General features: G+C 62.4%; 52 protein-coding genes and 3 tRNA genes (1 of these 55 running past the window's edge). 29 read left to right on the plus strand and 26 right to left on the minus strand.

Annotation, left to right across the window (positions count from 1 at the left end):
• Positions 1-515: 515 nt before the first annotated feature.
• Entirely contained in the window at positions 516-2120 is a 1605-nt protein-coding gene (locus ACT3UA_RS03055; RefSeq protein WP_444615490.1) for a DUF222 domain-containing protein, read from the plus strand.
• A gap of 122 nt (positions 2121-2242) precedes the next feature.
• Positions 2243-2824, plus strand: coding sequence for a dihydrofolate reductase family protein (locus ACT3UA_RS03060; protein WP_444615491.1), 582 nt, complete (start codon positions 2243-2245; stop codon positions 2822-2824).
• Between the two features lie 103 nt (positions 2825-2927).
• Here the strand turns inward: ACT3UA_RS03060 and hpaD are convergent, their stop codons facing one another.
• The 7 genes from hpaD to ilvD form a co-directional block, all read right to left on the minus strand.
• The gene (gene hpaD, locus ACT3UA_RS03065; RefSeq protein WP_255248377.1) at positions 2928-4037 is read right to left on the minus strand and encodes a 3,4-dihydroxyphenylacetate 2,3-dioxygenase; all 1110 of its coding nucleotides are present in this window, start codon (positions 4035-4037) and stop codon (positions 2928-2930) included.
• A gap of 35 nt (positions 4038-4072) precedes the next feature.
• Positions 4073-5578: a 5-carboxymethyl-2-hydroxymuconate semialdehyde dehydrogenase gene (gene hpaE / locus ACT3UA_RS03070; RefSeq protein ID WP_444615492.1), complete on the minus strand. Its 1506-nt coding sequence runs from the start codon at positions 5576-5578 to the stop codon at positions 4073-4075.
• Positions 5579-5655: 77 nt separating this feature from the next.
• Positions 5656-6315 carry a GntR family transcriptional regulator gene (locus tag ACT3UA_RS03075; RefSeq protein ID WP_444615493.1) on the minus strand — a complete coding sequence of 220 codons (660 nt, stop codon included), beginning with the start codon at positions 6313-6315 and terminating at the stop codon, positions 5656-5658.
• The gene (locus tag ACT3UA_RS03080; protein WP_444615495.1) at positions 6315-7817 is read right to left on the minus strand and encodes a fumarylacetoacetate hydrolase family protein; all 1503 of its coding nucleotides are present in this window, start codon (positions 7815-7817) and stop codon (positions 6315-6317) included. Before ACT3UA_RS03080 ends, ACT3UA_RS03075 begins: the two co-directional genes overlap by 1 nt.
• A gap of 185 nt (positions 7818-8002) precedes the next feature.
• The gene (locus tag ACT3UA_RS03085; RefSeq protein ID WP_141393498.1) at positions 8003-8302 is read right to left on the minus strand and encodes a hypothetical protein; all 300 of its coding nucleotides are present in this window, start codon (positions 8300-8302) and stop codon (positions 8003-8005) included.
• Positions 8303-8643: 341 nt separating this feature from the next.
• The gene (locus ACT3UA_RS03090; protein ID WP_105554373.1) at positions 8644-10263 is read right to left on the minus strand and encodes a hypothetical protein; all 1620 of its coding nucleotides are present in this window, start codon (positions 10261-10263) and stop codon (positions 8644-8646) included.
• Positions 10264-10471: 208 nt separating this feature from the next.
• Entirely contained in the window at positions 10472-12391 is a 1920-nt protein-coding gene (gene ilvD / locus ACT3UA_RS03095) for a dihydroxy-acid dehydratase (RefSeq protein WP_444615496.1), read from the minus strand.
• A gap of 84 nt (positions 12392-12475) precedes the next feature.
• Between ilvD and ACT3UA_RS03100 the strand changes: the two genes are divergently transcribed.
• Complete coding sequence (locus tag ACT3UA_RS03100; RefSeq protein ID WP_444615497.1) at positions 12476-13294, plus strand: helix-turn-helix transcriptional regulator; 819 nt, start codon at positions 12476-12478, stop codon at positions 13292-13294.
• Between the two features lie 217 nt (positions 13295-13511).
• Here the strand turns inward: ACT3UA_RS03100 and ACT3UA_RS03105 are convergent, their stop codons facing one another.
• Positions 13512-14261 carry an alpha/beta fold hydrolase gene (locus ACT3UA_RS03105; protein WP_444615498.1) on the minus strand — a complete coding sequence of 250 codons (750 nt, stop codon included), beginning with the start codon at positions 14259-14261 and terminating at the stop codon, positions 13512-13514.
• A 118-nt stretch (positions 14262-14379) separates the two neighbouring features.
• On the opposite strand from ACT3UA_RS03105, the gene ACT3UA_RS03110 reads away from it, so the two are divergent.
• From ACT3UA_RS03110 to ACT3UA_RS03140, 7 genes are all read left to right on the plus strand, one after another.
• A complete protein-coding gene (locus ACT3UA_RS03110; RefSeq protein ID WP_105554377.1) occupies positions 14380-15105 on the plus strand; it encodes an NUDIX hydrolase in 726 nt (241 codons plus the stop codon).
• A gap of 46 nt (positions 15106-15151) precedes the next feature.
• The gene (gene nadA, locus ACT3UA_RS03115) at positions 15152-16435 is read left to right on the plus strand and encodes a quinolinate synthase NadA (protein WP_444615499.1); all 1284 of its coding nucleotides are present in this window, start codon (positions 15152-15154) and stop codon (positions 16433-16435) included.
• Positions 16432-18045, plus strand: a complete 1614-nt coding sequence (locus ACT3UA_RS03120) for an L-aspartate oxidase (protein WP_444615500.1) — start codon at positions 16432-16434, stop codon at positions 18043-18045. Before nadA ends, ACT3UA_RS03120 begins: the two co-directional genes overlap by 4 nt.
• Complete coding sequence (gene nadC, locus ACT3UA_RS03125) at positions 18042-18908, plus strand: carboxylating nicotinate-nucleotide diphosphorylase (protein ID WP_444615501.1); 867 nt, start codon at positions 18042-18044, stop codon at positions 18906-18908. The genes ACT3UA_RS03120 and nadC overlap by 4 nt, the downstream gene beginning before the upstream one ends.
• On the plus strand, positions 18905-20050 hold the full coding sequence (locus ACT3UA_RS03130) for a cysteine desulfurase family protein (protein ID WP_444615502.1): 1146 nt from the start codon (positions 18905-18907) through the stop codon (positions 20048-20050). The genes nadC and ACT3UA_RS03130 overlap by 4 nt, the downstream gene beginning before the upstream one ends.
• A gap of 65 nt (positions 20051-20115) precedes the next feature.
• Complete coding sequence (locus ACT3UA_RS03135; protein ID WP_096288526.1) at positions 20116-20619, plus strand: hypothetical protein; 504 nt, start codon at positions 20116-20118, stop codon at positions 20617-20619.
• A gap of 220 nt (positions 20620-20839) precedes the next feature.
• Positions 20840-21478: a hypothetical protein gene (locus tag ACT3UA_RS03140; RefSeq protein ID WP_096288528.1), complete on the plus strand. Its 639-nt coding sequence runs from the start codon at positions 20840-20842 to the stop codon at positions 21476-21478.
• Between the two features lie 150 nt (positions 21479-21628).
• Here the strand turns inward: ACT3UA_RS03140 and ACT3UA_RS03145 are convergent, their stop codons facing one another.
• Complete coding sequence (locus tag ACT3UA_RS03145) at positions 21629-23014, minus strand: D-alanyl-D-alanine carboxypeptidase family protein (protein ID WP_444615503.1); 1386 nt, start codon at positions 23012-23014, stop codon at positions 21629-21631.
• Between the two features lie 271 nt (positions 23015-23285).
• Between ACT3UA_RS03145 and ACT3UA_RS03150 the strand changes: the two genes are divergently transcribed.
• Entirely contained in the window at positions 23286-23798 is a 513-nt protein-coding gene (locus tag ACT3UA_RS03150) for a GNAT family N-acetyltransferase (RefSeq protein WP_444615504.1), read from the plus strand.
• A 1-nt stretch (position 23799) separates the two neighbouring features.
• Here ACT3UA_RS03150 and ACT3UA_RS03155 read toward each other — a convergent pair whose 3' ends face one another.
• Positions 23800-24171 carry an ArsR/SmtB family transcription factor gene (locus ACT3UA_RS03155; protein ID WP_096288535.1) on the minus strand — a complete coding sequence of 124 codons (372 nt, stop codon included), beginning with the start codon at positions 24169-24171 and terminating at the stop codon, positions 23800-23802.
• A gap of 163 nt (positions 24172-24334) precedes the next feature.
• Here ACT3UA_RS03155 and arsB point away from each other — a divergent pair, with 163 nt between their 5' ends.
• Genes arsB through ACT3UA_RS03175 form a run of 4 tightly spaced genes read left to right on the plus strand, consistent with a single transcriptional unit; the run spans position 24335 to position 27775 of the window.
• Entirely contained in the window at positions 24335-25387 is a 1053-nt protein-coding gene (gene arsB, locus ACT3UA_RS03160; protein ID WP_255248525.1) for an ACR3 family arsenite efflux transporter, read from the plus strand.
• 4 nt (positions 25388-25391) lie between these two features.
• On the plus strand, positions 25392-25811 hold the full coding sequence (locus ACT3UA_RS03165; protein WP_096288540.1) for an arsenate reductase ArsC: 420 nt from the start codon (positions 25392-25394) through the stop codon (positions 25809-25811).
• Between the two features lie 21 nt (positions 25812-25832).
• On the plus strand, positions 25833-27254 hold the full coding sequence (locus tag ACT3UA_RS03170) for an FAD-dependent oxidoreductase (RefSeq protein ID WP_096288543.1): 1422 nt from the start codon (positions 25833-25835) through the stop codon (positions 27252-27254).
• A gap of 44 nt (positions 27255-27298) precedes the next feature.
• On the plus strand, positions 27299-27775 hold the full coding sequence (locus ACT3UA_RS03175; protein WP_096288546.1) for an SRPBCC domain-containing protein: 477 nt from the start codon (positions 27299-27301) through the stop codon (positions 27773-27775).
• A 6-nt stretch (positions 27776-27781) separates the two neighbouring features.
• On the opposite strand, the gene ACT3UA_RS03180 is transcribed toward ACT3UA_RS03175, so the two are convergent.
• The 3 genes from ACT3UA_RS03180 to ACT3UA_RS03190 form a co-directional block, all read right to left on the minus strand.
• A complete protein-coding gene (locus tag ACT3UA_RS03180; RefSeq protein ID WP_096288549.1) occupies positions 27782-28111 on the minus strand; it encodes a hypothetical protein in 330 nt (109 codons plus the stop codon).
• A gap of 229 nt (positions 28112-28340) precedes the next feature.
• A complete protein-coding gene (locus tag ACT3UA_RS03185; protein WP_096288552.1) occupies positions 28341-28799 on the minus strand; it encodes a MarR family winged helix-turn-helix transcriptional regulator in 459 nt (152 codons plus the stop codon).
• Positions 28783-29919 (minus strand): LLM class flavin-dependent oxidoreductase, encoded by a 1137-nt coding sequence (locus ACT3UA_RS03190; RefSeq protein ID WP_105554397.1) that lies wholly within the window; start codon positions 29917-29919, stop codon positions 28783-28785. The genes ACT3UA_RS03185 and ACT3UA_RS03190 overlap by 17 nt, the downstream gene beginning before the upstream one ends.
• A gap of 435 nt (positions 29920-30354) precedes the next feature.
• On the opposite strand from ACT3UA_RS03190, the gene ACT3UA_RS03195 reads away from it, so the two are divergent.
• Entirely contained in the window at positions 30355-30633 is a 279-nt protein-coding gene (locus tag ACT3UA_RS03195; protein WP_096288557.1) for a helix-turn-helix transcriptional regulator, read from the plus strand.
• Positions 30630-32030, plus strand: a complete 1401-nt coding sequence (locus tag ACT3UA_RS03200; protein WP_096288559.1) for a type II toxin-antitoxin system HipA family toxin — start codon at positions 30630-30632, stop codon at positions 32028-32030. The genes ACT3UA_RS03195 and ACT3UA_RS03200 overlap by 4 nt, the downstream gene beginning before the upstream one ends.
• A gap of 400 nt (positions 32031-32430) precedes the next feature.
• Here the strand turns inward: ACT3UA_RS03200 and ACT3UA_RS03205 are convergent, their stop codons facing one another.
• Genes ACT3UA_RS03205 through ACT3UA_RS03215 form a run of 3 tightly spaced genes read right to left on the minus strand, consistent with a single transcriptional unit; the run spans position 32431 to position 34637 of the window.
• Complete coding sequence (locus ACT3UA_RS03205) at positions 32431-32592, minus strand: hypothetical protein (RefSeq protein ID WP_176484280.1); 162 nt, start codon at positions 32590-32592, stop codon at positions 32431-32433.
• 11 nt (positions 32593-32603) lie between these two features.
• A complete protein-coding gene (locus ACT3UA_RS03210; protein ID WP_096288562.1) occupies positions 32604-33272 on the minus strand; it encodes a response regulator in 669 nt (222 codons plus the stop codon).
• A 15-nt stretch (positions 33273-33287) separates the two neighbouring features.
• The gene (locus tag ACT3UA_RS03215; protein ID WP_444615505.1) at positions 33288-34637 is read right to left on the minus strand and encodes a sensor histidine kinase; all 1350 of its coding nucleotides are present in this window, start codon (positions 34635-34637) and stop codon (positions 33288-33290) included.
• Between the two features lie 138 nt (positions 34638-34775).
• On the opposite strand from ACT3UA_RS03215, the gene ACT3UA_RS03220 reads away from it, so the two are divergent.
• Positions 34776-35699 carry an ATP-binding cassette domain-containing protein gene (locus ACT3UA_RS03220; protein ID WP_444615506.1) on the plus strand — a complete coding sequence of 308 codons (924 nt, stop codon included), beginning with the start codon at positions 34776-34778 and terminating at the stop codon, positions 35697-35699.
• Complete coding sequence (locus ACT3UA_RS03225) at positions 35696-36490, plus strand: hypothetical protein (RefSeq protein WP_444615507.1); 795 nt, start codon at positions 35696-35698, stop codon at positions 36488-36490. The genes ACT3UA_RS03220 and ACT3UA_RS03225 overlap by 4 nt, the downstream gene beginning before the upstream one ends.
• Before the next feature lie 105 nt (positions 36491-36595).
• Here the strand turns inward: ACT3UA_RS03225 and ACT3UA_RS03230 are convergent, their stop codons facing one another.
• Genes ACT3UA_RS03230 through ACT3UA_RS03240 form a run of 3 tightly spaced genes read right to left on the minus strand, consistent with a single transcriptional unit; the run spans position 36596 to position 37935 of the window.
• Positions 36596-37033 carry a DoxX family protein gene (locus ACT3UA_RS03230; RefSeq protein ID WP_105570171.1) on the minus strand — a complete coding sequence of 146 codons (438 nt, stop codon included), beginning with the start codon at positions 37031-37033 and terminating at the stop codon, positions 36596-36598.
• Positions 37026-37448 (minus strand): organic hydroperoxide resistance protein, encoded by a 423-nt coding sequence (locus ACT3UA_RS03235; RefSeq protein ID WP_444615508.1) that lies wholly within the window; start codon positions 37446-37448, stop codon positions 37026-37028. The genes ACT3UA_RS03230 and ACT3UA_RS03235 overlap by 8 nt, the downstream gene beginning before the upstream one ends.
• 34 nt (positions 37449-37482) lie before the next feature.
• Positions 37483-37935, minus strand: coding sequence for a MarR family winged helix-turn-helix transcriptional regulator (locus tag ACT3UA_RS03240; RefSeq protein WP_444615510.1), 453 nt, complete (start codon positions 37933-37935; stop codon positions 37483-37485).
• Positions 37936-38154: 219 nt separating this feature from the next.
• Here ACT3UA_RS03240 and ACT3UA_RS03245 point away from each other — a divergent pair, with 219 nt between their 5' ends.
• The 3 genes from ACT3UA_RS03245 to ACT3UA_RS03255 all read left to right on the plus strand — a co-directional run bounded on the left by ACT3UA_RS03245 (position 38155) and on the right by ACT3UA_RS03255 (position 39968).
• Positions 38155-38601: a hypothetical protein gene (locus ACT3UA_RS03245; protein WP_444615511.1), complete on the plus strand. Its 447-nt coding sequence runs from the start codon at positions 38155-38157 to the stop codon at positions 38599-38601.
• A 94-nt stretch (positions 38602-38695) separates the two neighbouring features.
• Positions 38696-39301 carry a DUF305 domain-containing protein gene (locus ACT3UA_RS03250; RefSeq protein WP_444615512.1) on the plus strand — a complete coding sequence of 202 codons (606 nt, stop codon included), beginning with the start codon at positions 38696-38698 and terminating at the stop codon, positions 39299-39301.
• A gap of 34 nt (positions 39302-39335) precedes the next feature.
• Complete coding sequence (locus tag ACT3UA_RS03255) at positions 39336-39968, plus strand: CueP family metal-binding protein (RefSeq protein WP_444615513.1); 633 nt, start codon at positions 39336-39338, stop codon at positions 39966-39968.
• Positions 39969-40062: 94 nt separating this feature from the next.
• Here the strand turns inward: ACT3UA_RS03255 and ACT3UA_RS03260 are convergent, their stop codons facing one another.
• The 3 genes from ACT3UA_RS03260 to ACT3UA_RS03270 all read right to left on the minus strand — a co-directional run bounded on the left by ACT3UA_RS03260 (position 40063) and on the right by ACT3UA_RS03270 (position 45300).
• Complete coding sequence (locus tag ACT3UA_RS03260) at positions 40063-43425, minus strand: efflux RND transporter permease subunit (RefSeq protein ID WP_444615514.1); 3363 nt, start codon at positions 43423-43425, stop codon at positions 40063-40065.
• An 853-nt stretch (positions 43426-44278) separates the two neighbouring features.
• Positions 44279-44716: a DUF6036 family nucleotidyltransferase gene (locus ACT3UA_RS03265; protein WP_096288587.1), complete on the minus strand. Its 438-nt coding sequence runs from the start codon at positions 44714-44716 to the stop codon at positions 44279-44281.
• Entirely contained in the window at positions 44713-45300 is a 588-nt protein-coding gene (locus tag ACT3UA_RS03270) for a helix-turn-helix domain-containing protein (RefSeq protein ID WP_096288590.1), read from the minus strand. The genes ACT3UA_RS03265 and ACT3UA_RS03270 overlap by 4 nt, the downstream gene beginning before the upstream one ends.
• Positions 45301-45773: 473 nt before the next feature.
• Here ACT3UA_RS03270 and ACT3UA_RS03275 point away from each other — a divergent pair, with 473 nt between their 5' ends.
• Entirely contained in the window at positions 45774-46322 is a 549-nt protein-coding gene (locus tag ACT3UA_RS03275) for an OsmC family protein (protein ID WP_217990425.1), read from the plus strand.
• 66 nt (positions 46323-46388) lie between these two features.
• Here the strand turns inward: ACT3UA_RS03275 and ACT3UA_RS03280 are convergent, their stop codons facing one another.
• From ACT3UA_RS03280 to ACT3UA_RS03290, 3 genes are all read right to left on the minus strand, one after another.
• The gene (locus ACT3UA_RS03280) at positions 46389-47879 is read right to left on the minus strand and encodes a malate:quinone oxidoreductase (RefSeq protein ID WP_176484283.1); all 1491 of its coding nucleotides are present in this window, start codon (positions 47877-47879) and stop codon (positions 46389-46391) included.
• 59 nt (positions 47880-47938) lie between these two features.
• Positions 47939-49780: an ABC transporter substrate-binding protein gene (locus tag ACT3UA_RS03285; protein WP_217990426.1), complete on the minus strand. Its 1842-nt coding sequence runs from the start codon at positions 49778-49780 to the stop codon at positions 47939-47941.
• Positions 49781-49953: 173 nt separating this feature from the next.
• Complete coding sequence (locus ACT3UA_RS03290) at positions 49954-50892, minus strand: 2-hydroxyacid dehydrogenase (RefSeq protein WP_096288600.1); 939 nt, start codon at positions 50890-50892, stop codon at positions 49954-49956.
• Positions 50893-51065: 173 nt separating this feature from the next.
• Here ACT3UA_RS03290 and ACT3UA_RS03295 point away from each other — a divergent pair.
• The 6 genes from ACT3UA_RS03295 (at position 51066) to ACT3UA_RS03320 (ending at position 54620) form a co-directional block, all read left to right on the plus strand.
• Positions 51066-51138: transfer RNA gene (locus ACT3UA_RS03295), tRNA-Lys, on the plus strand.
• 700 nt (positions 51139-51838) lie between these two features.
• Positions 51839-52624 carry a DUF4839 domain-containing protein gene (locus tag ACT3UA_RS03300; RefSeq protein ID WP_096288603.1) on the plus strand — a complete coding sequence of 262 codons (786 nt, stop codon included), beginning with the start codon at positions 51839-51841 and terminating at the stop codon, positions 52622-52624.
• A 434-nt stretch (positions 52625-53058) separates the two neighbouring features.
• A tRNA-Lys gene (locus ACT3UA_RS03305) sits at positions 53059-53131 on the plus strand.
• A gap of 66 nt (positions 53132-53197) precedes the next feature.
• Entirely contained in the window at positions 53198-53692 is a 495-nt protein-coding gene (gene bcp / locus ACT3UA_RS03310; RefSeq protein WP_096288605.1) for a thioredoxin-dependent thiol peroxidase, read from the plus strand.
• A gap of 89 nt (positions 53693-53781) precedes the next feature.
• Positions 53782-53866, plus strand: a tRNA-Leu gene (locus ACT3UA_RS03315).
• Positions 53867-54050: 184 nt separating this feature from the next.
• The gene (locus tag ACT3UA_RS03320) at positions 54051-54620 is read left to right on the plus strand and encodes a MarR family winged helix-turn-helix transcriptional regulator (protein WP_444615515.1); all 570 of its coding nucleotides are present in this window, start codon (positions 54051-54053) and stop codon (positions 54618-54620) included.
• Between the two features lie 4 nt (positions 54621-54624).
• Here the strand turns inward: ACT3UA_RS03320 and ACT3UA_RS03325 are convergent, their stop codons facing one another.
• Positions 54625-55181: the 3' end of an SDR family oxidoreductase gene (locus tag ACT3UA_RS03325; RefSeq protein ID WP_444615516.1), read on the minus strand. 913 nt of this gene lie beyond the right edge of the window; the window shows 557 of its 1470 coding nt (coding positions 914-1470); its start codon lies off the right edge, out of view; its stop codon occupies positions 54625-54627.

Below are 55181 nucleotides of genomic sequence, written 5' to 3' on the forward strand. Positions count from 1 at the left end.
AGAGCGAATGACATGGCTGATCGGCCAACGGGGGCGCAATGCGATTAAGGAGCTGGGATGAGTGAGCCGGCATCGAAGCCATGCTCAAAGAGAACCAAGCCATCGAGGTTTGGTTCTAAAGTGCCTACACGGGTGCCGTGTGGCTACGGCTCGCAGCCCCACCAGCCAATGGCATGGGATTCCCAGGAATCATTCTCGTAGCCTGCGGTGCGTCGCGGAGAGTTTATGCGAAGCTTTTCCGCCGCATTGATCCTAGACAGATTGCGCGCCACAGAGATCGACCAGTCCGTGGACTGTGCAGGAGAATCGACGTGGCGCATGACACAAGACCCTAGACGTGGCGCATCACAGAGTCAAGGAAGCCCGGAAAAATCTTCGTACCAAGTAGCCGCGTCCAGCCGTCGATTAATTTGCGGCATCGGCATTGGGCACCGGCGGTGCCCGAGTGAACGCACTTATCCACAGATTTTTCTGGCGCATCCCGGCAGGGCGCGGACCGGGGCACACTGGTCTGCATGAACACCACCGATCTGGATCAGGCCCTCGACGGGTACGGTCAGCTGCTGGAGCGGCTGCACCGGACCGACGCCGAGGCGTGCCGCCAGATCGACGGGGCCGCGCTGCGCGCGGTTATCGAACAAGAAACCCAGGTGCTCATCGGATTGCGGCGCGCATTGCAGGACACCGCAGACCCGCGCCTGGCCCTGGAACTACTGGCCGCCGCGAAGAAAATCCAGGAAGAATGCACCCGGATGAGCCTGGTGGCCGCGGATCGGCTGGCCGCCACCAACGCGCACCAGTTGGAAGAAGAAGAGCTCAACGAACTGCGCATCCAGCCCGCCGACACCACCCGCGCTGCACGCCGCGCGTCCGGGCGGGCCTGCTTCAAAGACCCCGCAGAGCTGCTGGCCAGCTGGCTGAAGATTACCTACGCCAAGGCCAAGCGGATGATGCTCGACGCCAGCGACCTGATCGGCCGTCGTGATCCCGCAGGGCAGCAGGTGCCTCCGCGCTTCCCGCATCTGGGCCAGCTGCTCGATGACCCGCAGGTCAGCCCCGAGGCGGTCTGCGAGACCAGCAAGAAGATCTCGCGCCGCGAACCGGAGGACACCACTTTTGAAGGCACCCCGACCGAGCCGACGCTGCGCGATAACTCCGGAATCGCGGTTGAAGAACGTGCGGCACAGATCCTGCACGATGAGCTGACCGAGAAAGAAGCCGATAAGAAGATCGGCCTCCTGATCACCGTCGCCAGCGCTACTCCGGCCACCTCCACCGCCGCGGCGCTGTGCAGGGGAATGTATCGCCGGCAAACCAGCAACCCGCAGGTCGTTGAATTCGTTTTGCGCGTCGGCTTGCTCGAAGCCGAAATGATCGACTCGCTGATCGCCCAGGCGAATAACCCAAAAACCCAGGCCGGCCAGCGCGCACGGCAAAACCCGGCTAAGCCCGGCGTGGCACAGGGATCGGACTCCTTGCCCGAACAGCCCCAGCTGCCGGACTTCCTGCCTCCCGAGGCAGCCGGCTCCCGTTGGGAACCGGAGGCACCGCAAATGCGGGTGAGTCCACCGGAACGAGCGTTGAATGCGCTCTTGGAGCTGCTGAGCACGACCTGGGTGGACACCGGCAGCCGCCGCATCGAACCGGAGGTCATCGTCCACATGAAGTTCGATGATCTGCGAAACTTGGCCGGGGCTCAGGGAAGAACGGCCCACGGAACGGATCTTCCGCCGGGGGAGCTGAGAAAGCTCTTATGCGATGCGAAGATCATCCCGGCGGTCTTCGGCGGGCGCGGTGAACTTCTGGACTTCGGCCGAGCTAAACGGCTTGTTCCGCCAAGCCTGCGCAAGGCGGTGTTGGCGCGGGACCGTGGGTGCCTGGTGCCTGGCTGCACCGCGCCTCCGGAACGGGTGGAGATCCACCACATCAGGTCCTACGCCGAGGGCGGGGATACGAGCCTGGAAAATTCCGGGCCCGGCTGCGACGCGCACCATATGGCCTTTGACCTTGGAATCATCAAGGTCATCTTCAAGGACGGGCTGCCATGGGTGATCCTGCCCAAGCACATCGACCCGGAGCAAAAGCCGCGGCGCAATACCTACTGGGGCGAGGACGGCTAGCCGGCGTTCCCGCGCACCGGGCCGTCTGCTTCGACGCCGCGGCAGGCCAGGCAGCGCGGTCCACCACCCCCTCATTTTGGGCAGCTGCTACCATGGGGCTCCCCAAAGCAAAGGAGCGTCCCGTGGGCAAGGTGGTCATGTACGGGTCGGTGTCGGTGGACGGTTTTATCGCGGATGCGAACGACCAGCCCGGAGCGCTGTTCGACTGGTTGACCGGCGGCGAAGTCCCGCTGGATGAGAGCGGCGCGTTGAAGGTGTCGCAGGCATCCTACGACTACACCCGGCCATACTGGGATCGGATCGGGGTGACCATCGTCGGCCGCCACGTCTTCGACATGACGGATGGCTGGGACGGGAAGCCGCCGAGCGGGGTGGAGCACATGGTCGTCGTGACGCACCGGCCGAAGCCCGAGGGCTGGGATCCCGAGGCGCCCTTTCACTTCGTCGACGGCGTCGCAGCAGCCGTGGCCAAGGCGCAGGAGCTCGCCGGTGAGCGCATCGTCGAGGTTTCCGCTGGAGATGTTGGCGGCCAGGCGCTGGCCGCCGGCCTGGTCGACGAGGTGCGCATGGACGTCGTTCCCGTCGTGTTCGGCTCCGGAAAGCGCTACTTCGGGCCGGTCCATGCACAGCACCCGCTGGAGGATCCCGACGCGGTGATTCGGGGCGAGAGGGTGCTTCACCTGCGCTATCGGGTGCGCCGTTAGCCGATCGTGCTGCAACGGCAAAACCCCGGGGCGCTGGCGAAATCAATCGCTAGCGCCCCGGGGTTTTCACGTAGTAGCTCAGGGAAGCTACGTCGGTGGGTGCTTAGACTTGGTTTCCGAGCTTGAAGCCCTTGGAAGCCTGGCCGCGGTAGGTGCCGGTCTCGTCCTTCTCGCGGGTGTAGGAGAAGCCGTCGGCGCCGACGGTCACCGCCATTTCCGAGTCATCGGTGCGCTCGATGATTTCCTGCACGTTGCCGTCCAGGTCCAGGACCTTCGAAGCTTCGGTGTACCACGATGGAACTACTGGGTTGCCCCACCAGTCGCGGCGCTGGTTGTCGTGCACGTCCCAGGTGATGACCGGGTTGTCCGGGTCGCCGGTGTAGTAGTCCTGGGTGTAGATCTCGATGCGGTGGTCATCGGGATCCAGGATGTAGAGGTAGAACGCGTTGGACACACCGTGGCGGCCCGGGCCGCGCTCGATGCGGTCCGAGATGCGCAGCGCGCCCATCTTGTCGCAGATCTGGATGATGTTGTGCTTTTCGTGGGTGGAGAAGGCCACGTGGTGCAGGCGCGGGCCGTTGCCGCCGGTCAGCGCGGTGTCGTGCACGGTGCCCTTGCGGTGCATCCAGGCGGCGTAGGTGGTGCCTTCTTCGTCCTGGATGTCCTCGGTGACGCGGAAGCCCAGGTCTTCAAGGTACTTGCGGCCGCGTGGCACGTCCGGGGTGACCTGGTTGAAGTGGTCCAGGCGGACCAGCTCGCCGGCGGAGTACAGGTCATAGCGCATATGCAGACGCTCGACGTGCTCGGTCTCGAAGAAGAACTCGTAGGGGAAGCCCAGCGGATCCTCGACGCGGACCGCATCGCCGATGCCGCGCACGAAGCCTTCGCTGCGGCGCTCGGTGCGGCAGCCCAATTCCTTGTAGTACGCCTCGGCCGCGTCGACCTCGGCGGTGGAGCGCACGCGGAAGGCCATGGCCTTCAGCGCGGCCACCGGGCCGAGGGTCAGCACCAGATTGTGGTGGATGAACTCCTCGAAGGAACGCAGGTAGATCTGGGTGTCGTCCTCGTAGGACACGTGCAGGCCGAGCACGTCCACGTAGAACTTGCGCGAGGCGGCCAGGTCGGTGACAACCAGTTCGGCGTAGGCGCAGCGCAGGATGTCCGGCGCTGGAACCGAGGGGGTGGCGATTGGGTTGGAAATCTCTTTGCTCATTGTGTTGCTCCTTTGCGAATGGGCAGGATAAGTAATTAGGCGCCGAACTTCGGGGTGTGCACATCTCCCAGGGTGATGTGCACGGCCTGCTGGTCGGTGTAGAAGTCGATCGAGCGGTAGCCGCCCTCGTGGCCCAGGCCCGAGGCCTTCACGCCGCCGAATGGCGAACGCAGGTCGCGCACGTTGTGCGAGTTCAGCCACACCATGCCGGCCTCGATGTCCTGGGCGAAGTTGTGGGCGCGCTTCAGGTCGTTGGTCCACAGGTAGGCGGCCAGGCCGTACTTGGTGTTGTTCGCCAGCTCCAGGGCCTCTTCCTCGGTGTCGAATGGGGTGATTCCCACGACCGGGCCGAAGATCTCTTCCTGGAAGATGCGGGCCTCCGGGGCGACGTCGGCGAACACGGTCGGGGCGACGTAGGAGCCGTTTTCCTGGCCCTCGGGCAGGTTCTCCGGGCGGCCGCCGCCGGCGACCAGGCGGCCTTCGGACTTGCCGATCTCCACGTAGCTCATGACCTTGTCGTAGTGCTCCGGGTGGACCAGCGCGCCGACCTGGGTGGTTGGATCGTGCGGATCGCCGACCTTGATGTTCTTCGCCCGGGCGGCGTAGGCCTCGACGAACTTCTCGTAGATGCCGCGCTGGACCAGGATGCGCGAGCCTGCGGTGCAGCGCTCGCCGTTCAGCGAGAACACGCCGAACAGGGTGGAGTCGATGGCCGCGTCGAAGTCTGCATCGTCGAACACGATGGCAGGGGACTTGCCGCCGAGCTCCATGGACATGCCCTTGAGGTTCTCCGCGCAGTTGCGGAAGATCAGCTGGCCGGTGGAGGACTCGCCGGTGAAGGAGATCAGCGGAACCTTCGGGTGCTTGACCAGTGCGTCGCCGGCTTCTTCGCCGATGCCGTTGACCAGGTTGAAGACACCGGCCGGCAGGCCGGCCTCTTCGAAGATGGTGGCCCACAGCGAGGCGGAGAGCGGGGTGAACTCCGCCGGCTTGAGCACCACGGTGCAGCCGGAGGCGATCGACGGGGCGAGCTTCCAGGATTCGAGCATGAACGGGGTGTTCCACGGGGTGATCAGCCCGGCGACGCCGATGGGTTTGCGGTTCACGTAGTTCAGCTGCGAGCCCGGGACCTTGAGCGCATTGTCGTGCTGGGCGACGATCAGGTCGGCGAAGAAGCGGAAGTTCTCCGCGGCGCGCTGGGCCTGGCCTTTGGCCTGGGTGATCGGCAGGCCGGTGTCGAAGGTTTCCATCTCGGCCAGGCGGTCCTGCTGGGCAACGACCGCGTCGGCGATCTTGTACAGCACGTTGGCGCGTTCGCGTGGCTTCATCTTCGGCCATGGGCCGTTGTTGAAGGCCTCGGTGGCGGCGGCGACCGCTGCGTCGATGTCGGCCTGCTGGCCGGCGGCGGCGGTGGCGTAGTCCTGGTTGGTGACCGGGTCCAGGACGCCAAAGGTTTCCCCGCCGATGGAATCGACGAACTTGCCGCCGATGTAGTGCTGCAGGTGCGTCGGCAGGTTTTCCGGAACGAAGTGCTTGCTCATGGATGTATTCCTTTCGCGTGGCTTTCAACTGTGAAAGACATGAAATTGTGAAATCTTTTTAGGTGGCTGGGCCGAGGCTAGATGACCGAGGGGGCCATTCCGGCCTGGTCCAGATAGGCGTTCAGCGTATTGGTGCGGTGGGTGCGGGCGGCCTCTTCGATTTCGCGGGGGGAGGCGTGGGCGGCGATGAGTTCGAGCAGGTGCTGATGCTCTTCCACCGAGGCCCTGGCGCGGTGCGGGATGTGGGTGAAGGAGCTGGCTCGCATGGCCGCGAGCCGGCGCCAGCCGCGCTGCACCAGGTCCAGGATGTGCGGGTTCGGGCACTGGCTGTAGAGCTGCTGGTGGAACTCGTTGTTCAACGCGGTGAAGGCCACCGGATTGAAGTCCTCCAGGCACTGGCGCATCGCATCGTTCAGCTCCTGCGCCCGTTGCAGCCATGCCTCGTCCATTGCCGCCGCCGCAAGTGCGGTGGCCGCCGGTTCGATGACCGCGAGGGTCTGCATGGTGTGCAGGTACAGGGTCGAGTCGACCTGTGCGACGGTGGCGCCCACATTGCGGGTGAAGTGCACCAGCCCTTCGGCTTCCAAGCGTCGGATGGCCTCGCGCACCGGGACCACCGAGCAGCCCAGTTCTTCGGCGATGGTTCCCAGCACGAGTCGGTAGCCCGGGGAGTAGGCCCCGTTGACGATCCGTTCGGAGACCAGCGCGTAGGCGACCTCTGACTTGGAATTGCTCATTAGAGTTCCCAGCTGGCCAGATCCGGGGATCCGGCGTCCTTCCAGGCGTTGTACTTGGTCTTCCACTCGGTGTTCATCGGGAACAGGCCCTCGATGCCGTGGCCGCGCTGGACCATGGCGAAGATGAACTCGTCATTGGATTCGGTGATCATCGCTTCGGCGGCGACCTCTTCGACCAGTGCCGGCGGGATCACCACGATGCCGTCCGAATCCGCCACGATGACATCCCCGGGCTGGACCGACACGCCGCCGCAGGCCACGGTCAGGTCCTTGTCCCAGGCCACGTGCTTGCGGCCGAGGACCGCCGGGTGCGCTCCGTTGTAGAACACCGGGATCTCCAGGTTGGAGACCGCATCCAGGTCGCGCACGCCGCCATCGGAGATGATCGCCGCGGCGCCCAGTTGCTGGCTGCGCAGGGCGAGGATGTCGCCCAGGGTGGCCGAGCCGGTTTCCCCGCGGGCCTCCATGACCAGGATTTCGCCGTCGCCCAGGGAGTCGATGGACTGCTTCTGCATGTTGTAGCCGGCGCCGTGGGCCTTGAACAGGTCCTCGCGGTTCGGGATGTAGCGCAGGGTGCGGGCGGTGCCGATCACGCGCTTCATGCCCTTGGTGGCGCCGGGGACTTCGATGTTCACGTTGTTCAGCCCGCGCTTGCGCAGGGTGGCGGACAAGGTGGCGGTGGCCACCGCGGCGAGCTGCTCGCGGACCTTGTCGGTGAGCACGGACTTGCCGGTGAGAAGCGCTGGCATGCCGGCGGTTTCGCGGTCGCCGTAGGCGTCTTCCTTGTCCTTGTCGGTGACCTTTGGCTGGTTGCCGAAGGCCGCGAAGGTCTGTGTGCCCTCGACCGCGGTGGTCTTCAGCCGGCCGGTGGTGGCGCCGGAGAGCAGGTCGGTGACCTCAACCTCGACGACGTCGCCGGGGAAGAAGACGGTGGAGCCGGCCGGGGTGCCGGTGAGAATGACATCCCCTGGCTGCAGGGTCATCTGCTGGGAAAGATCCGCGACGATCTGCGCGAAGGAGAAGAGCAGCTCCGAGGTGTCGGCATCCTGGGCGGTTTCGTTGTTGACCCAGGTTTGCACGCGCAGCTTGGCTGGATCCAGCTCGGCCGCCGCGAGGGCGGTGGGGCCCATCGGGGTGTAGCCGTCGCCGGACTTCGAGCGGATGTTCGAGCCCTTGTCCGCGTACTTGATGTCATGGACGCCGAGGTCGTTCGAGGCGGTAACCGAGCCGACGTAGCTCCAGGCTTCCTCAACCGAGACGCGGCGGGCGGCCTTGCCGATGATCAGTGCGATTTCGCCTTCGAAAGCGAGCAATTCGGTGCCGGCCGGGCGTTCAACGGTGGAACCGGTGGTTGCCAGCGAGCTGGTGGCCTTCATGAAGTAGCTCGGGAACTTCGGGGTGCGGCCGCGCTGGGCTGCCCGCGAGGAGTAGCTCAGGTGCACCGCAAGAACCTTGCCAGCCTGGGCGAAAGTTTCTTCGCTCACCGGGATCGGATTGCTCATCTTTGATCTTCCCACTTTCGTCGTACATCAAATCGTATACGATCAGTGTGCGCTGAATCTCAGTCACTGTCAAGTCACTGCGCGCGATTGCTTCGCCACTGGTTGCCTGAAGTTCCTGATTGGGTGGAATTTTCCCGTGATTCCGCGGAAGTTAACTCCGATTCTTCACCTGGGCGGTCGGTTAATCAACCACTTTTCCGGGCGCGAATCGGTTGTAGAAATAGGCGCAAGTCAGCGCGATGGAGCCAGAGATCGTATATATGATCCAGTTCAAAATGGGGCAGTTGAACAGAAATGATGGCGTTGTGCTCTTGCAGGACAAATGCCTGTAGCTGGAAAGCTGCAATCGGGGTGGGTGGCGAAAAAGTAGAAAATCCGTCGGTAGCGCGATTCTTCGCCAGAAACAGGACTTCTTCTGACCTGTAACCTGTCCTTTTCACAACAAGGAGACGGACGCGCGGGTGATCGCAATGGTCAGTAGCCATTACCTTGATTCGTACGTGATATCTGGTTCAGACTCATGCCAGAAGAATTAGGGTTGGTGGAGGTTTACCCACTTGTCTTGCGAACGAACAATGTCGGGCACAGAGAACCCTGGCGTCGTCTATTCGACGAATTCACAAGTCACGCCCAGTTAGGCCGGGCGCCTGAGCTGCTCGGACATTTGACTTGAAGAGCTTACTCCTGAGGTCAAGTGCTCGCACCGCCGTAGGGAGGGAAAGCCGATGACTGCCGCTAGATGCGTCATTTCAGAAATGCGAAACTGGTACGGCAGGCCCCTTGGAGTATTCGTGGTTAAACGGGCTGCCGTACCTGTGTCTTGCTTTTAGGACTCAATAGCCTTGGATGCCTTTGAATTCTCCAAGATTTCCTCCATGAGTGGATCGGTCCGCTGCTCGTGGGCAGGCAGGTTCATCACGCTGGAGAAGAGGTTTGCCATTCGACGGGCCGACTCCAACCCTTCGCCCTCGACGGCCCATGAGTCGAAGGTGAAGGTGAGGTTCTCGTCCTTGGTGATGATCTCCAAAGTAGGACCCTTTTTTGGCCTTTCAAGGAAGCGGACGTAACGGATATCGTTCAGCGGGGTGATGCGCTCAACGGCGCCTTCTTTAGTGAGTTCGCTCTGATCAGCCACAAAGAAATATTCTGAGGCAATTCCGAGATATACGTTGTTCGCGAGGAGTCTTTCCTGATTTGCATCGGCCAAGGCAAGAACCTGTGCAGGCTCAGGAAGGGACCAAGCAAGGATATCTGTCAGTTTGCTTGGGGTCTCGGACTTGAATACGGAAACCTTCGGAGCCACGGCCCTTCGTCGGGGGAGTACCTGGCTGCGCAGATCGGCGACGGAGGCCGAGAGGGCTTCTGCCATCGCCATGGCCTCGTCAATATTGCGACGCTTCGACGTGAAGGGAAGGCTGCGTGCGGAGGGCAACAATGACAGCAATCGCACGTTGCGTTCAACCTCGGCGAGCAAGTGGGCGATTTCCAACATGGCTTCGTCATGTTCGGACTTGGTTTCCTCAACGAGGTGGGTAAGCAGACGTTCGTTTGCGTCCAGATTTTGTGCGTCGTGGCTGATGAGGCTGCCGCGCAGCGCTTGGGCGCGGTACCAAGCGAATTCGGCCATGAGCATCCCGTGAGCATCGGCGATGATCTGGTCGAAATTTTTCTGGATATAGCTTCGACTGGTTTTGGCGTCCGCATCCAGTGCCTTGAGGTGATCCCGCACGAAATCCACGAACAACTTGCGGAACTTGCGCAGATCGGCCTGACGGCTGGCCAACGGGGCAAAGATGTGCTCGTTGACCGTTCCAGCCGCCTCGGCTTCGTTCAGGGCCTGGAGGCTAGTTTCATGCAGGCCGATTAGTGTGGCCCACTGGTCTTGGTGGATGGCACGCAACACGTCACGGGTCAGCTCGATGTTCTCGTCAACCCGACGCGAGATTGAGGCGAGCTGCATTTGTAGCGCCAGCAAGACCAAGGCCGGACCCAGCATCGGCGCCAAGAGTGCACCCTGAGCCCCTACTGCGGGAAGAAGGCGTGCGTGGGCAACTAACTTCCCGTTTGCAGTAACGATGGTTCCCAGACTTTGGCCACCGGATTGCATCAACGAATTTCCTGCCTGGTTCAGAAGCTGCAGCGATTCTGGAGCCAAGCGGACAAGCCCTTGGGCTTTAGGCAGGGCGCTGGCACCCAGTGCGGCGAGGTTCCCGACACCGGCCGCGGTCGAGAGGCGGTCGGTGAGCCGCTCTCCGGCTGCCTGGCCCAGCACATTGAATTCGAGCAGGTCCATACCCTTAGGGGCGTGGTCGGCAAAAAGTAACGCATAGCCGTCTCCGACGTTCAGCAAAGTCAGTTCGGACTCAGTGGCAGCCAATGCCGACTCTGACTCATTGTCCCGGACGACGTCGGAAATTTCGGTCGTTGGATCTACTGGAGTGGACATGAAGTTCCTTTGCTGGACAGGAAGCGAATGAAGGGCGGCAATAAGGCAGGATCTGATTGGGTGAGTATCCGTGTCGACACCAGCAGTCTATCGTTCCCAATGGTCCGGGGTTGGGCGTTTCATCCGCGGTGGTGCCGATCAAGCAGCGAAGCCCCCCGGAAGTTCCACTGACGTGTGAGCTCCGGGGGCCAAAGCCACAGAATTTTCCTTAGACAGCGGTGGTGCGCGCAACTGCCGCAGCGCGTTCATCGGCTTCGCGCAGGGCACGCTCCACACGGTCCACGTCTCGCACGGCGCCCTTATCTGCGGACAATGCCATGGCGGCATAGGCACGCAGTGCGGGGGAGACCACGCGCTCGCGGTTCGCCGGGCGGTAGCCGGTAGTTGCCAGCAAACGCTCGCGGCGCTCGGCCAAAACATCATCAGCTACATTCAGCGTCAGGTCGCGGGTCGGGATGTCGATGGAGATCGAATCGCCATCCTCAACCAGGGCGATGATGCCACCGGACGCCGCCTCGGGGGAGACGTGTCCAATGGATAGTCCCGAGGTGCCGCCGGAGAAACGGCCATCGGTGATCAGCGCGCATGACTTGCCCAGGCCGCGGCCCTTGAGGAATGAGGTCGGGTAGAGCATTTCCTGCATGCCCGGGCCACCCTTGGGGCCCTCGTAGCGGATGACCACTACATCGCCGGCCTTCACCTGCTTGTTAAGGATCTTCTCCACCGCTTCGTCCTGGGACTCGCAGACTACCGCCGGACCGGTGAAGCTCCAGATGGAGGGGTCCACGCCAGCGGTTTTGACCACGGCACCATCCACGGCAATGTTGCCGCGCAGCACAGCCAATCCTCCGTCCTGGGAGTAAGCGTGTTCTACCGAGTGGATGCAGCCTTCGGCGGCGTCCGTATCCAGTTCTTCCCAGCGCGCGGACTGCGAACCGGCGGTGGAGGAACGTACCCCGCCCGGAGCGGCGTGCCACAACTCGAGGGCCACGTCGGTGGCTTTGCCGCCGCGGATATCCCAGTCGTCCAGTACCTCGCCCATGGTGGCGGCGTGCACGGTGTTCACCGTGTCATCGAGCAGTCCGCCGCGGCGCAGTTCGCCGAGGATGGCAGGGATGCCACCGGCCCGGTGGACATCTTCCATGTAGTAGATCTTCCCTGCCCCGGCGGAGTTCGGGGCGACCTTGGCAAGGCAGGGTACCCGGCCGGAAATTTCATTGATTTCTTCCAAGCCGAACTCGACGCCAGCCTCGTGGGCGGCGGCCAGCAGGTGAAGAATCGTGTTGGTGGAACCGCCCATGGCAATATCCAGGGTCATCGCGTTGCCGAAGGCCTCGATGGTGGCGATATTGCGTGGCAGTACCGTCTCGTCGCTGTCTGCGTAGTAGCGGTTTGCGATATCCACGATGGTCTTGCCGGCGTTTTCATACAGTGCGGTGCGTGCGGTGTGAGTGGCAAGGGTGGAACCGTTGCCCGGCAGGGCGAGGCCCATGGCTTCGGTGAGGCAGTTCATCGAGTTGGCGGTGAACATCCCCGAGCAGGAGCCGCAGGTAGGGCAGGCCGATTCTTCGATGCGCAGCAGGTCCGCGTCGGAGACGTTTTCGTTCACTGCCTCGGAGATGGCATCCACCAGGTCCAAGGTGCGCACGGTGCCGTCGACCAGGGTGGCGCGTCCTGATTCCATCGGGCCGCCGGAGACGAAGACGGTAGGAACATTCAAGCGCAGGGCTGCCATGAGCATGCCCGGGGTGATCTTGTCGCAGTTGGAGATGCAGATCAGCGCGTCGGCGCAGTGCGCGTTGACCATGTATTCGACCGAGTCGGCAATCAGATCGCGCGAAGGCAGCGAGTAGAGCATGCCGCCGTGACCCATGGCGATGCCGTCGTCCACGGCAATGGTGTTGAATTCTCGGGGGATCCCGCCGGCCTCGATGATGGCATCGGAGACGATGCGGCCCACCGGCTGAAGGTGGGTGTGGCCGGGAACGAATTCGGTGAAGCTGTTGGCCACGGCGATGATCGGCTTGCGGCCGAGATCCGCGCCGTTGACTCCGGCTGCGCGAAGCAGTGCGCGGGCGCCTGCCATGTTGCGGCCGTGGGTAATGGTGTGCGAGCGATAAGTGGTCATCCTCAAATCCCATCATAGATTTGTTCGCTAACCCAGACGGCCTTGATACTAGTAGTACTACTACCACGTTGAGGAGAAGTGCCCATGGATGCCGAGCAGAGACGCCGCGATGAGCTGGCGGCTTTCCTCAAGGACCGCCGGGCGCGCGCAGACCGCGATGCGCATGGGCTGCCGGCGGTGGGCCGCAGCCGGCTGCGCGGCCTGCGCCGCGAGGAAGTCGCGACCCTGGCCGGCGTTTCGGTGACCTGGTATACGTGGCTGGAGCAGGCGCGGGATATCAACCCCTCACGCCAGGTGCTGGTCTCACTGGCCCGGCTGTTTCGGCTGACGCCAGTGGAGAGCACCTACCTGTTGTCTCTGGGCGGGCATCGGGAGATCGTCCGGGAATCCTCGGTCGGGATGACGCCGGCGCTGCAGCGACTGCTCGACGCCCTGGGCTTCCCGGCGTTCCTGCTCGGCTCGGACTGGTCCATCATCGGATGGAACGAAGCCTATGCGCAGCTGTATCCGCGGATCGTTTCGTTGGATGAGGGGGACCGGAACCTGCTCTGGCTGGTGTTCACCGACGCCGCGTTGCGCGAAATGCTGCCGGATTGGGAAGAGCAAAGCCGCAGCTTTGTCGGAAGCTTCCGCGCGGAAACCCGAGGGTGGCTGAACCCGGCGGGGGACAGCGGCATCGTTGCCCGGGTATCGGCGGCCTCGCCGGAATTCGCGGCGATTTGGAAGCAACGCGACGTGGCGGGATTCCGCACTGGAGAACGGCTATTCCGGCACCCGGCAAAGGGCGTGACCCGCTACGAACAGCACAATCTGGTCCCCGCGGAGGCCTCGGATCTCACCTTGCTCTGCTATACGCCGGTCCAGCGCTGCACGCTGCCTCTCCTGTGCCGCCCGCTAAAATGACTAGGCACGAAATCATGCATTCATGGAGCTCGGCAGGCAAAGCTGGATTTTGCAGGACCGGCGCGTCAGAAGTCACAACTGAAGCAGCTGGAGAGCATTCCTTTCGGCATTGCGTTCACCGTCGTCAAGTTGAAGGTGTAGGACCGCACCGGATGGAACCGGAGGATCCTTCGGCATGTCCGATCCTGTTCGCACCTTATCTTTCAGCGAACAACATTCAGCCCTTCAGGAACTCCAGCGCCTTCTCCTTGAACTCGTGGCTGGTCACCGCGTTTGAGTGGTTGCGTCCGGCGAGCCACAGCACCTCATTGGTGGTACCCGCATCCTTCAGCAGTCGGCGCAGATGCGGCATGGTCGTGGCCAGCTCATCTCGATCCCCGGCGACGAGCAGCGTCGGAACCGTGGGCACCTTGGCGGCTGGATCGTACGGCTCGGATTTGATCGCTTCGATCAGCTCGAATAGCGCGGTGAGATCGTTGCTGGGCTCGGCCGCGGCGATCTTCATGATGGTCGCGGTGTAATCATCGTTGATTTCCTCGCCGGTAGCCTGATTGGCGCGAGCCTGATCCAGGGCGAAGGCGGCCAGCGGATCACCGGCGCCGGGGCCTCCGATCACCAAATGCTCCACCAGATCCGGGTTGAAGGCGGCGAATTCCCAAGCCAGGCGTGAGCCCAGGGAATAGCCGATCACGTCGACCGGATCCTCATCGCGATCCATGACGATCGCGGCCAGCGCCTGGCGAATCTGGCTCGGTGCCCAGCTGCCGCTATTGCGGCGGGGGTCCTCGCCGTGGCCCGGCAGGTCGATGAGCAGCACGTTACGTCCGGCATCGGTGAAATATTTCAGCCAGCGAGAACGCGCCCAATTCAATTCGCCGGATGAGGCGAAACCGTGGATGAACAGCACAGATGGGCCGTTCACCTCAGTCTTTGCGGGAATCACTCGAAGATTAAGATCCAGGGTCATGCCTTCGATCATAGGTCATTTTGACCCGGGACTGTGATCTGGAACTAGCGCGGCAATGCTGTTAATGTCAGAATGACTCTAACCAATTCTGCGGCACTGGAAATGAGGCAAGGCATAGATGTCATCGGCACCCGGATGGGCCAACGTCGACGAGCGGCGCAATCTGCCGCCCGCACTCGCCGTCTCCACCGTGATCCTCGGGATCCGGGAGGGGCAAGATGGCGGACCGGACAAGCTCTGCCTGCCGCTGGTGCGCCGGATCCGCCAGCCGCACGCCGGAAGGTGGGCGTTGCCCGGCGGTCCGGTGGAACCCCGCGAATCCCTGGGCCAAGCCGCCGGACGGAGCCTGGCCGACACCACCGGACTGCGGCCCAGCTACCTCGAGCAGCTCTACACCTTCGGGGATATCGACCGCTCGCCCACCGGGCGGCTGGTGACCATCGCGTACTTCGCGCTGCTCAACGCCGACCAGGTGGGGGCCACGGTGCGCGACGAGAACGTGGCCTGGTTCGATATCGATGACCCGCAGATCGCCCAGCTGGCCTTCGACCACCGCAAGATCGTGGACTATGCGCTGTGGCGGCTGCGGAACAAGACCGAGTACGGGCAGATCGCCCACCGGCTGCTCGGCGAGCGGTTCACCCTGGCGGCCCTGCGCGGAGTGTACGAAGCGATTCTGGGACGGCGCCTGGACCCGGCGAACTTCCGGCGCACGCTGAAGAGCACCGCGACCATCGAGGCCACCGACGAATACCTCGCCGGCGGGCAGCACCGCCCGCCGCGGCTTTACCGCTATGTGGGCCATGGGCCGGATCCGCTGGAAGTCGACCCGCAGCAAAGCTAAGCACCCCCGACTCACCGATTTTTTGGCAAGGAATGGACAACACACCATGAGCACGCAACTCACCGATAACAACTCCGGATCCGTGGCGCAGAACATCACCCGGCTGACCCTGCTGGCCCCGGGCTCCACCTGCTCCACCGAACTGGCCTCCAATCCCTGGGACACCCCGGCCGGATACGGTCCGGGCGCCTCGCAGGAGGACCAGATCCCGTCCGGCTACCCGGTGCAGGGCAGCTTGCCGGAGGAATACCTCAAGGCCAGCGATGCCGAACTCGATACCCGCATCCGCGCCGCCAAGGAAACCCTGGGAGAGCGCGCGGTGATCCTCGGGCACTTCTACCAGCGCGACGAGGTGGTGCAGTACGCGGACTTCGTGGGCGACTCCTTCCAGCTGGCCAATGCAGCGCTGACCCGTGACAAGGCCGAGGCGATCGTCTTCTGCGGCGTGCATTTCATGGCCGAGACCGCCGACATTCTCTCGCGCCCCGAGCAGGCGGTGATCCTGCCGAACCTGGCCGCGGGCTGCTCCATGGCCGATATGGCCGATGGCCCCAGCGTCCAGCAGTGCTGGGATGAGCTCACCGAGCTGTACCGGGATGAAGAAGATGACGGCCGGATGCCGGTGATTCCAGTGACCTACATGAACTGCTCGGCCGAGCTGAAGGCCTTTGTGGGACGCAACGGCGGGCTGGTGTGCACCTCCTCGAACGCCGCGACGGTGCTTGAATGGGCCTTCGAGCGCGGGCGCCGGGTGTTGTTCTTCCCGGACCAGCACCTGGGCCGCAATACCGCCAAGGCCATGGGGGTGCCGCTGGAAAACATGCCGATGTGGACCCCGCGCAAGGCGCTGGGCGGAAACAGCGAGGAAACCATGCGCGAGGCGCAGGTGATCCTCTGGCACGGGTTCTGCTCGGTGCACAAGCGCTTCAACACCAACCAGATCGCCAAGGCCCGTGAGGACTACCCCGGTGTGCGCGTGATCGTGCACCCCGAATGCCCGATGGAGGTGGTGGATGCCGCCGATGAGGCAGGGTCCACCGACTACATCCGCCGGGCCATCGCCGAGGCCACCGAGCCGACCGTGTTCGCCATCGGCACCGAGATCAACATGGTCAACCGGCTGGCGGCCGAATACCCGCAGCACACCATCTTCTGTCTGGACCCGGTGATCTGCCCCTGCTCCACCATGTACCGCATCCACCCGGGGTATCTGGCCTGGGTGCTGGAGGAACTCGTGGAAGGACGCGTGGTCAACCAGATCCGGGTGCCTCAAAACCAGCAGGCAGACGCCAGGATCGCCCTGGACCGCATGCTCGCGGCCAAGCCATGAATGAAAGCACCGGGAAGCGGATCGTCATTATCGGTTCCGGGGTCGCCGGGCTGAGCGCCGCACTGGAAGCCGTGCGCCTGGGCTTGACGGTGACGGTGCTGACCAAGGACGCGCTCGGGGACGGGAACAGCAAGCTCGCCCAGGGCGGGCTCTCGGCGGTGACGGCACAAGGCCTGGCCGCCGGAGACAGCGTACAGACCCATGTGGCGGACACCTTGAAGGCCGGGACCGGGCACTGCGGGCACCATGCCGTGCAGGAAATGTGCGGCGCGGCCGGCAACCTGGTCGCCAGCCTGGAAGAGCACGCCGTGGCCTTCGACAGGAACACGGATGGAAGCTACCAGTTGGGGCTGGAGGCGGCGCATAGCGCGCACCGGATTCTGCACGTGGACGGGGACGCCACCGGTGCGGGGTTGATCGAGGCGCTGAGGCAGGCTGTGCGCTCCGCCCAGACGGCCGGGCAACTGGAGATCATCGAGCATGCGCTGGCCATCGAGCTAGAGTTCTCGGCCCAGCGGCTCGCTGCGGTCCGCTACCTGCATGGCGATGAAGAGCTAATGCTGGAAGCCGACGCGGTGCTGCTGGCCACCGGGGGATTGGGCACGCTCTACCAGGCGAGCACCAACCCGAAGGGCGCCACCGCGGACGGGATCGCTCTGGCCGCCCGAGCCGGCGCGGTGATCACCGACGCCGAATTCATCCAATTCCACCCGACCCTGGTGGACCCCTCGGCGTACCCGGGCGCCGGAATGATCAGCGAGGCGGTGCGCGGCGAGGGAGCGGTCCTGATCACCGAAACCGGCCAGCGTTTCATGCCCGGACTCCATGAGCGGGCCGAGCTTGCCCCGCGCGATGTGGTGGCCCGGGCGATCCACGCGCAGAACCTCGCCGGGCACCGGGTGCTCCTCGACGCCCGGGGTGTGGAAGCCGCGCGCGGAGCCGGGTTCCTGGCGCGGCGTTTCCCCTCGATCTCTGCGCGGCTGAAGGACGCCGGGCTGGACCTGGCCGCGGAGCCGATTCCCGTGGTGGCCGCCCAGCACTATGCCATGGGCGGGATCCACACCGATACCCACGGACGCAGCAGCGTGCCCGGGATCTATGCGGCGGGGGAATGCGCGAACACCACCGTGCACGGGGCGAACCGGCTGGCGAGCAATTCGCTGCTCGAAGCGATGGTCTTCGCCCGCAAGGCGGTGGCGGCCATGGCCCGGGACGAGCCCGGAAGCGCCTGCGAGCTGGATAACGTGGAGCTTTGCGCATTGCCGCCGGGTCGCACCGACGCGCCCTTGGAACTGCCGCAGCTGCAGGCGCTGGCCAGCGTGCACCTCGGCGTGCACCGCACCGGGCAGGGCCTGCAAGCCTTGATCCGGGTGCTGGGCTCCAGCGCCCCGGTGGCCCAGGGGCGGCGCGAACTGATCGAACTGGGCAACCTCTGGATCACCGCGCGGATAGTCGCCCAGGCGGCCGCCGCGCGCGGGGCCAGCCTCGGCGCGCACCATCGGCTCGACGGCGCGAGCCCGGGCGAGCACACCACCACACGATACGGCTGGGTTCTGGATGCTGCGCAGCACACCGGCAGCCGGCCACAAAGCAAGGAAGTCAACGCGTGAACCAGCCAATCCACCCGGTGCCCACCGCGGCCATCGACCGCATCCTCGAATTCGCCTTTGCCGAGGACAATCCGCGCGGGGATCTGACCGCTGATACCATCGTGCCCGCCGGGGCCAAGGCCACCGCCGCGGTGCGGGCCCGCGAGGCAGGGGTCATGGCCGGCGGCGCCGTCTTCGCCCGGGCGATGAAAATGGTCAACCCGGAGATCCACGTGGTCCAGCTGGTCAAGGAGGGGCACGTCTTCGAGACCGGGGACAGGCTGCTGACGGTGGCCGGTCCGGCCGCCTCGGTGCTGACCGCCGAACGGGTGGCGCTGAACCTGCTGCAGCGGATGAGCGCGATCGCCACCGCCACGCGTCAGCTGGTGGACCTGGTGGCGCACACCAACGCAAGGATCGCCGATACCCGCAAAACCACCCCGGGGCTGCGCGTGCTCGAACGCTATGCGGTGCGCTGCGGCGGCGGAGTGAACCACCGCGACAACCTCTCCGAGGCGTTCATGGCCAAGGACAACCACCTGGCCTTGCTGGATGACGGCGAGGAACTGACCACGGCGTTGAAATCGGTGCGCGCCCGGCTGGGGCACACCACCGCCATGGAGGTGGAGGTGGACTCCGTCGACCAGCTTCCGGCGGTGCTGGCGGCGAAGGTGGATGTGATCATGCTGGATAACTTTGCGCTGGCGGATCTGCCGGCGGCCATCAAGCTGATCGACGGGCAGGCGATCATCGAGGCCAGCGGCAATGTGCGCGCCGAGACGGTGGCGGGCATCGCCGAGACCGGGGTGGATATCATCTCCTCCGGGGCGATCACCCACTCGGTGCAGGCCATCGACCTGGGGCTGGATATGGTGGTTGCATGATCTACATGGATGCCGCCTCCACCGCTCCTCCGCGCCAGGAGGTGCTGGACCTGGTCACCCCGCTGCTGACCAGCAACTTCGGCAATCCCGCCTCGCTGCACGAGCTGGGGCACCAGGCCAAGCGCGCCAACGACTGGGCTCGCGCGCAGGTTGCGGCCGCATTGGGCGTCACCGAGCCGGAAATCTACTTCACCTCCGGCGGTACCGAGGCGGATAACACCGCGATCATCGGCGCCGCGCTCGCGGCGGCGCGCGGCAAGGTCGTGGTGACCAGCTCCATCGAGCATCCGGCGGTGCTCGAGGCCTGCGCCTATCTGGTGAACTTCCACGGATTTGAGCACCGGATGATTCCGGTGGATGCGTATGGGATGGTGCGCCTCGATGAGGCGGCGGCGCTGATCGACGAGCAGGTTGCAGTGGTGTCGGTGATGGCGGTGAACAACGAGGTGGGCACGATCCAGCCGATCGCCGAAATCGCCCAGCTGGCTCGGGCGGCCGGGGCGCTCATGCATACCGATGCGGTGCAGGCCGCCGGCTGGCTGGATCTGGCGCAGCTAGCCTCGCAGGTGGATGCCTTGAGCCTGTCCGGGCATAAGATCGGTGCGCTCAAGGGCAGCGGAGTGCTGTACTTCTCCAAAGATCACGCGCTGGTGCCGCTGCTGCACGGCGGCGGGCAGCAGGGCGGGGTGCGTTCGGGCACCGAAAATCCGGCCGCCGCGGTGGGCCTCGCCCGCGCCCTGCAGGTCTGCGCCGAACAGCGCCTGGCCGGCACAGGAGACGGCTACGGCGAGTACCTGATTGAACGCATCAGCAAGGGTCTCAACTCCGAAGAAGAAGGCCTGGTCCAGCTGACCGGGCATCGAGCGCAGCGTGTGGGCGGGATCGTTTCCTTCGTCTTCCCGCGCACCGCGGGGGAGACCGTGCTGATCGAATTGGAACGCCGCGGGGTGCTCTGTTCCTCGGGCTCGGCCTGCTCGGCTGGAAGCACCGACCCCTCGGCGGTATTAACTGCAATGGGCTACGAGGCGCAGCTGGCGCACACCGCCGTTCGGCTGTCCTTCACTCGGGGGATTAAGGAAAACGAAATCAGCCAGGTAGCCAGCGCCGTGGTGGCCACGGTCAAGGCGCTGGTGGGCAACTGATCGCCCGGATCATCCGATCCCGAGCGGGCTTGGGCGAACTATGGCGGCTGTGATTCCACGACTTCATGAGGATCGTGCTGGTCGAAGGTGAAAGTGACGCGGTGGCGGTGCGGACATTGGCCGCAAGGCTGCAGATGCCCGTCCCGCAGGTGCTGCCGGTGGGCGGATCCAAGGGCGCCCGCCGTGCCGCCGTGCAACTGGAGGGCGCGCAGTTGTTCGGCCTGGTGGACGCCGCCGAGCGGCGCGATTTCGAACGCGTACTGGCAACGGTGTTCGTCTGCGACCCCGATCTGGAATTCGAATTCATCCGGGCGCTCGGACCGCTGGGCGTCGAAGCGGTGATCGCCGGGCAGGGGGAGCTGGGGTCCTTCTGCCGCCTGCAGGCCCAGCCCTACCAGCGGAACCAGCCACTGGAACGCCAGCTGGCCCGATTCTTCGGCGGGCGCAGCGGCAACAAGGTGCGCTACGCGCGGCTGCTGGCGCAGGCGGTGCCGCTGGAGGACCTCCCGGCTCCGCTCGCGGCCTTGCTGGAGCGTCTTTGTTCCCCGCTTCCAAAGGGCGAAGTCTGAGGCAACGAGCGCGGCGGAGATCTTTCAACCGCAGCGCGACCCGGCGGAGGTTTACTCAATAGCGCCGCATTGAGCGGCGTAAATTGTGCGGGTTTGTTCGGAATCGAGCAGCATCGGTGATTTTCGTACACTGGGCACCAGTTTCTCGTTACCTTGATGAATAGGTGCTGACTGGGGCGCTTATTCAATGAGAAGGTTTGCGGAAGGGAACAGACGAACGATGGCTATCACTCGTGAGCTGTATGCGAAAAGTTTGGAAAGCGAGCACGGAACGTGGGCCGTGTGGGGCGATGCGTCGGGAACGGCACCGGTTACCGGGGAGAACTTGCATTTTCCCTCTGAAGATCCGGGAATGCTTGACGTGTTGCATGCCGAGGTCGTTGTGGTGGCGCTGAACCGCGGCAGCAAGCGTGCAGCCGGAGGACCTCCGAATTTTCACACCAGTGTGAAATCCAATGACCATATTCTGGGAGAGGCGTTCCGCGGAACCGCTGTCTGGGGAGCCTACATGACCGATCTGGTCAAGGATGTCTTCGACCCCGATGCCAGTCAGGCAGTGCCTGCGGCATCCGATTTCGACGCGCTGCTGGCCGAAGTGCACGCGCTGGGGGCCACCAGTCCGACCTTACTAGTTTTGGGAAAACAGGCCCATGACTTTGTGCAGCAGCTGGCGCTCGAGCGCGGCTATCCTGGCAAGGTAGTTCTGCTGCCACACTACTCCGGCGCGAACAATGGCAATATCTCGCGATACTACAACGAGAGATTCGGGCCAGGGACCGCCTCGGAAGTGACCCATGGAGAGCGATACCGCAAGGTCGTCCAAGGCATATTGGACGGGCACGTAACCGCACCCCAGTAACGACGGAGGACTACTATTCGCTCGGCGGTGACATCCGCTTCGGGATCCGCATTCCGGAGCATGGCTAATCAATAAAGCATCAAGGCAGATCCTCATAAACGCTGGGGTCTGCCTTGATGCTACCGGGATTATTGTGTGCCGCGAGGGATCCTACCTAAGATAAGTTCCCGAGACCCAGCCCGTCTTCGACTTGTACTTCACCGGGTACCAGCCGGACTTCTTCGAACCGGTGACTTCGACCTTTTTGCCCTTCGGGATGGTCAGGATGATCTTTTTCTTGGTGCTGTTGCCGGTGCGCATATTCAAGTTCGCCGTGGTCTGCTTGGTGCTGGACTTTTTCTTTGGCGTGCTTTCGGCCTTCGGCTTGGACTTTTTCGGCGCGGAGGTATTGGCCACGTACGTCCCGGAGACCCAGCCGGTTTTCGACTTGTAGGTCACCTGCAGCCAGCCGGATTTGCTCTTGCCCGTGGCCTTGACGCTCTTGCCCTTCGGGATCGTGAGGATGACGCGGTTGCTCGTTCCGGCACCGGTGCGCATGTTCAGATTTGCGGTGGTCTTCTTCGCCGAACCGGTATTCTTCTCCGGCGCCGGTTTCTTCTTGGTTTCGGTTTTGGGCTTCGAGGTCTTCGGCATGGACACGTTGCTCAGGTAAGTGCCAGAGACCCAGCCGCTCTTCGAGTTGTAGCTGACCTGGTACCAGCCGGATTTCTTCGAGCCGGTGAGCTTGATGGTCTTGCCTCGCGGGATCGTGAGGACAACTCGATTGCTGGTCCCCACTCCGGTGCGCATATTCAGGTTCGCGGTGGTTGTTGCGGTGCCCTTGCCGGACTTGGGAGGGTTCTTCTTGGTGGCGGCCACACCGTGGAAGTGCTCCAGGGTCTTGGCGCCCGAATTTGTGTAGGACTTGGCCAACGAGGTGCCGACATAGCGGAAGTGCCAGGGCTCGTACGCGTATCCGGTGACCGCCTCCTGGCCTTTGGGGTAGCGCAGGATGAAGCCATACTTGTGGGCGTTTTTCTTCGTCCATTTGCCGACGGGGGTGTTTTCGAAGCAGGACTGCAGGGCGCAGGCACCATTGCTGTTTCCTACGTCTGCGGCTAGTCCGGTCTGGTGCTCGCTGGTGCCGGGCCTAGCGGAGATGCGTTCGGCATACTTCTTGCCATACATCCTGGTGTATTGATTGAACAGCTGCGCTTGGCGGTCATAGGAGCGGTAGCCGCTGATCAGCTTGATGTGGACCCCGGACTTCTTGGCATCCTTGACCATCTTGTTGTAGGCGTTGGTCGCCTCCGGGCGCAGCCTGATGCCGGTTCCCGGCACCTTGCTGGTCTTCGGTACGTATTTCGCTGGCTTCAGCGGGTAGCTCTTATTGACGAAGACATCGAGGTGGCTTGGATTCCGGTCCAGCGTCCTGGCCGCGGCCACGGGCACCGAGGTGTAGCTCGCAGCGGTCTGAACCGCGCTTGATTGGCCGGAGGCCATGGCCGGTCCGGGCAGTACTCCGAGCGCGAGTACCGTGCTGACGGAAAGAGCCATTAAAAGCTTCGTGCGAGAATATTTGGGCATCTCGTGTCGCTCCGTTGTCCGAGTGATGATAATTCATTCGACCATCCTTGACCATGTGTGGGCAAGGGTTCAAGCGACTTATTGCGCGAAGTTCGTCTGCCGATTGTTGTTTATTGCGACGAGTGACAATGCAAAATTCACCTATAGGGCATGGATTTAATCTGCGTGATCCCACGTGGACGTGAGATCCTGTGAACTATCGAGTCTTCATCGGACCCACAATTTTGGTAAGTTATCCATCATGCAGATCAGGCAAGAAGTCTTTGATGACAGGGCGGGAATCTACGCTGTGACGCATGCGGCCTTCAGTAAGGGCGACCATTTGGTCGAGCCGATTGAGGTCGGATTAGTGCAGCGGCTTTTTGATTGCGACGCCTATTCGCCGACCTTTTCGCTGGTGGCGACGAACGACAAAACGGTGATAGCACATGTGATCGCCACCTGGGGTTCGGTCGATGGCAAACATAGCCTGCTGGGTCTCGGGCCTCTTGCTGTAGCTCCCGAATACCAGAATATGGGCGCCGGGACCGCGCTGATGCAGGCCATCGCGGACCGCGCGGAAAACGAACGCATTTCCGGGATTGTGTTGCTGGGAGCGACGAAGTACTACCAGCGCTTCGGCTACGAGCCGGCCATTGCCCGCGGCATTATTCCCACGCAGCCTTCGTGGGGAGATAACTTCATGGTTCGCGTTTTTGATGAGCGAAGCTTGCCCGCCGGAAAATACCGGTACGCCTCCCCATTTGGGTGTTGAGCTAGCTCTTGAGTTCCAGGGTCCGGGCTAGTTCTCCCAGGGCTCCGGGAACCACGGAGTAATAGGCCCAGACTCCGCGCTTCTCACGGTGCAAGAGGCCCGCGTCCACCAAGATTTTCAGATGGTGGGAGACCGTGGGCTGCTTGAGCGCCAGCGGTTCGGAGAAGTCGCAGACGCAGGTTTCGGCTTCGGCGCTGGAAGAAATGATGGACAGGATGCGCAGCCGGTTTGGATCGGCCAGCGCCTTGAAGCGCGCGGCCAAGTGCTCGGCATCGGACGCGTTCAGCGATGGTTGGCCGCTTTCGGGCACGCAGCAACCGGGGCCCTGTGCCGGGTCGGTGCGGTTGGTTTCGAGTACGACGTTTTGTGGCATCCCTGTGTTTCTTCCTGAACGGCTACGGCAGATCGATCATATTGACAACCTTCGATACACCTCATCATACTAGGTATATCGATATTCTTCGATGTCTAATGATTTGGATGTACACGTGAGTCAATCTGCAGCGCCCGTTGACACCGCCAAGGTGGCAGCAAAAATGTCCACCCTTGATCGCTATCTAGCCGTCTGGATCCTCGCCGCAATGGTCCTGGGCCTGGCTCTGGGGCGCGTGATTCCCGGGCTGGGCGAGGCATTGGACTCCCTGCAAGTCGCCGGAGTTTCACTGCCTATCGCCATCGGCTTGCTGGTGATGATGTATCCGGTTTTGGCCAAGGTGCGCTACGACCAGACGCATCGGGTGATCGGCGATAAGAAGCTGATGATTACCTCGCTGCTGATCAACTGGATCCTTGCCCCGGCATTCATGTTCGTGCTGGCCTGGGTATTCCTGCCCGATTTGCCCGAGTACCGCACCGGCCTGATTATCGTCGGCCTGGCCCGGTGCATTGCCATGGTGCTGATCTGGAACGATCTGGCCTGCGGTGACAGCGAAGCGGCCGCGGTGCTGGTGGCGATCAACTCGGTGTTCCAGGTATTCGCCTTCGGCGTGCTCGGCTGGTTCTACCTGCAGGTGCTGCCGGGCTGGCTGGGGCTGGAAACCACAAGCGCCGAATTCTCCGTCTGGGCCATTACGCTCTCGGTGCTGGTCTTCCTCGGCATCCCCCTGCTCGCCGGATTCCTCACCCGCACGCTGGGCGAAAAGGCCAAGGGGCGCGAATGGTACGAGTCGCGCTTCCTGCCGAAGATCGGCCCGTTGGCGCTCTATGGCTTGCTGTTCACCATTGTGCTGCTCTTCGCGCTGCAGGGGGATACCATCATTTCCCGTCCGTGGGATGTGGCCCGCATGGCGGTGCCGCTGCTGACCTACTTCGTGGTGGTCTTCGGGGCCAGCATGCTGATCGGCTGGACGCTGAAGCTCGGATACGCGCGCACCACCACCTTGTCCTTCACCGCGGCCGGCAACAACTTCGAACTGGCCATCGCGGTGGCCATCGCCACCTTCGGTGTCACCAGCGGCCAGGCGCTTGCCGGTGTCGTCGGACCGCTGATCGAGGTGCCAATTCTGGTCGCCCTGGTCTACGTGGCGCTCTGGTCACGCAAATTCTTCCCCACCCAAGTCCTCGCCAACTCGGCACCTAGCAAAGGCTAAGATCTTGTCTACTTCTCTAAAGAAGCCATCGGTCCTGTTCGTCTGCGTGCATAACGCCGGCCGCTCGCAGATGGCAGCAGCGTTCTTGTCCAACCTCTCCGATGGACGCATCGAGGTCCGCTCGGCCGGCTCGGCTCCGGCCGCGGAAATCAACCCGTCCGCCGTGGCCGCAATGACCGAGGTGGGCATCGACATGTCCGCCGAGGTGCCCAAGGTGCTGACCACCGAAGCGGTCAAGGAATCCGACGTGGTCATCACCATGGGCTGCGGAGACACCTGCCCGGTCTTCCCGGGCAAGCGCTACGAGGACTGGGTGCTTGAGGACCCTGCAGGGCAGGGCATTAATGGGGTGCGTCCGATCCGCGACGAGATTCGCGCACGCATCGAAAACCTCATCACCGAATTGCTCGAAAACAAAGCCTAGAGTTTGTAGCGAAGGAACATCATGGAATCCCAGTTCCCCGTTGCCGTCATCGGCGCCGGCCCCATCGGCTTGGCGGCCGCAGCACACCTGCTCGAACGCGGACAGGCGGTGCGCATCCTGGAAGCCGGAGCATGCGCTGGAGCCGCCATCAGGCAGTGGGGGCATATCAAGCTGTTCTCCACCTGGCGCTACAACATCGATGAAGCCAGCCGCCGGCTGCTTGAAACTCCGACCGAACACTACGCTGGCGACTGGGAGGCACCGAATCCCAAGCGCCTGCCTACCGGGGACGAGCTGGTCTCCGATTACCTTGAGCCGTTGGCTGCCCACCCGCAGCTGCGCGAAGTCATCGGCTACGGGCAGCGGGTCACCGCGGTCAGCCGGGTGAGCGCCGAGGGCAGTGGGCTGGACAAGGGACGCTCGGCGGACCGCGATGATTCGTTGTTCCTGGTCCGGGTCGAAACCGCGGACGGCGAGTCCGAACTGATAGCGCGTGCGGTCATCGATGCCTCCGGCACCTGGGAAACTCCAAATCCGATTGGCCGCGCTGGGCTCAGCGCGCTCGGTGAGGACGCGGCGAGAAGCGAAGGTTTCATCACCTCGCCCTTGCCGGATCCGCTGGGCGCCGACGCGCAGCGCTTCGCGGGCAAAAGGGTGCTGGTCCTCGGGGCCGGGCATTCGGCCGCGAACACGTTGATCCTCTTGGGGCGGCTGAAGCAGCAGAATCCGGAAACCCAAATCTTCTGGGGACTGCGCGGGCAGGCTAATCCGGTGCGCCTCTATGGTGGCGGCTCCGCCGATGAACTGCCGGCTCGCGGCCAGCTGGGCACAAGCCTGCGCCGCCAAGTGGAGACCGGACAGGTGACCTTGCTCGAACACGTCTCGGTGCGCGCGCTGCACGCGGCAGAGAATTTGCAGGTGCTGCTTGCCGATGGGCGCGAGCTCGAAGTTGACTTCGTGGTGCCTGCCACCGGCTTCCGTCCGGATCTGGGCATGCTTTCCGAGCTGCGCCTGGACCTGGATCTCGCGGTGGAAGCGCCGCGTGAACTGGGCCCGCTGATCGATCCCGAGTTCCATAGCTGCGGCACCGTCTCGGCCCACGGGGAACGGGTGCTGGCGCACCCGGAGAAGAACTTCTACATTGCCGGCATGAAGAGCTACGGCCGTGCCCCGACCTTCCTGTTGGCCACCGGCTACGAGCAGGTTCGTTCTCTGGCCGCCGCCCTGTCCGGGGACCGCACCGCGGCGGATCAGGTGGAACTGGATTTGCCGGAAACCGGAGTGTGCTCCACCGACACCGGCAACTCCTGCGATGTGCCTGCGGCCTCCGCCGCCGAAGCGCCAGCGCAGGAGGACTCCTGCTGCTCGGCTCCTGGGCCGGTGGCTTTCGGGTTAGCCACCGGAACCCAGCACGGATTCGCAGAACTGGTTGAACGCCAATAACCTCAACCGTTGACGTGCGCGGGGCTGCGGGGTAAGGATGCAGTATGGAAACTAATCTGCCCTCTGAACCGCTGTCCTTCGACGTTACCGGCCGCATCTCCACCTCGTGCCACGAGGTCTATGAAGCCGTGGCGGATCCGGAAAAACTCTCCGCCTACTTCACCACCGGAGGTGCGCAGGGACGCTTGGAAACCGGTGCCGAAGTCAGCTGGGATTTCCACGATTTCCCGGGCCGCTTCCCGGTGCAGGTGCTCGAGGCCATCCCGGACGAGCGCATTGTGCTGAAATGGGCGGGCGAGGGCGTCGCTGCGGATGACGGATTGAACACCGTTACCTTCGAATTCGAGTCGATCGACGGTGATGCGCGAACCAAGGTGAAGATCACCGAGTCGGGATGGCTCTCCTCGCCGCAGGGGCTCACCGGGGCCTTCGGCAATTGCGAGGGCTGGACCGGGATGCTCTGCGCGATGAAGGTCTGGCTGGAGCATGGAATCAACCTGCGCGAGGGCTTCTACAAGTAGACGCGGCTACTCCATCAACGGCCGGATCTCCACGCTCCCGTAGGGCAGATGCGGCATGCGCCGGGCAATTTCCTGGGCCTGCAGTTCACCGGAGACCTTGATCGCGTGCACGGCGAAGACGATCTCCGCGTCGGTATCCAACTCGGCGTTGGTTTCCTGCGAGCACACCGAGCCGCGGTCCTGGAGGGCGTAGGCCGAGATCAGGATGTCTTCGGAGCGCAATTGGGCATCCAGCGATTCCCACTGGAGCATTTCCGCATCGAACTCTTCGCTCGGCGGTTGCGGGCCGCTGCCCGGAAGATAGCGGTGGATGAGAAGGTGCGTTGCGATGTTCATGAGAACTCCTGCACGTCAGTTGGTTGCTGCCACAGACGATACCGGATCGGGCCTGCAGATACAGGGGGAGGTGTTCCGGTTGGGCAAATCGTCGCCGGGAATTCACTTCTCGATGAATGCTGGGCTTGGCCGCGATCCGTCGTTGCTGCCGGCTGCGAGAACCGATTGACTATGCCAAAAGGGCTGCCAGTGCAACCCTGGCAGCCCTTTTGGCATGAACCTGTAGTCCTTACTCCACCGCGTTGCGCAGTTTGGTGCTCAGCCGCTGGAGCTCGATGAATTCTTCCTCGCTCAACGCCTCGCCCATCAGCTGGTGCAGCTGTTTGACGTGGGCCCGGCCGATGTCCCGCTGCGTGGCCAGGCCTGCTTCGGTGAGCCTGATCCGGCTTGCCCGCTGATCGGTGGGATCGGTGCACCGGGAGACCAGCCCGCGCTCTTCGAGGCGGGTGATCATCCGGCTCAGGCTGGGCTGGGAGATCAGCAGGTGCTTATTCAAATCCACCAGTCGGGTCTCGTTCTCCGGTGCGTGGCGCAGGTTGAACAACACGTCGTACTCCCGGATGGAGAGCTTGGCGAATTCGGGCATCGCGGTGATCTGGCGCATCACCGCGACCTGCGCCCGGAACAGCGCCTCCCACGCGTCGGTGGTGACCTTCAACGAGGCCTGGGTGCTACTGGTCCCGGTCACTGACTTCTGGCTCCTTCGGGGCGTTGGCTTGCTCGGCTTCCAGTTTAGCCTTGCGGGCAGCCACGCGGCCCACGTGGGTTGGGGCATCGGCGATATCCGGGGCCGCCCGCGATGCCATTTCCTTTTTCAGCTCCGGCAGCACGTACTCGCCGAACATATCCAGCTGGTTCAGCACGGTCTTCAGCGGCAACCCGGCATGGTCGATGAGGAACAGCTGGCGCTGGTAGTCGCCGAAGTACTCCTGGAAGCTCAGGGTCTTCTCCAATACCTGCTGCGGGGAGCCGACGGTGAGCGGGGTCTGCGCGGTGAAGTCCTCCATGGACGGGCCATGTCCGTAGACCGGGGCGTTGTCGAAGTACGGACGGAATTCCTTGACCGCCTGCTGGGAATCCTTGGCCATGTAGAACTGGCCGCCCAAGCCCACGACCGCCTGGTGCGCCTTGCCGTGGCCGTAGTGCTCGTAGCGCTCGCGGTAGAGGTCGATCAGCTGCTTGTAGTGCTCCTTGGGCCAGAAGATGTTGTTGGCGAAGAAGCCGTCCCCGTAGTAGGCGGCGATCTCTGCCACCTGCGGGGTGCGGATCGAGCCGTGCCAGACGAACGGCGCCACGTCGTCCAGCGGGCGCGGGGTGGAGGTGAAGTTCTGCAGCGGGGTGCGGAATTTGCCTTCCCAGTTCACCACGTCTTCATCCCAGAGGCGGCGCAGCAGGTTGTAGTTCTCCACGGTGAGGTTCACCGAGTCCTGCATGTTCTTGCCGAACCATGGGTAGACCGGACCGGTGTTACCGCGGCCCAGGACCAGATCCACGCGTCCGTTGGACAGGTTCTGCAGCATCGCGAAGTCCTCGGCGATCTTCACCGGGTCGTTCGTGGTGATCAGCGTGGTCGCCGTGGAGAGGATGATGCGTTCGGTCTGCGCGGCGATGTAGGCCAGCGTGGTGGTGGGCGAGGAGGAGAAGAATGGGCGGTTGTGGTGCTCGCCGATGGCGAAGACATCCATGCCGATCTCTTCGACCTTCTTGGCGATGGCTACCGAAGCGTCGATGCGCTCTTTTTCGGTAGGCATCTTGCCGGTGGTCGGGTCGCGGGTGATGTCGCTGACTGAAAAGACTCCGAATTGCATGTCCGCTCCTAAGTTGTCGAGATAGGCTGTGTGCTTACCTCTAATTTATATGCGTATGCATGTAATAACAAGTTGATGCGTCAAATATTCCCTGAGGTGGAGTGTGGCGTCGGACACGCGCCTGTGCGAGAGTTCGGAAAATTGCGCATTCGAAGCAGTGCCACCCTATGCGGATTGAATGCTTGGTAGTTGCCGGCGAGTGCGGGTCGCGGTGGTGGGTGGCGTGTTGACCGGGGATCCGTGGCCCGCATTTCCGAACCTCGGTAGTGGCCAACCCGCCCATTGCATCGTTGCGTGCCATCGGGATCGTCGGCTGAAGCTTGGGCCGAGCCTCATTCGTTAGTTGGTGATGAGGTGAATTCTAGGCATCGCAATGTAGCTATTTGCCCTCACTGTATGAGATAATGTTTATAAGTAGCTACATTAGGAGCTTGAATGCTTGAGGCTCAAAAGCTCGGTGCAAGCCTGCAGGAATGGCGCATTATTCTTGGGTTGACTCAAGAACTGGTTGCCGAGCGGGCCGGCATCTCCAGGAGCACGCTGATCAAACTAGAACAAGGCGCAGGAGCAAAACTCGAAACCTTCCTTGTAGTCGCCAAGGTTCTCGGCATTGTCGACCGTATAAATGATGCTGTAGAGCCACTCAACACCGACTTGGGTCGTGCCAGATCACGACTGCTTAGTCGCCAGCGTGCACCAAGGGGGAGTTCATGAGCCCGCGGAACCGCATAAAAATCAGGCGTGTCGAGGTACTGACTGGCGAGACTGCAACGGGCACTTTGACGATCGAGTCCGATGCCTTCTCACCACTGGAGCATATAGCCTTCACGTACTCCGACTCCTGGCTTGCCTCTGACTGCTCCTTCGCTATTTCGCCCGAACTTCCGTTGATCAAGGGGCCGCAGCGCCCCACCTTGGGACGGGAGATGTTCGGCTCGTTCATGGATGCTGCACCGGATGCATGGGGTCAGCGACTCCTCCATGAGGAGGCACGGCTGCATTCCAAGGCAACTGGCGTACCAGCACCGAGGAATACGCAGATATCCCGGCTCTTCATGGTCAACGACCAGACGAGGCAAGGCGCACTGCGGTTCCGGGAAAACGGAAAATTCCTCTCTAGCTGGGGACAATGGGCGGGTGTTCGCGACCTGCCAGAGCTTGCCGAACAGTCACGCGCTTACGAGGAGACCGGGTACATAGACGAGCAAAACAGCTTGCTCATCGGGGCTGGATCATCTCCTGGAGGTGCTCAGCCAAAAGCTTGGGTTCGCGACGCGGATGGGTCGATGTTGCTCGCCAAATTCCCAAAGACCTCGGACCTGGGCAATGTCCAGCTCTGGGAAATGGTAGCGATACGCCTGCAGCAGCGAGCTGGAATCGAGGTCCAACCTTCCCGGCTGATGAGGCTGGATGAATACCACCAGATCTTCCTCACCAAGCGTTTCGACAGGACGGGCGATGAGCGCATACCGTACATGAGTGCACGCACGGCCCTCCAGCTAAGCGACGGCGAGCACCCAAGCTATGTCAAGCTTGCCCGTGAAATTTCGATGCTCTCATCCAACCCCGTGGCAGATTCCAAGGAGATGTTCAGCCGAGCAGCGTTCGGCGCCATGGTCAACAATATCGATGACCACATGCGAAATCACGGCCTGCTCAAGATTGGCAGGGGCTGGAGGTTGTCGCCGTCATTCGACGTGAATCCCATGCGGACAGGCACCTCCGACACTCCTCTCGTGCCGGGTGGGGATACATTCGACCGGAACGTACTCGAACTGCTGGACCACCTTGACTCGTTCCGGCTCACCCGTACCGAGGCCGTCACGCGCCTGCGCCAGATCAATGAAGCTGTCTCCCATTGGGCCGAGGAGGCGATCAGGCTCGGTGCCGAGGCCGACGCGGCCGAATCAATGCACCGCGCCTTCGAGGGCTCGAACCGCAACCGAGTCGCGGGCCTCAAAGACATTTCGCCACCCACTGCCATCAGCCTCGGGGAAGCGGCTGGAGAACCCGGAGATTCCGGCCAGCCGAAAACCGGACAGGTGTGGATCAAAGCCCACCACCGCGCAGGCAGGTACGTCCCAGGACACTACCGGTCCCGCCCTAAGTAGCAGCAGCACTGGATGGACGGGCAGCTTCCACCGGTCGCTGCTCGGCGCGCTGGGTTGCAGGAATGATCTATCCATGACGTCCTACGAGTTTTCTCTGGCCGAACTTCCGCCGATGTCAGCTAGGGATCCTCGGACCAGCTGCAAGTGCCAACAGCGAAGGCGTTTCGCGGGGTGGTTCAGCCTCGCTGGGAATCCACTTGGTTTGTCAAGGGAATCCCGATAATGCGGACGGACGGTATAGGGATAACTGGCACGAACCTGATCAGTTCTGGGAAAGCCGGCGGGCCTTCATCCCTGGTCTTCCAGAACGGATGAACGACCAATGGCCTGAATTCGGATAGCTCCTCTTCGGCATGCTTGAATATGGGTCGACCATTGTTGTCATGTCATCTGATGGCGTTTAAATCCCTGCCGCAACCTCGACGAACTCAGTTTCGATGAACGTGTCGAGAAGGCCGCGTGCTGCGATGAGATCAACGGGCTGCTGCGTCGTGAAAAGCCACCTTTTGGGATGAGCGGTGCGTTCAACATTCTCCGCCCCTGCCGGCAGCATGCGAAGCATGTCGTGAGCCGCTACGGGTGGACCAGCCCCGCGCGATAGGCAATCAGCGCGGCATCCACGCGGTTGCGCGCGCCGAGTTTGAGCAGGATTGCGGTCATATGCCCCTTGACCGTCGCCTCGGTGAGCACCAGCCGGGCGGCGATCTCCGCGTTGGTCAGGCTCGCTCCCACCAGCGCCAGGACCTCGCGTTCGCGCACGGTCAATCCTTGGACCAAGGACAGGGCGCGGGTCAGCGAGGCGGTATCGATGCCGCGCACCTTGTCGATCACCCGCCGGGCAATGCGCGGGGAGAGCGCCGCGGCGCCCTCGGCCACCGCATGGATCGCGCCGAGCAGTTCCTCGGGCCCCGAGCTTTTGAGCATGAATCCGCAGGCTCCGCCGGACATGGCCCGGTCGATGTAGTCCTCCTCGCCGAAGGTGGTCAGGATCAGCACCTTGGCCTCCGGGGCCTGGGCCAGGATCGCTTCCATGGCGCCCAGCCCATCGAGCTGCGGCATGCGGATATCCATGAGGATCACCGATGGGTCCAGGCGTGCGGCCAGTTCGATGGCGCGCACCCCGTTCTCGGCTTCGCCGATAATCGAGATGCCTGGGTCGCTGGCGAGGATCGCGCGCAGCCCGGCGCGGATTAGCGCGTCGTCATCCACCAGCAGGACGCTGACGGGGGTATCCATGCTCATCTGCAGCTCCTTTGGCTAGCCGGCGGGGTAGAGGTGGTCGGTGGATACCAGCACGTCATCGGTGAAGCACAGGCGGAACATCTCGCTGCCCAGATCCAGCAGGCCGGTCCGCGCCGCATAGTAGCGGCACTGCGCATTCTCGGGCGCTGCCGGCTCGTCGATCACGGGCAGCGGCTCATCCAGGCCCGGGGCGCGGACCAGCGAAGCAACCTCGCCCGAGTCCATGCCCACTTTGAGCTTCTGGTACTCCGACGGGTGCAGGGCGGTGGCTTGGTAGGTGGCATGCTGCAACAGCAGCAGGGCCGCGGCAATCACCGTGACGGCGAGGACCGGCAACAGCACCAGCATCGAGGTGCTGGTGCGCTTCACCGGAGAGCGCACCCCGGCAGGCGCCGGGGGCGAGGGTGCCTGGGGAATGGAAGCGCGCAGTTCGAAGCGCTCCTTCGTGCGGTGCACCGCCAGCGAACCGCCGGCGGCTTCGAGGGCGCCGCGCAGCGAAGCGATCCCGGTGGCCCCGGGCCGGACCGGCGGGACGGGGCCAGCGAGCTGATTGGAAATTCTCAGCACCGCCTGCTCCGAGCGCGTATCGAGTTCCAGCTCCACCTCGGTGTGCGGCGCGTACTTCGCCGCATTGGTCAACGCCTCCTGGGCTACTTGGCGCAGCACGGCGGCCCACCGGAGGGATCCGGGGGCCTGCGGTGGTGGGCCATGCCGGGTGAAATTGATCTTCATGCCCTTGGCCCGGGCCTGCTCGACCAGCTGCTCCAGCGATGAATCTGCCGGACCCAGCGGTGCTTGGTCGCCTTCCTCGTGCAGCACCCCGATGATCTGGTGCAGATGCTCGATGGACTCATCGGCCTGCTCTCGGATCCGCGCCGCCTGTGCATGGGCTTCCGTGCCCTTTTCCAGGGTTACCTGCAACCCGCCGGTGGACAGTGCCAGCAGCGCCAGATCGTGGCCCAGCTGATCATGCATGGCCTCGGCAATGCGTGCCCGTTCGCGCAGCTCGGCCTGCACCACCACATGCCGGCGTTCCTGGCTTCGGAACAGCACCGCATTGCGCCGCGCCCGGCCGGCCCACCAGGGCAGCAGCGCAAAGAGCACCAGGCCGGTGAGGATATTCAGCGCAAAGGTCAGCCGGCTCAGGTGGGAGGACAGCGCCAGTGTCACCCCGGCGGCTAGCGTCCCCGACCCAAGGGCCAGTAATCCATGGGCCAGGGAGGAAACATGCCGTCCGGCCAGGTAGCTGCAGGCCGCGGCCAGGGGAGCGAGCACAACCCAGGCCCCGTTCGTGGAGATGGGGACCAAATAGGCGCAGAGAGCCAGCAACATCAACAGGAGCGGCTGCTTCCACGAGGTAGTCATGAACAACATGCTACTCAGCGAGGGCGCAGCCGAACACCGACCAAGGTAGGGGATCGCCGGCACCACAGTGCGGACGTATGGCCGGTGTGCTCGCCTGCGCAAATTCCTAGGGTTGGAACAGAACCCAAGGAGCACACCATGATCACACTCGAAGCATTGAGCAAGGACTTCGGCGCCACCCGCGCAGTCAATGCGCTGACCGCAACCATAGAACCCGGGCAAGTGACCGGATTCCTCGGACCCAACGGGGCCGGCAAATCGACCACCATGCGCATGATCCTCGGATTGGACGCGCCAAGCAGCGGGCAGGCACTGGTCAACTCGGTTCCCTACGCGCAGCTGCGCTACCCGCTGCATGCGGTAGGTGCGCACATCTCCGGCACGGCGGGGCACCCCGGGCACACCCCGCGCACCTTCCTGAAGGCCCTGGCGCAAAGCAATCGGATCCCGGCATCCCGGGTGGATGAGGTGCTGGCCGAAGTCGGCTTGCAGTCGGTGGCCGCCAAGCGGATCGGAGGGTTCTCCCTGGGCATGCGCCAGCGCCTGGGGATCGCCGCGGCGCTGCTGGGCGATCCTCATATCCTGGTCCTGGACGAGCCGATGAACGGACTGGACGCCGAGGGCATCGGCTGGATCAGGCAGCTGGTGCGCACCCGGGCGGAGCGCGGCGGGACCGTCTTCGTCTCAAGCCACCTGATGAGCGAGGTGCAGCAGGTGGCGGACCAGCTGATCCTGATAGGCCGCGGGGAGCTGATCGCCCAAGCACCTACCGGGGAGTTGATCAGGCAATTCACCCAGCAGGTCATCACGGTGCGCTCGCCGCAGCTCGCCGCGCTCGCCGGGCTCCTGCGGCAACCGGGCATCGAGCTGAACGCCGCCGAGGACCGGCTGGAGGTCGTCGGCCTGCCGCTGGAAAATATCGGCGCGCTGGCCTTCGCCCATGGCATCGAGCTGCATGAACTGAGCATTGCCCACGGATCGCTGGAAAACGCCTATAACCAATTGACGCATGACACGGTGGAATACTCCGCCGAATTAGCAGGGGGAGCGGGAAGCAAATGAGCACGCTGCAGATCAATGAATCCGCATCCGGATACCTGGGCGGAGAGCTGTTGCGGGCTGCCCGCGCCGAGGCCACTAAATTCTTCGGGCTGCGTTCGCTGCTCTGGCTCTATGCCTCGGGAATCGCGCTGACCATCGCCTTCGGGTGGCTGCTTGGCGCCAGCGCGAAAGCCAGCGGGGACAATGGCTTCGACACGGCGATGCCAGCCCCGCTGATGGTCTTCGCAACCCTGCAATTCGGCCAGCTGTTCTTCGCTGCCGCAGCCGCCCTGCACATCACCAACGAGTACTCCAGCGGGACCATCACCACCTCCTTGCAAGCGGTACCGCGTCGCTCGGTCATGCTCGGCGCCAAGGCGCTGCTGCTGTCCGGGCTCAGTTTTGGTGCCGGGGTGGCCATGATCGGCTTGGGCACCATCCCGGCAGCGCTCAGTGCGGGGCAGTACGGCGCCTTCGCTCTCTCCGACCTGGTCTCGGCTTGCCTGGGCGCCGGTGCTTATCTGGCGCTATTGAGCTTGATGGTGCTCGGCCTCGGGCTGCTCTGCCGGAACTCGGCGGGAGCGATCGTCTCGGCGATCATGCTGGTGATCGGGCTTCCGCAGATCCTGCAGCTGATTCCGTTCGAGTGGGTGCAGACGCTGGCCCAATACCTGCCGACAAACGCGGCGACGTTCATGGCCACCGGTGCCACCGAGCCCTATGGGCCGCCGGCGGCGCTGCTGGTGCTGATCGGCTGGACCGTGGTCCTGCTCGGAACCGGATATTTTGCGCTGAAGCGGCGTGACACCTAGCCGCGGTCGGCACTTGGGAACCTGCCAACGCAGTTGCGCAGACAGCGCAAAGCGAGGTATCCGGCTCACCGCCGGATACCTCGCTTTGCGCCACGGCAGCTGTAGCTATGCCTTGGACCGGAGCTGCGCCCGATCGCGCCATGCGGCGGTGCTCCAGAGCGCAAGCGCGATCAGCACCGGTTGGAAGAACAGCCGGGTGAGCCGTTTCCCGTCGGTATCCAGTCCGAACGCGTCGCGTCCCTCCTGCCATTGCGCGAAATTGCCGGGGAACACCGCGACGAAGAAGAGTGCGGCAATCCAGCCCACGGCTACCCGCTTTTTGAGCAGCGCCAGCAAGGATAGCCCCAGCCCGATTTCGGCCACGCCGGAGAGAATCACCGTCAGGTCCGGATCCAAGGGGACAAAGTCCGGGACCTGGGAGCGGAATTCCTCGCGGGCAAAGGTCAGGTGGCTGACCCCGGCGAAGCCGAGGAATGCTCCGAGCCCAATGCGTGCGCCGTGCCGGGCGAACCCCAGCGGTTTTGCCGCCGGCGATTTAGTCATCGCTGACGCTCACCAATACATCGATGTTGCCGCGGGTGGCGTTGGAGTAGGGGCAGACCTGATGGGCCGCATCGGCGAGTTCCTGGGCCAGTGCGGGTTCCATGCCGGGAATGATGACTTCGAGCTCAACTGACAGCTTGAATCCGTTCTCGCCGTCGCGGTTCAAATGGACTCGCCCGCCCACGCTGGAGTCCTCGATCTTGACCTTGCGGCTGCGCGCCACCACGTTCAATGCCGAGTGGAAGCAGGCGGCGTAGCCCGCGGCGAAAAGCTGTTCCGGGTTGGTTCCGGTTCCCGAGCCGCCCAGTTCTGCCGGGGAGGTCAGGGCCAGGTCGAGCTTGCCATCGGGAGTCTGTACGCGGCCTTCGCGGCCTTGGCCGGAGGACAGGGATTCTGCGGTGTATAGGGTTTCCATGGAACTGCCTTTCGATGATGGTGAAAACTTGTAGTTATTCTCCGGAGGGTTGATCCGGAGAAGAGATTTCCTGCATGGAGGTGGTGATGCGGTGCAGGGCTGCCAGCAGTGCCTGCGCGCTTTGGAGATCCGGGAGTCCGGTGCCGCAAGCAATTTGCGCCGGAATATGTGCCAGTTCTTTGCGCAGGGATGTTCCGGCGGGGGTCAGGCTGACGTTGACGACGCGGCTATCTTCCTCATCGCGCTGGCGTTTTATGAATTCCTTCTGCTCCAGCCGGCGCAGCAGCGGGGACAGGGTCCCGGAGTCCAGCTGGAGCATTTCGCCGATTTCGCGCACCGGCTTATCGCCTTCGGACCACAGCGCAACGAGCACCAGGTACTGGGTGTAGGTCAGCTGCCACGGGGCGAGCAGCTCGGCGTATGCCCGGGTGGTTGCCCGGCTCGCCGAGTAGAGGGAGAAGCACACCATGTCGTCAACTATTGCCATAAAATAATGATTGCACGCAATTCAATTGTGCGCAACTTAAATTCTTGATCCTTTGGGTGTGATGCTGCGCGGGCTACCGATCGGGCTCTTGGCGATGGCGTCGAATTGGTTATGGATTCGGGGAGCTTAGCTCGCTGGAAGCATCGGGAGAGATCCAGCCCTGTAGCTTGATCCGGTCACGTTTCGCGCCCTTGAGCTGGCATCGCTAAGCTGGGATTCATGAACATCGGCAAGCACCTGGCGAATGCCGGCGGGCGTAACTACCCCCGCCTAGCCGTAGTCCGCTCGCTGTTGCTGATCAGCGCGGTGCTTTTCGGTTTGTTCTCGATGCACGTGATGAATCATGGACTCTCGGCTGATTCCCCGGCCCCGCCGGCCCCGCCGGCGCAGCCGCATTCGGCAGCAGCCATGCACCTGCATCATGCTCCGCTGGCGGACCCGGGCCATCCCTCCGAGCAGGGCTGCGCCGACTGTCCGATGGGCCATGAGATGGCCGCCGCGGGTTGCGTTTTGGCGCTGCTGGTCATGCTGCTGCTCTTGCGGCCACCGCATACCGTAGCCGTGGCCCGGACGGTGTTCCTGCGGACCTTGTGCGCGGCTTCGAAGCTTCGTGGGGTCGCGCCGGACAAACCTGATCTGACTGCCTTGGGGGTTTGCCGAACGTGAGAGCTTGGCAGGTCATTTGACCTGCCGCCCGCTAGTTCCGGCGCCGCCGCCGGCAGGCGCCGCTCACGTTCCGAACTCATCAGGAGAACCACCCATGAACAAGCAGACCTTCTTTTCCAGCGCCCTCGCACTGGGCGCAATGCTCGCCTTCACCGGATGCGCGGGGGAACCATCAAGCACGCCGGCGCCGAGCGCCTCGGCTTCCGAAGCGCATTCCGGGCATTCCATGGAGCAGTCCCCATCGGCCAATGACGCCGATATGGCGTTCGCCTCGGGCATGAAGATGCACCACGAACAGGCGATCGACATGTCCGAGATCCTGCTGGACAAGTCCGGGGTTCCCGCCGAGGTGGTGGCCCTGGCCGAACGGATCAAGGCGGCGCAAAGCCCGGAGATCGAACGCATGGACCGCTGGCTTTCCGAATGGAACATGCCCGAGGGGATGGATCACGGGGCTATGGACCACGGCGACGGGATGGTTCCGGAAGATGAGATCAAGGCCTTAGAGGACGCAACGGGGTCCGAAGCTGCCCGGCTCTTTCTTGAGCAGATGATCATGCATCACGAAGGTGCCGTGGTGATGTCCGAGACCGAGATCAATGAAGGAAGCTACCCGGCGGCCATCGACCTGTCCAAGCAGATCGTTGATTCCCAAACCAAGGAAATCAATGAGATGAAGCAGCTGCTTGAAACGCTGTAGCCGGGAATTGAGGACAGAGAGGTTGGGATTGACCGTGCCCAAAAAATTCGCAGGCGGCAAAGGCACCCGCGCCAGGATTGCGGCCGCCGGCTCGGTAATCGCGCTGGCCGCGTTGACCGGGTGCAGCACTGCACCGGCCCCCGCCGCGGCGCCCGAGCCTACGGTGGTTGCGGCCGAGCACACCGGACAGTTCCTCGCGGAGCTTGGCCTGGCCGGGCTCGACGCCAGGGCGGCGATCGATCGGCTCGACCGGATGCCGGTGGCGCAGCGGCCGGGCGACTTCACCGCCTCGGTGCAGCCGGACCAGCTGGTGCTCACCGATGCGTCGGGACGCACCGCGGCTCTGCCGATGCCGGAAGATGAGTACTACCTTTCGGCGGCACCCTATGTGAGCCGGACTCACAGCTGCCACTTCCATAGCCTGACCACGTGCCTGGGGGAGCTGGCGGGAGAGGAAGTCCAGGTGAAGGCAACTGACGCCGACACCGGCGAGGTGCTGGTGGAGAAGAGCGCAAAAACCTTCGACAATGGATTCCTTGGCCTCTGGGTTCCGCGTGGAATTAATCTGGATCTGGAATTCAGCTACGAAGGCAAAACCGCGAAGACCACCGTGTCCACCGCTGGCAGCACAAACGCCACCTGTCTGACCGAGCTGCCGCTGGTCTAAGGCAACGCGTCTGGAGAACTGCACAACCAAAAAAGCATTCGGGCCTGCAATCACTTTTAGTGGTTGCAGGCCCGAATGCTTGGCGCCGGAGAACTTAGTCCTTGGGCTCTTCGGCCGCCTTGTTCATCATTTCCTCGAACGCCCGGCGCTCCTTGCGGGAGACGGGGATCTGGCCGGTCAGCGGATTGACCACCTGGCCCGGAACCGTCTTGGGCTGATGCGGATCCGCCGGCTTGATGTCCGGCACCTTCGGCTCGGGCTTGGCCTGCTGCTTGTCCTTGGCCTTCACTGGCGTCTGCTTGGCCCCCGGGGTGATCTTCGCGGTGGCCCCGTTCATGGCCAGCGCAAGATCCTGAGCTCCCGTGTGCTGCTCGGCGGAGTGCTTGCGTCCCGCACGGCGCAGCTCGCGCTTCTCCTTGCGCGACTCCACCAGGCGGTAGAGCACCGGTACCAGGATCAGGGTCAGCAAGGTTGAGGACACCAAACCGCCAATGACCACCACGGCCAGCGGCTGCGAAATGAACCCGGACTGGCCGGTGAGTCCCAGACCCATCGGGATCAGCGCGAAGATGGTGGCCAGCGCGGTCATCAGAATCGGGCGCAGACGCTGACGGGCACCTTGCATGATGGCCTCATCCAGCGCCATCGCCGGCCGCTCGGGGGTATCGGCCCGATACTGGTTGATCAGGTCGATCAGCACGATCGCGTTGGTGACCACGATGCCCACCAGCATCAGCATGCCGATCAAGGACGGCAGTCCCAGCGGGATGCCGGAGATCAGCAGCAGGCCGATGGCCCCGGTGGCGGCGAACGGAATGGAGACCAGCAGGATCAGCGGCTGGATCAGCGACTTGAAGGTAGCCACCATGATCACGTAGACGATCGCGATGGCCGCCAGCAAGGCGAGGTAGAGCTGGTTAAAGGATTCGGCCTGCTCGGTGGCCGCGCCGCCGATTTCGGCACTGGCGCCCTCGGGCAAATCCACCGAGTCGAGGCGCTCGGTGACGTCCGCGGAGACCTTGCCAAGCATGTTCTCTGCCGGGGTCAGCGTGAGGGTGGAGATGCGCTCGCCATTGGAGGTGGTGACCTGCTGGACGACCTTGGTGCGTTCCACCGTCGCCAGGTCCTGCAGCTGCACCAGGCCGGCGGCGGTGGGGATCTGCAGTTCGCGCAGCTTGTTCAGCCCGTTCAGATCCATGGGCTCGCCGATCTGCACGGTCATGTCCGTGTAGTCCAGGCGCAGGGTGCCCGCCGGGACGGCGGAGACCTGGGAGGCGACCAGGCCGGAAAGCTGCGCCTCGGTCAGCCCCGCCTCGGCTGCCTTGTCCGCGTCGATATCGATGGAGACCTGCTCGCGTTCCGCCGAGAGGTTGTCCGCGATGCCGGTGACATGCTCGGTACCGGCCAGCGCTTCGCGCAGCTTCTCGGTGGCCTCGCGCAGAATATCCTCATTCGGGGCCTTGACCTCCACGGTGACGTCGCTGGACATCATCGCCGAGGAATTGGAGCCGAAGCTCAGGGTGACATCCTCGGACAACTCCAGGCCCTGGATCTGTTCGCGGACCGTATTGCTCAGCGCCTCCTGGTCGCGATCGGGGTCGGTGATCGCGGTGAAGCTTGCGGTGTCCGCGCCGGAGGCGAACATCGCCGCCATGCCGCTGGCGGTGCCCACGGTCATCTGCACATCTTCCAGGCCCTCGATGTCTTGCAGTTTTGCTTCCACCTTCTCGGCTTCGGCCAAGGTGGTCTCCAGCGCGGTGCCCGAAGGCATCTTCGCGGTGATGGAGATCGAGTTCTCCCCGGTGGAGCCGAGCAGGTTGGTGTTCAGCAGCGGAGTCATCATCACGGTGCCGGCCAGGATCAGCACGGAGGCCAGCAGCGTGATGACCGGGTGCTTCTGCGTGCCGTTGAGCACCGGCACGTAGGCGCGCTGCAGCCAGGACTTGTCCTCGGCCACGTGGACGGTGCGGGTTGCCCCGGTCCCCGGGCGGTGCGGCAGGAACCAGTAGGCGAGCACCGGAACGATGGTCAGCGAGACCAGCAGCGAGGCGAGCAGGGCGATGGTCATGGTCATCGCGAAGGGGCTGAACAGCTCCCCGGCCATGCCGCCGACCATGGCGATCGGCAGGAACACCGCCACGGTGGTCAGCGTCGCGGCGGTAATCGCCCCGGCCACCTCCCTGACCGCCAGCAGGATGGACTGGGCCTTGGATTCGCCGTGGGCCAGGTGGCGCTTGATGTTCTCGATCACCACGATCGAGTCATCCACCACGCGGCCAATGGAGATGGTCAGCGCGCCCAGGGTGAGCATATTCAGCGTGTATCCGAACACGTTCATGCCGATGAAGGTGGCCATCAAGGACAGCGGGATGGAGATCGCGGTGACCAGCGTGGAGCGCACGGAGAACAGGAAGATCAGGATGATGATCACGGCGAAGCCCAGGCCCAGGGCGCCTTCCAGCGCCAGGTGGCTGATGGAGTCCTCGATGAAGGGTGCCTGGTCGAAGATGGTGGTCATCGTCGCCTTGTGGCCGAGCTCGGCTTCCAGATCCGCGATCATCGCGGTGACCGCGTGGGAGATCGCGACGGTATCCCCGTCCGGGGTCTTGGTGACCTGGATGGACAGGGTCTCATCCCCGTTGGTGCGCGTGACGCTGGTGGCCTCATCGGCCTGCACGGAGACCTCGGCGACATCCTTGAGCAGCACCGGACCGGTCTCGGTGACCAGCGGAATGTCTTCGATCGCGGCCAGGGTATCTGGGGAGGAGCCGGCGATCACCGGAAGCTGCAGCCCGTCGACGTTCATATTGCCCACCGGCATGGGGGAGCCGGCGTTCTCGATGCCGTCCTTCAGGTCGGCAACGCTCAGCCCGGCGGCGCTGAGCGAGTCGTCCTCGGGGATCACCGCGATGTGCTGGGAGGCGCCGCCGGAGACGGCGGCTTCACGCACCCCGTCAATCTTCTGCAGCTTGGGCAGCGCGATGCGTTCCACGTCATCGTTCAGCGCTTGAAGCGACTCGTTCGAGGAGACCGCGAGCATCAGCACCGGAAGGTCGGCAATGGAGCCGGCCAGCGCCGTGGGTTCCACGTCTTCGGGCAGCTGGGTCTTCACGTTGGAGATCGCGCGTTCCACCTGCGCGCGGGCACGGTCCATATCGGTGCCGTACTCGAAGGTCAGCGCGATGCGGGTGAACCCGGTCTGCGAGGTGGCGGTGGAGGATTCCAGCCCCTCGACCGCCTGCAGCGCGGTTTCCAATGGGGCGGCGACCTGTTCGTCGACCACCTCGGGGCTTGCACCCATCTGGGTGGCCATCACGGAGATCTGCGGGAACTCCAGCGAGGGGATCAGTTCCTGTTTCAGCGATCCCATGGAGATCACGCCGAAAACGGCGGCGAAGATCGTGATAAGCGCGATGAGCGCCCGGTTCTTCAAAGACAAGATGGCCAAGCGCTGCATGCGTGTGTGGTCCTAGCTGTGTCGCAGTGGGAGGGGCTGAGCACAACTTTAGTTGGTTGTCATTGCTCAACAGTCACCGAGAGATGTTAAGCACGCAAAAATCATCCGAATGGATTACCCAGGAGTGGCCTGCAACAGCGGTGCCGGAGGAGATAGCGGGTTTTTTGGGGCGTCTACTGTTCTCCGCGCCATGCCTTGAGGAACCATGTGCCAGCGCCGCATGGAAGGAATTTGCGCCTGTAGAACCCCAGGCTCTGTTTGGCGCGTTGTCGACGTTGTCCCGCCGCAGGACAAGGCCTGCACCTCGCACTGAGTCCGAAGGGTCTCGCAGACGTGCGCCGAGCGTGTGATGGTGACTTCGGCCCGAGAACTTTGGCTGCGGCGCCCACCACTCTTAGACGGAAGTGGGTAGGGAAGAACCGGGAAATCGAGTTAGCGGCGGTACGTGGATTATTGGCCATCGAGAACGGCTATTTACTCAGGGGCCGCATCATTTCCGCGAGCGCCACCGATGGCTGTGGGATTGGGCAGCCGAAGTTCACCGCGGAACTCCGGTACGGCTGGCGCCGCACCAAACGCACTTGGATGGTTTGCCCGACATGGAAGGGCTCCGTTGGAGCCGTTGCCTTGAGGTATGAGGTAGGCAGGAACGTTGCGAATATGAATGCTCGTTGGAGGAGTCCTCAACGTTGCGGAACATTCATGGATCCACAGAGGCCGCCTCCGCGGAGGGCCAACGCCTAGTTGTGTTTGTTTTTTCGCTTTTGGTTTATGGCTTCTTCGGCAACGATAGGAGCATCTTCGCGGCTCGTCCTAGAATATGCGACGTCATCGCCGCCATAGAGCTCTGCGGCTATTTCCGTAGCCGCATCCACGTTTTGAATACCCAGCTTTCCAGTAAGAAGCTGAGGTCGGGCATGTCCCGATCTCGAGCCGAACTGAGCTTCATTGCAAGCAGCGTTTCAGGCGAAGCGATATATGCCTCGAGCCCTTCACCAAGGTTGATACTGACCCATTTTGCTCCTGCGGGGATGAAAGCGGTCGCACTGGAGTTCAGCCACCCGGAGGGAAGATTGCGTTCCTGAGCCATTAATTCAACTACGCGCTCAACGTCGGCTGGGGGTGTATAGGAGGCATCAATGTCTTGGGTCACCCGACGCTCGTTTCCCGTGAAGGCGATGGCCGCCCCGCCGACCAGTCGGATCGTCGGGGTGATTCCCTTGGCACGCAGCCTGCTCCCAAGCTCGCCAAGCAGTTCGCGAATCTCATCGATGGTGAAGTCTTTGCTCACGCCATCTCCAGCGAATTATCTTTGAGGAAAATATTAAAATCAGCCAATGTCTTCGGGGTGCGCTTGATTGTCAGTTCTCTGAATGCGTCGCTCATGCTCCGCGTGTCACTACCTGGAAACCAAGGGTCCTGCAGTTTTACACCCCACCGAGGTTTTTGTGCAGAAACGCCTTCAAGTGCGATTCGCGCGCCCGCTGCAAGCAAAGCATCAAATCGTTCGCTTCCGGTGGGGCCGGGCTTCTTGAGGTGCTCCGGCTTCATCATTTTCAATTGCTTCAATGAATCCATTGCAATTCGTAAAGCGAATTCACTGTCACCGGAGGACAGCTCGCGGGCAACATCGCGGGCCGCCTCGTCGAGGACCGCCTGAGGCGTCGGAGCCGGGGCAGCCCAGCGGATGTTCAAGGCGTCGGCAACTCTAAGCGAAGCGCCAAGCTCAGCTGTCTCTTTGCCGGATTCAAGCTCATAGATGAATTTTCGGGAAAGCCCGGTTTTGTTTGCAAGCCCCTGCTGGCTCAACCCGCTTTGAATCCTTGCGCCACGGATTGCTCGCCCCAGTTCTTGCGCGGTACTAATCGTTCCCATATTTACATTATGACACCGTTCGCTCACAAAATGCAGATATGCGCGTAGGTAGATTGGAAGCGGGCGTAGGTCGTGATGAGAGTTTCATGGAATTTTCACTCATAGATATCGAGCGTCGTTGCGTTGTGGTTTGGTGGTTATTTCCGCGCACACCCCAAAACCATCCCTACGGCGGTTCATGAATCTTCATTGGCGCACAGACTAGGCCCCAGGGGTGCTAGATCATCGGCCGCCGGCACTGGACATTCTAATTCGCTCTGGCATCGATGTCGGGATAGTACCCTCGCCCTAATGATTTGTGGATGAACGCTAGTAGGAGATCCTTACAAGCGGGGACGTTCCTCCAAGGGCCTCAAAGATTCAAGTACACGGAACGGCGATCCTGACGTAACGAATTACGGCTGCCAGCAAGCAGGTGCTAAAACTGCCAACTGATCGGGTCCCATAGTGGGATTCGAGCGCATACTCGGTGTATGGGAATGCCCCACGGAACTTCGCAGATGGGTAGGACGGCCATGGACCGGGACACTTTACGCAGCGTGCAGCGGCCGTTGAAACAGCTTTACCGCGAGCAGCCGCAAGCCGGAAGCATCGTATTGGAGGCCACCGGAACTCTCGGAGAAGAAGGACTCTCCTGTTCGGTGCAAACCGGTCAGGCGCTGGTGAGCGCCGGCCTGCACCCGTCCACCGGCGGGGATGGGACGCTGGCCTGTTCGGGGGATCTGCTCCTGCAGGCGCTGGTGGCCTGTGCCGGGGTCACCCTGGCTGCGGTCGCGATCAACCGCTCGCTGAGCGTTGCCGGCAGCGTCCACGCGAGCGGTGTGCTGGATGTGCGCGGCACCTTGGGGCTGGACCCCGAAGCCGCGGTGGGATTCAGCTCGATCAAGTTGTCCTTCGAGCTGCACACCGAGGCCAGCGAGCAGGACATAGCGCAGCTGATCGAGGCGACGGAAAAATATTGCGTGGTGCTGCAGACCTTGCGATCCCCGCTGGCCATCGAGGTCACTGCGTCGGCGGAATGACAAAGGCCCGGTTCGCTTCCCTGGCCGCTAAGCGGCAGGAAGCAAACCGGCCCTTGCCCCCGTTGGCTAGCTCAGTTCCAGGCTCTTATCGGTAGCAGCCTTGACCTCGGCGTAGAGCGCCGGGTTTTCGTTCAGCTTGGTGCCGTAGGAAGGGATCATTTCCTTCAGCTTTGCTTCCCAGCCTGCGAACTGCTTCGGGAAGCAGCGCGAGAGCAGGCCCACCATGATCGGAGTCGCGGTCGAGGCGCCTGGGGAGGCACCGAGCAGACCGGAGATCGAACCGTCCGAGGAGGTGATGACCTCGGTGCCGAACTGAAGGACGCCGCCCTTCTTGGCATCCTTCTTGATGACCTGTACGCGTTGGCCGGCGGTAATCAACTCCCACTGGGAGCCATCTGCTGCGGGGAAGTACTCGGCCAGGGCCTCGTCCTTCTTGGCACGTGACTTGAGCACCTCCTTGATCAGGTAGGCGGTCAGCGACATGTTGTCCTTGCCCACTGCAAGCATAGGGATGATGTTATGCGGGCGCAGCGACAGCGGCAGGTCCATCTGTCCGGTGGACTTCAGGAAGTTCATCGAGAAGCCGGCGTACGGGCCGAACATCAGTGAACGCTTTCCGTCAACGAATCGGGTATCCAGGTGCGGCACGGACATCGGTGGGGCGCCGACCGAAGCCTGGCCATAAACCTTTGCGTGGTGCTGGTTGATGATCGCTTCATCGGTGCAGCGCAGGAACTGACCGGAGACCGGGAAGCCGCCGAAGCCCTTGATCTCATCGATGCCGGACTTCTGCAGCAGCGACAAGGCGCCGCCGCCCGCGCCGACGAAGACGAACTTGGCCTTCACGGTCTTCACAGCGCCGCTGGCGTTGTCCTTGACGGTGATTTCCCAGCCGGCGCCATCGCGCTTGAGGGTCTTGACCTTGTGGCCGTAGTTCACCGACGCGCCTGCGGCACCCAGCGAGTTGGTCAGGTCCTTGGTCAGGCGACCGAAATCAACGTCGGTGCCCGAGGCCACGCGGGAGGCGGCGACCTTCTGCGAGGCGTCGCGTCCCTTGGCGACCAGCGGAGTCCACTCGTTGATGGTGTCTAGATCGGTGGTGTGCTCCATTTCGCCGAACAATGCGTTCGGCTTCAGCGCGTCATAGCGCGCCTTGAGGTACTTGGAGTGGTCCTCGCCAATGACGAAGGACATATGCGGCAGCGCGTTGATGAAATCCGCGTCTGCGACGCGCTTGTTCTCAACTGCCCACGAGTAGAACTGGCGGGATACCTGGAACTGCTCGTTGATGCCGATTGCCTTGGCTGGGTCAACCGTTCCGTCGGCCTTGGCCGGGGCGTAGTTCAGTTCGCACAGTGCCGAGTGACCGGTACCTGCGTTGTTCCATGGTGAGGAGGATTCCTCTCCGGCCTTGTCGAGGTTTTCGAAAAGACCAATAGACCAGGTTGGTTCCAGCTGGTTGATCATGGTGCCAAGGGTGGCACTCATGATGCCGGCACCGATTAGTACTACGTCAAAAGATTCGGTTGACGTTTCAGAAGGCACGAGGATCTCCATCGACAGTGATACTTTGCTCTACTACAGACTAGACCTAGTAGACCACCGGTTAAAAATCGTTAACTGGAAAGTGCAGGTGAGTTAGTCATCTGCACGTCCAGATAGCTCTCATTGAGCATGGGCGAGGAAGGGTAGTAGGTGACGTTCGGGTTGAAGGCCAAGGCGGAAATCGGAAATACCAGTGGGACCAGCGGTAGATCGGTGTTCAGCGTGGCCAAAATGGCAGTCATGGCCGCCGTGCGTTCCTCGCCAGGAGGCAAGGAGCGGGCAGCCAAGGCCTGTGAGTCAAGTAACTTGGAGGTGTATCCGAACTCATGCTCCTTGGCGTCGAGAATTCCGGAGATGAAGTCATCTTCCAGGCGATAGCCACCGGAGAAGCCCAAGAGGTGCATCCCGTTGAATTCCTCCGAACGCACCGTATCCACATATCCGTCGGTCCACGCAATGGGGCGTGGCTTGATCCGGATGCCTACCGCAGCCAGGTCTTCGGCCAATTGGGCGAAGGTGCGCTCGGGCAGCGGAAGGTAGTTTCGCGAGACCCGCAGCGGGTAGGCGAACTCGATGATTTCGCCCTTGTAGTCGATGTCCGCCAGCAGCTGCTTGGCCTTATCGGAGCTGTGGTTCAGCGTGCCCTCCGGATCCGGGACGCCGAAGGCCGGCGGCAGGATGCTCTGCGCGGATTTGGAACCCTGCAGGAAGAGGTTGTCGGCCAACCGTCCACGGTTGACCGCGTGGGTGATGGCCATGCGGAATTCGGGTTTGGCCAGCCATTCGTTGCGGTGATCCAGTCCGAGATACAGCACCGAGAACGGGTCGCGCTGCACGACGACTTTCGCGTTGCGCACCAAGGTACGCATGATATCGACCGAAACCATGTCGAAGCCGTCGATTTCCTCCGCCATCAGCGCGCTTTCGCGGTTGTAGGGGGAGGGGACCGGGGAAACCACCACTACTTCTGGATGGTTCGGGTTGTTGCTGAGCTTTGATTTGTCCCAATAGTCGGCGAAAAGCTCCAGATTCACGGTGCCCTCGTCGTTGGATACGAACTTGTAGGGGCCGGTGCCGGAAGGCGCGGTGAGCAGCGCTTGGCTCGGGTTGCTTTTTGGGCCCCCGGCGAGGGAATCCGGTGCGGCGATCGCCATACCCGGCAGGGTGAGCGATTCGATGAGCCCGGCACGGCGTCGACGCAGCTTCAAGGTGAGAACGTATGGCTCCGTGGCCTCGACTCCGGCGAAATAGCTTGCGCTGCCGCCGAGGGATTTTCCGGTGAATAGGTCCTGAGCGTAAATGGCCTTGAGCTTCTCCAGCTCGGCCAGGCGCTGGGTCTCGGCCGCCTTCTGCTCCTCGGTGACCGTGGTGCCCTGGTCCAGCTTGAGCTTCAGCTCCGCCTCGGTAGGCAGCTTGGGAATGTCTTTTTCGTGGTGGAAGACGTGCATGAAGCCCTGGCTGGAGCGCAGCTGCAGATCCTTGGGCAGCTTGACCCAGCGGTTGAAGTTCGCCACGACGGCTGCGGCATTGAATTCGCTGCCGTCGTGGAAGCGCACCCCGCGCCGCAGCGCGAAGGTATAGCGCAGCCCGTCTTCGCTCTCGGTCCATGATTCGGCGAGGCCGGCAATGGGGCTGCCGGTATTCGCATCGATGGAGATCAGCGTCTCGTAGATCTGGCGGGTGATGCGGAAGGATTCGTTGTCATTGGCCAATGCGGGATCCAACGACACCGGGGGAGCGGAAGCTGCCAGACGCAGGGTACGCGGAATTGCAGGTTCACTTGCCGACGGGCTGGCGGAGGCTACGCCTTCACCGTTCTTAGAGGTGCAGGAAGCCAACGCCAGTGTTGTCGCAGCGAGCGATCCAGTGAGCAGCAAGCGTCGCGTCACGAGATGTTGTTGCTTCGAAGGCACGGTTGTGGCTCGACTTCCTCTTGATTGCTTTCGGTTCCCAGCCGCGGTGAACCGGCGGCTTTCGCGGCGGTAAACGGTTTGGGTATTTATCAAAGATAGCGCACGCCGCTAGCGGCACCCCCAGTAACTCTCGGGGTGCCGCTAAGTGGAATCAAATTGTTAGCTAAAAAGCACTAACTAGTGATCTGATGCACAGCGTTCTGGCCAAGTTCGCCTTCGGACCAGGCCGGGAGCTGCTTTTTGAGCAGGCGCACCATCCGCGGGAAGAAGGCGCCGGTGTTTCCGCCGTTATGCGGCAAGATCAACGCGTTCGGGCATTGCCACAGCGGGTGGTCCGCCGGCAGCGGCTCTGGTTCGAAAACATCCGAGGCCACCGACAGCCGGCCGGAGGAAACTTCGGCGACCAGCGCATCGGTGTCCACCACTGGACCGCGGGCCACGTTGACCACCAGTGCTCCGTCGGGAAGTTTGGCGAGCAGCTGGGCATCCACCAGATGGTGCGTGGAGTCATTCAGCGGAACAATCAGAATCAGCACCTCGATTTCACCGGCGTGTGCGGAGAGCTGGTCAATGGAGAGCACCTGGCCGTGCGCGTCGGTGCGGGCGCGGGAACCGAAGCGCAGCAGGTTCACCTCGAAGGGATCCAAGCGTTTGCGGATCTCCTCGCCAATGCCGCCGACGCCTACTAGGCCCACCGTGCGATCGGCCAAGCCGGGCCACTGCATGGGGTTCCACGCCCCTTCGCGCTGGTCGCGTACCGCCTGTGGGAAGCCCCGCAGTGATGCGATGGCCAGCCCTAGTGCCATCTCTGCGGTGGCTGCGGCGTGCACCCCGGCGGCCGTGGTGATGCTTGCCCGGTCGCCAACGAGATCAACCAGTCCGTCGTAGCCGGTGGTCTGCGTTTGAACGTGGCTGACGTTTGGCGCCCGATCGATGTTGCGCAGGCTGTGCGGTGAAGCCATATAAGGGAAGATCGCTATGTCGATCTCCTCCAGGTTCGTGGATGGCTCGTTGACCAAGTCCCAAATAACTGGCTTGAGGTTGCGTGGCAGCTCGCCGACAGCGTTGAGGAGTTCTTGAGTGGGAAAGGAAACCGTGCGTTGGCTGTTCATGGGTTCACTGTATAAAGCAGGAGATGCCTATGGAAATAACCCCAAGTCATCTGCTGTAACGAAGGTCACCGGCCGGAGGGCCCCTCTCGTTTTGCACTCTCGCCGAAAGCTGGTAAAGTTTTATCTCGTTGCGAAAGCGCGAAGCATAAAAAGCTTCTAGAACATCGCAGCGGGCGCCTCTAGCTCAATTGGCAGAGCAACTGACTCTTAATCAGTAGGTTTCGGGTTCAAGTCCCGAGGGGCGCACAGTGAGAAAGGTCGGACTTCGGTCCGGCCTTTTTGCGTACCCGGATCAAACTTCGGCACCTAGCCCTGAAATGCGGGCCGTAAACCTCGGGTCGGATTTCTTCTCTCACGGCCGACTTTGATCGTCCCCTCATTTGCCCCAGCCTCAACGCTCGTTAGCCGTTCATCGTTTGGCTCATGGCAGAGAGGAATGAACAGCGGACCACGACTATGGGGGAGCGCCATGCCCGAGCCAGAACGTGAATACCAAATCAATGTCCTGCGGGAATTTCGAGGCACAGAATCCATCACCATTTCAAACTGGACAAAAAGAGGCTGGGAAGTAGCCGAGGTAATGGCACTGGCTGCTGTTAACGATAATTACCTTGCGTCGGCCCAGGCAGAAGCTCCCGAAGCACGCCTAAGTGATACTTGGCGTGTGCGTTGCCGCGCTGTTCCTGAAAGGTGGAATCTTGGCATGGATGGAAGGTCACCGCGAAGTCGAACCCGCTGAACGGGCACCGCATCGGTCAGTAAGAGTAGGTGAAGGAGCTGTCGCCAAAAAGACGGAGAAAGTGGAAGTACGAGCCGAACCCGCGTTTGCTTCTGGTGGCTACGGAATGTTTCTGCGTATTTATCCTCATAAATAACGAATAGTTGAAGCTCACAGTTAGAATCACGGCAGTTGGAGAAGTGCAGAGTTAGTACCTATGGGGGCGAAATGTCTGAATCGGAAATTGATTACCACTCTAAAATCGTGAAAACGATCCGAGGCGCGGAGTCCAGGGCGATTTCGAAGTGGACAAGTGAAGGGTGGGAACTCGTAGAGGAAAAGCGCGGACGACTCCAAACTCAAATTACCTTCCGTCGCCCAAAGCGCAAGTTGTCTAGACGAGCGATGGTAGTTCTTGGCGGAAGTATGGCCGCGTTATTTATTTTTATTGGTGTCATGGCCGTTCTCGAAAGTGGAAATGAACAAGAACCAATTGCGCCAGTTGCTCGTGAATCGGAGCAATCAAATGAAGAACCAATAATCGATGCGACCGCGGAAGTGATAGACGCAGAGCTGCCGTCCGGTGATTCGTTGCTGACCGAAGTTCCAAGTGCAGCACCCGCAGAAGAAATCTTGACCGTGGACAACAGCAAAGACTTAGCTGAGCTTCTGGCTGGGAGCGATTCCGGTCCTGTGGTTGAAAAGTTCGCAGCGAAGTACAAGGACCAGTTGATTGAATTCGATGCCAGCGTTTGGGCTCTCGCGCAACATGGTAACTACAAAACTCGGTATGACATCTTGATCGCTGCCGGGAACTTTGATGAAAACCGGTCGCCTGGCCCAAGCTTCCAATTTCGTGATGTCAATACCACTAACGACCTGCACTACACCAATGAGAGCCCCACAGGCACTATTGGCATCCGAGACAACATCCATGTAGTTGCCAGGGTCGGAAAATATAGCCCGGATAGTCTTCTGTTCCAACTGGAACCAATCGAAACTAGCTTTAGATGAGCCGCCAGCCTTTCTGCGGAACTGTCCTTGCTGGATTCTTCCGCGGCCTCATCTTGCGCGTGTAATCCGATAAATATTCCCCTTCTCGAATCCGTTGCACTTTTGGAACCCATAATTTCTCAGAGTCGAGGAATCAGTTTCTTCAGCATGGGCTATTTGCTTGGTCCGAGCCTGCAGATGACTAAACACTAGATCTCGTGGAATTAATTCATAAGTTCCCGCAGGACGATTCAGAATGTGGTTCAAACCACGCAGGAAATTTTAACGAATTTCCTGCCCTGCGACCCCAGGGGATCCGGTAAGTCCTATCTGACTAGGTGTTTGTAGGGTTCCAAGGGTGCGGGCAGTCGATTTTCCTTTTTGGGTGCCTTCTGCCTATGATTATCTACGTCGCAACGACATGAACCGGAAACGGACTAGTCAGAGCGAAGTAAGCGCCTCTAGCTCAATTGGCAGAGCAACTGACTCTTAATCAGTAGGTTTCGGGTTCAAGTCCCGAGGGGCGCACAATGAGATCCGACCTGAACTATCAGGTCGGATTTTTTGTATATCCACGGAAAAGGGGTTCTACGAATGAGCAATGAAGCCACTACGCCAACTCGCTTGGCTGCGGGGGATCAGGCGCCAGACTTCACGTTGAGCGACGCCGAGGGCAATGAAGTGACCTTGTCCAGCCTCCGCGGCAAGAAAGCCATCGTGTACTTCTACCCGGCGGCCTCCACGCCAGGCTGCACCAAGCAGGCCTGCGATTTCCGCGACTCGATCCAGTCCCTGAAGGCTCTGGGCTACGAAGTTCTCGGAATCTCCCCGGATGGGGTCACCAAGCTGGCAAAGTTCGCCGCCAAGGAAGAGCTCAACTTCCCGCTGCTGGCCGATGAGGACCATGCCGTCGCCGAAGCCTATGGCGCCTGGGGTGAAAAGAAGAACTATGGCCGCACCTACGAGGGGCTGATTCGCTCGACCGTTGTGGTCGACGAGCAGGGTCTGGTTTCCCTGGCGCAGTACAACGTTCGTGCCACCGGTCACGTTGCAAAGCTGCGTCGTGACTTGGGGATTGATCCCAAGTAGAACCATGGTTCGCCGATTTTATATCTGCGAATTATTCCGCTAGACTAGTTGAGGTCGAGTTACCGGACTTCAAGTCAGGTGTAGCGCGAGCGAGTATGGCGGAATTGGTAGACGCGCTGGATTTAGGTTCCAGTGTCTTCGGACGTGAGAGTTCAAGTCTCTCTACTCGCACCAACCAAACGAAACCTCCCGAACTGGCAAAGTTCGGGAGGTTTTGTGCATCCTGCAAGGTGGCCGCTGGCGTGCGGAGCGGTGCAACAGCCCGGATCCTGCTTATTGCCGCAGGCCGGGGGAGTAAGCTTTGGAAGAGTTATCCCGCGATCGGGATCGCTGTAGGTGATTATTCAAGGGGTGGAATGTGGAGCGCGAAAAGCTGCCCATGATGTATAGCTTTGCCCAGTCGGATCCGGAGCAAGCGCTCATCCCCCGCGCTGGCATCCCCGCACAGGACCTCGCTCAGATCGAGCGCATCATGGCGGAACTGGGACGGCTGCGTGCGGTGGAGCGGCGCATCATGCACAGCGCGCAGAGCTTCATGAAGCTCAACGAAACGGATATGCGCGCCATTCGCCAGCTCATTTCCGCCAAGCATGCCGGGCAAGCGGCGACCCCTGGTTTGCTTGCCCGCCATTTGGGGGTCACCACCGCCTCGGTGACCAAGATGATCGACCGGCTCGTGGCCGGAGGGCATGTGGTGCGCAAGGCCCATCCCACCGATCGGCGTTCCTGGCAGGTGGAGGTCAGCGAGGAAACGCATCTGGCCGCCCGCGAGCAGCTGGGCCGCCACCACGCCAAGCGATTCGACGTGGCGCTGGGGTTGAGCCCCGCAGAGCGCGATGTGGTGATCCGCTTCCTCGCCGGCACCTCCGAGGCCCTGCAGGACAGCCTCTACGGGGTCGACCCCGAAGCACCAGAGCCCGGCCGGTAGCTCCTTAGGCCGGGGTGCTCTCGTTTTCGGCGTGCGTGATGATGCTGCGCAGCATCGAAGAGAAGATCAGGCCATGGAACGGGTACACGGACCACCAGTAAAGCCTTCCGGCGAGACCGCGCGGGAAGAAGATGGCCCGTTGGGTCAGCCGCACCTTTCCGGCCTCCTGGTCGCTGAGCCGGAATTCCAGCCAGGCCCGTCCGGGCACCCGCATTTCGGCGCGTAGGCGCAGCAGCTGGCCCGGTTCCAGGGCTTCGACCCGCCACCAGTCCACCACATCTCCGAGCGCCAGCTTTTCGCGTTGCCGCCGTCCGCGGCGCAGGCCCACCCCGCCGGCCAGCTTGTCCAGCAGCCCGCGGGCCTTCCAGAGCAGCGGGAAGGAGAAGTAGCCGGACTCTCCGCCGATGCGGCCGAGCACCGTGAACAGCCCGGCGGCGCTTGCCGTGCTGTCCTGGGACCGCTCATCGACATAGACCCGGTGCCCGGCCCACTCGGGGTCCGAAGGCAGCGGGTCCGCGGGGGCCGACACGGGGTGCGCCGTCGCCCAATTGGTGTCCACCG

Origin of the sequence: Glutamicibacter sp. 363 (genome assembly GCF_052379505.1) — a bacterium.
Lineage (GTDB): Bacteria > Actinomycetota > Actinomycetes > Actinomycetales > Micrococcaceae > Glutamicibacter.

Excerpts from the sequence above, each read along its gene's own strand:
- hpaE (WP_444615492.1), bottom strand. The coding sequence starts at position 5,578 with ATGAGCAAGCACTTCGTTCCGGAAAACCTGCCGACGCACCTGCAGCAC.
- ACT3UA_RS03120 (WP_444615500.1), top strand. The coding sequence starts at position 16,432 with ATGAATGAAAGCACCGGGAAGCGGATCGTCATTATCGGTTCCGGGGTC.
- bcp (WP_096288605.1), top strand. The coding sequence starts at position 53,198 with ATGAGCAATGAAGCCACTACGCCAACTCGCTTGGCTGCGGGGGATCAG.
- ACT3UA_RS03260 (WP_444615514.1), bottom strand. The coding sequence starts at position 43,425 with ATGCAGCGCTTGGCCATCTTGTCTTTGAAGAACCGGGCGCTCATCGCG.
- ACT3UA_RS03135 (WP_096288526.1), top strand. The coding sequence starts at position 20,116 with ATGAGGATCGTGCTGGTCGAAGGTGAAAGTGACGCGGTGGCGGTGCGG.
- ACT3UA_RS03150 (WP_444615504.1), top strand. The coding sequence starts at position 23,286 with ATGCAGATCAGGCAAGAAGTCTTTGATGACAGGGCGGGAATCTACGCT.
- ACT3UA_RS03225 (WP_444615507.1), top strand. The coding sequence starts at position 35,696 with ATGAGCACGCTGCAGATCAATGAATCCGCATCCGGATACCTGGGCGGA.
- ACT3UA_RS03105 (WP_444615498.1), bottom strand. The coding sequence starts at position 14,261 with ATGACCCTGGATCTTAATCTTCGAGTGATTCCCGCAAAGACTGAGGTG.
- ACT3UA_RS03180 (WP_096288549.1), bottom strand. The coding sequence starts at position 28,111 with ATGAACATCGCAACGCACCTTCTCATCCACCGCTATCTTCCGGGCAGC.
- ACT3UA_RS03110 (WP_105554377.1), top strand. The coding sequence starts at position 14,380 with ATGTCATCGGCACCCGGATGGGCCAACGTCGACGAGCGGCGCAATCTG.
- ACT3UA_RS03275 (WP_217990425.1), top strand. The coding sequence starts at position 45,774 with ATGGGAATGCCCCACGGAACTTCGCAGATGGGTAGGACGGCCATGGAC.
- ACT3UA_RS03230 (WP_105570171.1), bottom strand. The coding sequence starts at position 37,033 with ATGACTAAATCGCCGGCGGCAAAACCGCTGGGGTTCGCCCGGCACGGC.
- ACT3UA_RS03100 (WP_444615497.1), top strand. The coding sequence starts at position 12,476 with ATGGATGCCGAGCAGAGACGCCGCGATGAGCTGGCGGCTTTCCTCAAG.
- ACT3UA_RS03055 (WP_444615490.1), top strand. The coding sequence starts at position 516 with ATGAACACCACCGATCTGGATCAGGCCCTCGACGGGTACGGTCAGCTG.
- ACT3UA_RS03245 (WP_444615511.1), top strand. The coding sequence starts at position 38,155 with ATGAACATCGGCAAGCACCTGGCGAATGCCGGCGGGCGTAACTACCCC.
- ACT3UA_RS03240 (WP_444615510.1), bottom strand. The coding sequence starts at position 37,935 with ATGGCAATAGTTGACGACATGGTGTGCTTCTCCCTCTACTCGGCGAGC.
- ACT3UA_RS03175 (WP_096288546.1), top strand. The coding sequence starts at position 27,299 with ATGGAAACTAATCTGCCCTCTGAACCGCTGTCCTTCGACGTTACCGGC.
- ACT3UA_RS03280 (WP_176484283.1), bottom strand. The coding sequence starts at position 47,879 with ATGGAGATCCTCGTGCCTTCTGAAACGTCAACCGAATCTTTTGACGTA.
- ACT3UA_RS03080 (WP_444615495.1), bottom strand. The coding sequence starts at position 7,817 with ATGAGCAATCCGATCCCGGTGAGCGAAGAAACTTTCGCCCAGGCTGGC.
- ACT3UA_RS03075 (WP_444615493.1), bottom strand. The coding sequence starts at position 6,315 with ATGAGCAATTCCAAGTCAGAGGTCGCCTACGCGCTGGTCTCCGAACGG.
- ACT3UA_RS03290 (WP_096288600.1), bottom strand. The coding sequence starts at position 50,892 with ATGAACAGCCAACGCACGGTTTCCTTTCCCACTCAAGAACTCCTCAAC.
- nadA (WP_444615499.1), top strand. The coding sequence starts at position 15,152 with ATGAGCACGCAACTCACCGATAACAACTCCGGATCCGTGGCGCAGAAC.
- ACT3UA_RS03200 (WP_096288559.1), top strand. The coding sequence starts at position 30,630 with ATGAGCCCGCGGAACCGCATAAAAATCAGGCGTGTCGAGGTACTGACT.
- ACT3UA_RS03300 (WP_096288603.1), top strand. The coding sequence starts at position 51,839 with ATGTCTGAATCGGAAATTGATTACCACTCTAAAATCGTGAAAACGATC.
- ACT3UA_RS03090 (WP_105554373.1), bottom strand. The coding sequence starts at position 10,263 with ATGTCCACTCCAGTAGATCCAACGACCGAAATTTCCGACGTCGTCCGG.
- ACT3UA_RS03170 (WP_096288543.1), top strand. The coding sequence starts at position 25,833 with ATGGAATCCCAGTTCCCCGTTGCCGTCATCGGCGCCGGCCCCATCGGC.
- ilvD (WP_444615496.1), bottom strand. The coding sequence starts at position 12,391 with ATGACCACTTATCGCTCGCACACCATTACCCACGGCCGCAACATGGCA.
- ACT3UA_RS03085 (WP_141393498.1), bottom strand. The coding sequence starts at position 8,302 with ATGGCTACTGACCATTGCGATCACCCGCGCGTCCGTCTCCTTGTTGTG.
- ACT3UA_RS03195 (WP_096288557.1), top strand. The coding sequence starts at position 30,355 with ATGCTTGAGGCTCAAAAGCTCGGTGCAAGCCTGCAGGAATGGCGCATT.
- ACT3UA_RS03145 (WP_444615503.1), bottom strand. The coding sequence starts at position 23,014 with ATGGCTCTTTCCGTCAGCACGGTACTCGCGCTCGGAGTACTGCCCGGA.
- ACT3UA_RS03190 (WP_105554397.1), bottom strand. The coding sequence starts at position 29,919 with ATGCAATTCGGAGTCTTTTCAGTCAGCGACATCACCCGCGACCCGACC.
- ACT3UA_RS03235 (WP_444615508.1), bottom strand. The coding sequence starts at position 37,448 with ATGGAAACCCTATACACCGCAGAATCCCTGTCCTCCGGCCAAGGCCGC.
- ACT3UA_RS03140 (WP_096288528.1), top strand. The coding sequence starts at position 20,840 with ATGGCTATCACTCGTGAGCTGTATGCGAAAAGTTTGGAAAGCGAGCAC.
- ACT3UA_RS03220 (WP_444615506.1), top strand. The coding sequence starts at position 34,776 with ATGATCACACTCGAAGCATTGAGCAAGGACTTCGGCGCCACCCGCGCA.
- ACT3UA_RS03130 (WP_444615502.1), top strand. The coding sequence starts at position 18,905 with ATGATCTACATGGATGCCGCCTCCACCGCTCCTCCGCGCCAGGAGGTG.
- ACT3UA_RS03250 (WP_444615512.1), top strand. The coding sequence starts at position 38,696 with ATGAACAAGCAGACCTTCTTTTCCAGCGCCCTCGCACTGGGCGCAATG.
- ACT3UA_RS03155 (WP_096288535.1), bottom strand. The coding sequence starts at position 24,171 with ATGCCACAAAACGTCGTACTCGAAACCAACCGCACCGACCCGGCACAG.
- ACT3UA_RS03270 (WP_096288590.1), bottom strand. The coding sequence starts at position 45,300 with ATGGGAACGATTAGTACCGCGCAAGAACTGGGGCGAGCAATCCGTGGC.
- ACT3UA_RS03210 (WP_096288562.1), bottom strand. The coding sequence starts at position 33,272 with ATGAGCATGGATACCCCCGTCAGCGTCCTGCTGGTGGATGACGACGCG.
- arsB (WP_255248525.1), top strand. The coding sequence starts at position 24,335 with ATGTCCACCCTTGATCGCTATCTAGCCGTCTGGATCCTCGCCGCAATG.
- hpaD (WP_255248377.1), bottom strand. The coding sequence starts at position 4,037 with ATGAGCAAAGAGATTTCCAACCCAATCGCCACCCCCTCGGTTCCAGCG.
- ACT3UA_RS03205 (WP_176484280.1), bottom strand. The coding sequence starts at position 32,592 with ATGCTTCGCATGCTGCCGGCAGGGGCGGAGAATGTTGAACGCACCGCT.
- ACT3UA_RS03215 (WP_444615505.1), bottom strand. The coding sequence starts at position 34,637 with ATGACTACCTCGTGGAAGCAGCCGCTCCTGTTGATGTTGCTGGCTCTC.